The sequence below is a fragment of the Eisenibacter elegans DSM 3317 genome, assembly GCF_000430505.1.
Classification (GTDB): domain Bacteria; phylum Bacteroidota; class Bacteroidia; order Cytophagales; family Microscillaceae; genus Eisenibacter; species Eisenibacter elegans.
The window spans coordinates 288,358-346,028 of sequence record NZ_AUMD01000019.1 but is presented as its reverse complement, the minus strand read 5'-3'; the positions used below and the strand labels follow the sequence as shown (position 1 = coordinate 346,028).

The window sequence follows — 57,671 nt, the reverse complement described above, 5'->3', positions numbered from 1 at the left end:
GGGAAACCAAATTCACATAGACCGAGGCTCTGACGAGCAGCGCCAAAGCCAAGGAATGGGGCCTATGCAGCTGCTCTTGGCCGGTATTGGCGGATGCAGTACGATAGACATTGTGGACATTCTGGCCAAGCAGCGCGAGCCCCTCGACGACATCGAGGTAGAGGTACAAGGGGAGCGTGAGGCCGGTGCCGTGCCTTCGCTTTATACCAATATCCACGTACACTTCAAGCTCTATGGGAATGTCAATGAGCAAAAAGCCCAACGGGCCATAGACCTTTCGATGCAGACCTATTGCTCTGTATCCAAAACCCTCGAAAAAACCGCCCAAATCACTTACAGCTTCGACATCATCCGTCCGGATGCCTAATAAAACCTTCTTTTTTGATGCAACACAAGCCCGATTCTACCCATTTCGAAACCTTGGCTGTGCGTACACAGGCCGAGCGCAGCCAACACCGTGAGCATTCTGTGCCTATTTTTGCCACCTCCAGCTTTGTGTTTGAGGATGCCGAACAGGCGCGGGCACTTTTTGCCCAAGAGCAAGAGGGCAATATCTACTCGCGTTTTTCAAACCCCAACAACGACGAGTTTGTGCAGAAACTCTGCCTGCTCGAAGGTACGGAAGATGGCATCGCCACGGCCTCAGGAATGGCCGCCATGTTTTTGAGTATGGCTGCCTTTGTGAGTCAAGGCGAGCACGTGGTGGTGTCGCGGTCGGTTTTTGGCTCTACCCACCAAATTGTAACCCAGCTTTTCCCCAAGTGGGGCATCAGCCATAGCTATGTGGACATTGCCGATTTGGAGGGCTTTGCTGCCGCCATTACGCCCAAAACCAAGTTGGTATTTGTAGAAACGCCTTCCAATCCGGCGCTCGACCTCATAGACCTCGAAGCCTTGGCCGACATCTGTCGGGCGCACAAGGTCTTGCTTGTAGTGGACAATTGCTTTGCCACGCCTTACCTCCAAACCCCTGCCCGTTGGGGCGCGGATATCGTTACGCATTCAGCCACCAAGTTTATCGACGGCCAAGGGCGTGTGTTGGGGGGAGCCGTATTGGGTAGCAAGGCGCTTATCCAAGAGGCACGCTTTTTGGCGCGGCACAGCGGCCCGGCGCTCTCGCCTTTCCACGGCTGGGTCTTGTCTAAGAGCCTCGAAACCCTCAGTGTGCGCATGGACAGGCACTGCCAAAATGCCTTGGCTTTGGCGGAGTTTTTGGAGCAGCAGCCGCAGGTAGCTTTTGTCAAATATCCCTTCTTGCCCTCGCATCCGCAGTATGCTTTGGCACAAAAACAGATGCGTGCCGGAGGCGGCTTGGTAAGCTTTGAACTGAAAGGCGGTCTGCAAAAAGGCCGTGCCTTCCTCGACAAACTACAACTATGTTCTCTGACGGCCAACCTTGGCGATACCCGCACCACGGCCACCCACCCGGCCTCAACCACACACTCCAAGCTGAACAGCGAAGAGCGGGCAATGGTGGGCATCAGCGATGGTTTGGTACGTATTTCGGCAGGCTTGGAGCATATCGAAGACATTATCCAAGACATCGCCCAAGCATTAGGGGCATAATGAAGCAGAAGCTTCCACGCTTTTTTTAAAAGTGGAAGCTTCCTTATCAGATATCCTCATAACTACCGTGGCGTCCCTTCCCTTCGGCAAATCGCTGCGCGCCCTCGAAGGTTTCTTGGCTGAGCAGGGTCTGTGTACCTTTGTAAAACTCGTTGCGCAAGGCCGCCTCCAAGTCCATATCTACTTGTTCATAGGCACTGAGCCGGTCATTGCGGAGGCAGTTTTGGGGAAATCTCGAAAGTTGTTTGGCCAACTGTACTGCCGTATCCCAAGCCTGGCCTTCGGGAACGAGACGGTTGGCCAAGCCCATATCCAGCGCTTCTTGCCCATCGATAGCCCTGCCGGTTAGGATCAAATCCAGAGCGCGGCTTAGCCCAATCAACCTCGGAAGGCGAACTGTTCCTCCGTCGATAAGTGGGACACCCCACCGCCGGCAAAATACGCCTAAAACGCTGGTTTTTTCGACCACACGCAAATCACACCACAGTGCCAGCTCTAATCCGCCGGCGACGGCATAGCCCTGAATGGCCGCAATGACGGGCTTTTGTAAGCGCAAACGACTTACACCCAGTGGAGCTTGCCCATAGGGATTGAGCACCATCGTGGGGGCATTGGGGTCGGCCAGCGCCAAGGACTTTAGGTCTGCGCCCGAGCAAAATGACTGCCCTACGCCCCCCAAAACTGCCACACGTGCCGTTTCGTCAGTTTCAAACGCCTCAAATGCAGCCAACAATTGCTGTGCTGTTTCAGCATCTACAGCATTGCGTACCGCTGGGCGGTTGAGGCGTACAAGCGTTAGTGGCCCTTGTTTTTCTACCAGAACTTTTTGCATGAAAGGTTAGTATTAATAGTTGATAATCAGGCTTCTAGCAAGGATAAATGACTGGTGTCGTTATAGCGCTCTATCCGAAACATACTACCTGTGTAGACAAGCTGATAGAGGCAGAGGTTTTGGTGCTCAAAATTATCCATTTCCTGTAGTGGGGCGTTGAGCATCAAGCAGAGCAAGATACGCATCGCACGCCCGTGCATCGCAATCAGGATATTCTGGTCTTCGGGGCGTGAACGAATCAGCTCCAATATAGGGCGCTGGCGTTCCTGTACTTGTATGGGGCTTTCCCCGCCTTGGATAGCGATATCGACCCGGCCTTCGCGCCAAGAGCGCAGCATGTCGTGGTAATAGCGGTCTTGTTCGGGGTCTACAGGATGTCCTTCGTTGACTCCCCAGCTAATCTCGTTAAGGCCTGCATAGTGCTCGGTAGGGATACCTAGCGCCGTAAACTTAGCTACTGACTGGATTGCGCGTTGAAGGGCAGAGGTGTAAATCCGGTCGAAGGGAATGTGCTTGTAGGTTTCAAAAAAAGCCTCTGCCTGCCGTTGCCCCAACTCATTGAGCGGAGCGTCAACACCACTGCCCTGCACAATATTTTGCCTGTTAAATTCTGTCTGGCCGTGTCTGATAAGATAAATGGTCTGTTGCATAGGAGCGTTTTTTTGAGGTATGGAGAGTGAAGCGCTTGGATAGGGCTGATGCCACTATCTACCCTTTGATATACGTAATGGTTTGTCTTTGTTTTGCCTTTATCAGCAGTTTTTATCAACACAGTGTATTTTTAGCTTTGGCAAAAATCCCTCTTTGTTGACAGTAGCCCGTAGATTGGAGCAGCGAGGTTCGGATAGTTTGCCCAAGTCCATTTGTTGACAAGATTTTGCTGCAAAGCGTGCAAATTAAGCCCACAAAAGCAATAAAGCAAGCGCTACTGGTGGATGATTGGGAGATTAGCCTACAAAAAAACCACCTCTATTGAGGTGGTTTTTGGTGTACAAGTGTCCAATTCGAACGATAGCGGCTTAGGCTAGATCGAAGCGGTCGAGGTTCATTACTTTGTTCCAAGCTGCTACGAAATCTTTTACAAACTTCGCTTCGCCGCCGGCTTGGGCATATACTTCGGCTATGGCACGCAGCTCAGCATTAGAACCGAAAATCAAGTCCACACGGCTACCGGTCCACTTCAGTTCGCCTGTCTTGCGGTCGCGGGCTTCGAAGGTGTGCTGGTCGTCAGAAGTAGCTTTCCAAGTGATGCCAAAGTCGAGTACATTCACGAAGAAGTCGTTGGTGAGTTGCTCAGGGCGCTTGGTAAATACGCCGTGCTGTGAGCCATCGAAATTGGCATTGAGCACACGCAGACCACCTACAAGGGCTGTCATTTGGGGAGCAGTGAGCGTCATGAGCTGGGCTTTGTCCACCAATACCTCTTCGGGCGAAGCATTGAGTGCCTCGGCTTTGAAGTAGTTGCGGAAGCCATCGGCCTTAGGCTCTAATACTGCAAAAGAGAGTACATCGGTTTGCTCTTGGCTGGCATCGTTGCGTCCGGGGGTGAAAGGCACGCTGATGTCGTGTCCGGCATCTTTGGCAGCTTTTTCGATGGCTGCGCAGCCACCCAACACAATCAAGTCGGCCAAGGAGATGCGCTTCTTGCCTCCGGCATTGGCGTTGAACTCACCCTGAATACTTTCGAGGGTGCTGAGCACCTTCTTCAGTTCGGCGGGATTGTTTACTTCCCAAGCATTTTGAGGAGCAAGGCGAATGCGGGCACCATTGGCACCACCGCGCTTATCAGAATTGCGGAAGGTAGCGGCAGAAGCCCAAGCTGTGCGCACCAATTCGGCTACCGAAAGGCCTGAAGCCAAGATATTGGCCTTGAGGCCGGCAATGTCTTGTGCATTGACCAATTCATAGTCCACAGCGGGGATAGGGTCTTGCCAAATCAACTCCTCTTTGGGTACTTCCGGGCCGAGGTAGCGGGCAATAGGTCCCATATCGCGGTGGGTCAGCTTGAACCAAGCACGGGCAAAGGCATCGGCAAACTCCTCAGGGTTTTCGTAGAAGTGGCGAGAAATTTTCTCATACTCAGGGTCGAAGCGCAGGGCCAAGTCGGTAGTGAGCATCATCGGTGCGTGCTTCTTGCTGGGGTCGTGTGCATCGGGCACAGTATCAGCACCTGCATTGCCTTTGGGCTTCCACTGGTGCGCTCCGGCGGGGCTTTTGGTGAGCTCCCACTCGTAGCCGAAGAGGTTTTCAAAGTAATTGTTGCTCCATTGCGTAGGCGTGGTTGTCCAAGCACCTTCCAAACCACTGGTAATGGTATGCTCAGAGTGGCCTTTGCCGAAGGTATTTTTCCAGCCCATACCCATCTCTTCGATGCTGGCTCCGGCGGGCTCTGCGCCTACGTACTTGCCCGGGTCGGCTGCGCCGTGAGTCTTGCCAAAGGTATGTCCGCCTGCAATCAGGGCTACGGTTTCGTAATCATTCATCGCCATACGGCCAAAGGTCTCGCGGATGTCTTTGGCAGCGGCGAGTGGGTCGGGTTTGCCGTTGGGGCCTTCGGGGTTTACATAAATCAAGCCCATTTGTACGGCTGCCAGCGGGTTTTCGAGTTCGCGGTCGCCGGAGTAACGCTTATCGGCGAGCCATTCGGCCTCAGAGCCCCAGTAGATATCCTCTTCGGGTTCCCATACGTCTTCGCGGCCACCTGCAAAGCCAAAGGTTTTGAAGCCCATAGATTCGAGGGCGCAGTTGCCTGCCAAAATCATCAGGTCAGCCCAAGAGATTTTGTTGCCGTATTTCTGTTTGATAGGCCACAGCAAGAGGCGGGCTTTGTCGAGGTTGGTGTTGTCGGGCCAGCTATTGAGTGGCTCAAAGCGCTGTGTACCTGCTCCGGCACCGCCGCGCCCGTCAGAGATACGGTAAGTACCGGCGCTGTGCCAAGCCATACGGATAAAGAAGGGGCCATAGTGTCCATAATCAGCAGGCCACCAATCTTGAGAGGTGGTCATGAGTTCGTTGATTTCTTGCTTCACTTTGGCCAAATCCAGAGACTTAAACTCCTCAGCATAGTTGAAGTCCTTGTCCATGGGGTTGGAAAGGTTGGAGTGGAGGCGTAGGATGTCGAGTTTGAGCTTGTTAGGCCACCAGTCCTTGTTGCGTGTACCGCTTCCGGCAGCTTGCTTAATTACGCCACCGCTAAAAGGGCATTTGGCTGCGCCATTGGTGTGTTGTGTGGTGCTTGAAGAGCTGTTGTGTTCCATTTTCTAGTCGATTTTAGGTTGTTTTAGAGTTCAAAGATATGTTGAATTGATTTATAATGAAAATCTATAATCTTTATAGCTATATAGCATTCGATTATATTAATTCATTTTTCACCTCATCATCAACTACTTATAGCATCGGGATTTCCGACACTCTGTTGACCCCACTAAAATACGAAAAGCGATTGCGCCAAACAAGAAATAATGCAAAAGCAAATGCTTTTAGTCTTATTAAAAACACCTCCCCGTGGCAGTGTCTCCACAGCCACAAGCTTTAATACCTAACCAAAATTGGCTTGGGATACACGCCAATGGATATTTTTGGAGAAGTAGCTCGAAGCCCTAGCTCCGAGACAAGCTGAGGCTCCATTTGTAGGTAAAATGAGGTTTAGCCCACAGTTTTAACTGTGGGGCGTGAAAAATATCTAGCGGTGTGAGTCTATGCTATGTTTTAGACCAACTCTGTTGCGACCATTTCGGGTTTGAGCGCCTTAGATTTGGGGACATAGCGGCGTAGTTTTTTGACAGTATGCGCCCAAGTGTTGAGGAGGTATCGGGCACGTTGGCTGCCGGTGGCTTCGTAATAATCTTCGAGCAGGGCGTGTAGTTCGCGTTCGGTATCGGCATCGATAGTGGTTCGTGCGAGGTATTCTTGATTGACAAAAGCCTCCTTCTCGCCCAATAGAATCACATCGCCGCCGGTCATCCCGCCGCCAATATTGTGAGAGGTATTGCCTAAGATGAATATGCGGCCTCCGGTCATATATTCGCAAGCGTGTAGCCCTACCCCTTCTACCACAGCGGTAGCGCCACTGTTGCGCACCGCAAAACGGTCGCCGGCGAGGCCGTGTACATAAAGCGTGCCTCCGGTAGCGCCATATAATGCTACGTTACCGATGATGATGTTTTCTTCGGGGGCAAAGCCTGCTTTGGCTGAAGGGTTGATAACGACACGCCCGCCCGACATTCCCTTGCAGACCGAGTCGTTGGCTTCACCATAGAGGCGGGCTTCTATTTGAGGGACATTAAAAATACCAAAGCCTTGCCCAGCGCTGCCCTCAAAGCGCAAGCGGATGCGCCCTCGATAAGGCTCAATGGCCGGAATAGATTCATCAAACTTGCTTTGTATTTGTTGGTGCTCTCGCAAGGCGATTGCCCCACAAAGCGTCGCCCAAGCGGCGCGTTCTGTTACTTGAATAGGATAATGCAGCGATACATCTGCTTGCATGGCTACAGCCTCTAGGGCATCTGCCAAAATCTGCGCATTGAGCGCATTGGGGCTGACATCGGTAGGGACGGCAGCAGCCTCACTGTTATCGTCAGGATAAGGGCAAGGAGCGGCCAAGAAAAAGTCGAGACTGAGTTGCTTTTCTTGCAAAAGCGGTAGGTGTCCCTCTGCGGGTATAAGCAGGTCTGTTCGGCCTATAAGTTGGCGCAAGTCTGATACTTGTAGGCGTTTCAGATGATGTTGTACATCATCGGCAAGGTACTCCAACATCTTGACAATATGGTCTTTGCTGCCTTTGTATTTGGCCTTGAAACGGGGATCGTGGGTAGCGATACCAGTGGGGCAGGTGTTTTTTTCACAAATCCGAGCCATCACACAACCTTGTGCTACCAAGAGCAATTTACCAAACTCAAAGCCCTCTGCGCCAAGAATAGCCGCCTTGATGAGATCATCGCCGCTATGCAGCCCACCGTCTACGCGCAGCTCCACACGCCGGCGGAGGCCGTTTTGGGTAAGGGCTTGGTGTACCTCCCAAAGACCAAACTCCCAGGGCAGTCCGGCGTGCTTCATCGAAGAAAGCGCGGCAGCGCCCGTACCCCCATCGCCACCCGAGACGTGGATGATGTCGGCACCAGCCTTGGCTACGCCCACGGCAATCGTACCGATGTTGGCACCTGAGACTAACTTTACATTGACCTTGATACCGGGTTTGAGTTGTTTTATTTCATAAATAAGCTCCCGCAGGTCTTCGATGCTGTAGATATCGTGCATGGGTGGGGGCGAAATCAGGTCTACGCCCTCGGAGGCAAAGCGCGCACGGGCAATATCTGCATTGACCTTCAGCCCCATCAATTGACCACCCTCGCCGGGCTTGGCTCCTTGGGCAATTTTGATTTGCACTTCTTGTCCCGAAACGAGATAAAGGGCATTGACCCCAAATCGCCCAGAGGCGATTTGTTTTGTAGTAGCACTCAGTCCTTCGCTGTAGTAATAGGGGTTTTCGCCTCCTTCGCCGCTGTTGCTACGCCCTCCTATTTCTTGCATCGCCAAAAAGATGTCGCGTTGTGACTCTGCGCTCAAAGCACCAAAAGACATTGCCCCCGCGCCAAAAGTCCGCAAGATAGACGCAACCGACTGATAGTCTGTGGGAGCGGGATGAGAGGCATCCGGGCGGACATCGAACAGATGCCGCACACTGACTGGCGCAGCTTCGATGCCCTGTGAGAGATAGGTCTGATAAAGCTCCGGTTGGTCTAGCCCGATACCTGTACTGCGTACCAAATCATGTATGATTTTGGAGCGGGTATTGGTCATAGCGTGTTTTTCGCCTTTTTCCCCTTTGTTGTGTTCTTTGAAACTGTAGGTATTGAGCATTTTCCCCTCGGCAGCGGCCTCTTCTGCAAGGCAAGCTTGTTGGAGAAGGTTTTGAGCGATTTGGGGTAGGTCGATACCGCTCAAATACGCCGATACACCATTGAAGTAGCGCTCTATAAGGGCAAAGCTGATACCGATGGCTGTGAAAAGTTGTGAGTTTTGATAACTACGCACAGTCGAAATGCCCATTTTGGACATAATCTTGAGCAGCCCTTGTTCGTAGACATAGACCAAGTTTTGTTCGCGTTCGTCGGGGCTGATTTTTTGTAGTTTTTTATCATCATTGTGGCGTGCCCACTGCAAGGCCAAGTAGGGGCATACTGCCGCCGCGCCCATCCCTATCAGGGTGGCCACTTGGTGGGTAGTGCGTGCCTGCCCAGTGTGCATCAATATAGAAGTGCGGAGGCGCAGCCCTTCGTCGCGGAGGCGGGTAATGACGGCGCGCAGCGCCAACATAGCCGGTAGGGGAAGCCGCTCGAAGCTGGCCGATTCATCGGAAAGCACCAAAATCTGATAGCCTTGGTCTACGGCCTCGGCAGCTTCTTGGGCGAGCTTTTCGAGGGTAGCCTCAAAAGCGACTGTGCCAAGATTGCGCTCAAAGGTGATGTCCAAGGTTTTGACCAAGATGCGGGTTTGGTCTTCGGTGCGGAGGCTGAGCTGTGCGATTTGCTCCATTTGCCCCAGGCTCATCACAGGGCTGGGTAGGGCAAAGGCCACCGGCGGTGGGAGCAGCTCTTTTTTGGCAAAAATGTTAGGTTGTCGCCCTAGGTAGCAGGTCAGGTCTGTAACATTGCGCTCACGCAGGTAGTCGAGCGGGGGGTTGGTTACTTGGGCGAAGTTGTGGTAAAAATAGTCGAATAAGCTGCGGGGTTGGTCTGAGAAAATAGCGATGCGGGCAGTATCCCCCATCGAGCCTATAGGTTCTTTGCGCTCGGCAATCATCGGGGTCAATATTTTAGAGAGCTCTTCTTCGGTGTATTGAAATACAAAGAGATGCTCCTGCGCAAAGGAGGTAGGCGTGTTGATGTTGAGATAAGGCAGGGTAAAGGTGCGTTTGTCAAACTTGGCATCGTAGTTTTCGCGCGACTGCCCGGGGTCGGTAAAGTTCAGCTCGCCTGTACGTAGGTCCAGATTGATGCCTGTGCCGGCTTGTAGCGAGCCTTTTTCGAGGATTTCGGCTTCGTCAAGGGCGAAAGACCCAGCCTCAGAGGCCAGATAAAATGCGTCGGCAGTGCGTGCCCAGCGGCAAGGGCGGAAGCCGTTGCGGTCGAGGCGTGCGCCTATGCTGCGGCCATTGGCATAGAGTACCAGCGCGGGGCCGTCCCAAGGCTCCATCGTGCGGCTCCAGAATTCATAAAAAGGATGCTGAGAGTTTGCCGGAGGCATCAGGATGGCCATAATCTCCCGTAGATAAGGGATGCCGCTACGGTATTTGAGTGCTTCGAACATTTCGTTGAGGCTGCCCGAGTCGCTGATACCTTCTTCAGTAAGCAGCTCTCCTTTGTAGAGCCCTAGGGTGCGCTCACGGGCTACGGCCCAAGCACGGTTGCCATTGATGGTATTGAACTCGCCGTTGTGGGCAATCATCCGGAAGGGCTGGGCTTTGTCCCAGCTGCTGACGGTGTTGGTGCTAAAGCGTCGGTGGAACATCCCAAAGCGGGTGAGGTATTGCGGGTTTTGGAGGTCAAGATAAAAGCGGGGCAGGTCGGCGGCAGTAGTCAACCCTTTGTATACAATCGTATTGGCGGATAGGGAGCAGAAGAAAACCTCCTCTATGCCCTTCTGGCGTAGTTTGGTACGGGTATACTGCTTTGCCGTGTACAGGAGTTTGTCGAAGGAGGCATTGGTGCGGCAATGCTCGGGGCGGCGGATAATGGCCTGTACCATATAGGGCAGTCGTGCCAAGGCATCGGTTCCCAACACAGCGGGGTTGGTAGGGACTTCGCGGTAGGCAATGACACTCAGGCCAAGAAAGTCAAAAGTCTGTTCTAAAACCCCTAAGGCGCGGCGGCGCTGCTCTGTATTGGCCGGAGCAAAGAGGTTGGCCACGGCAATCGTCCCTTTCTGATAGCCTAATAGCTCGTAAGGAATATCGGTCATTACGCCGGCGCCGTCGCCCGTAAGGCCGTCAGCACTACAAGCCCCCCGGTGCTCTTGGCAGGCTAGGGCATAGAGGGTTTTTTGGAGGGTTTGGTGTGAAAACTCGGCCTTGAGATTGGCCACAAAACCAACACCACAGGCGGACTTCTCTTGTGCCTGGGCGGGAATGAGGGTAGAACGTTGGGTCATGAGAAAGCGCAGTGTTTGAGTGTGTTTGGCTAATCAACGGTTGTATGGAGTAATGGCCGACAATTGTACTATTTTGACGGCGTTGGTAACATCAAATATATCGAAAAATGAGCTAAACTAAAAATAATCTTGCGTTAAACTTTGATTTATCAACAAAAAACAACTAAAAACACAAAAAAGCCAAATATTAAATTTGTAGAATTTTTGAAATTTATAGTATTTTTCAAAGATAGCGGAAAACAGCCATTTAGTAATAGGGATGCCGTCGCGAGCGGAGAGGGGGCTTTATGAAAAAAACAGGGTTCTTCGTGGTTTTAGGGCAGTGGTTCTGTGCATATCTCTTGGTGATACCAGTTTTCTCGGCTTTTTTCGGCCTTGCTTTCTAAGTACCAATGCAAAAACAGTTTGTATTTTGTTTGTTGTATAAATAATACATTAGAGACTCAGGAAAAATCAGTTGGTCTTCTCAATCGCTTTAAGACCTCCTGCACTTGTTCTTGTGAGATATTATTTTTCTTTAAAAAAATCTTGTGTTTGTTTAACTTCCAATAGTTTAGCAATTCCTCTCAGGATATAACCTCTGGTAACTTTGCCTTTTGCCCCACCTAGTTCTGCTAATCAAATAATTTGCGGGTCTTTGGTGAGCAGGTCTTTTACTTCATAGAAATAATCTCCCACAAAAAAAGCAAGACTGCCCAAGTTCTTGATGCTCTCCCAGTCTTGGACTAAAAACTCCTCCCAACCCAAGACTTGTTTGAGAAAACGAAAGACGGATTCTATTTTCCAACGATGTAAATAGAGTTCAAAGACCAAAAAAGCCGCCGTAGCCCGCTATATGGCCAGCCAAGAGGGCAAAAACTTTGTTATCACAAGCTTGGTCGCCGAAATAGCCGGCACTTACTATGAGCTTTTGGCTTTAGACAATCTGTTGGAGATAGTACAACAAAACATCGAAATCCAGAAAAATGCTTTGGCAACCATCCAACAAGAAAAGCTTTCGGCCAAGGTATCGAAGTTGGCTGTGAATCGCTTGCGTTTGCTTACGGGGGGCTTCCCCAAAGCAATTCCGCGCAATGCAGGCGCTTTTCATGGCATTCGCTTAGACTCCTTGCGAATGGGCGTGCCGAGCCAACTTTTGGACAATCGCCCCGATATACGTCAGGTAGTTTGGGAGTTGCAAGCGGCACAGTTGGACATCGCCTCTGCCAAAACCAATTTTTATCCCAGCTTTCGCCTCAATGCTTTTACGGGGGTGCAGGCTTTTCAGCCACAATTGCTGGTGAATCCCGAATCCTTGGTTTTTTCGCTTTTGGGGGATATGATGGCACCTTTGGTGAATCGAAAGGGCATCAAAGCAAATTATTATTCGGCACACCACCGACAGGCACAAGTGCTGTACCGCTATCAGCAAACGGTGCTCAGGGCTTATTTGGAAGTGAGTAATCAGGTAGCGGCCATCAGAAATTACTCCGACAGCTACCAAACCAAAAGCAAGGAAGCGGCTATTTTGAGCCAATCGGTAGCTATTTCCGGCGATTTGTTCAGATATGCCCGTGCCGATTATATGGAGGTGTTGCTTACCCAACGCGAAGCCCTGAACGTAAAAATGGAGCTGACCGAAATAAAGCTGCAACAGCTACGGGCCAAAGTGAATATTTACCGAGCGCTGGGAGGGGGCTGGTAACAACAGAAGAGGCTACCCACTTAGGCAGCCTCTTCTGATTTCAATAACTTACAAAAGGCATTTGACCGTCGTATTGCGTATCTTCGACCAAGCTGAGGATAAAAGTGGCCAAGTCGGCACGCCCGATGCTGGTACTGGCATTTACGCCTACCCAGCCCACACGGTATTGGCCGCGGGCAGCCTCCTGCGTAAGGCGAGGGGCACGTACAATCGTCCAAGCCAAGCCGCTGTCGCGGAGCACCTCGTGGTGGCGTGCGGCATCGCGGAGGATTTGTGGTACTGCCAGCCGCATAATGCCGCGAATAAGCTTGTCGGCAAATTTGGGTTGGTCTTTTTCGGGATAGGGCAGGCCGCCGCCCGAAAGCGAAATGATGCGCCCCAGTCCGTGCTGCTTCATGGCCGCTACGATATGGGCAGTACCCTCGCTTTGTACCCAAGCCGGCGAGCCTTTTACATGGCCGAAGAGGCTCACTACCACATCGCATCCGGCGATGGTTTCGCTTACTTTTTCGGCAGAGAGTACATCGCCTTGGATAATTTCCAAAGCCTTATGTTTTGTAGTGATTTTGGAAGGCTGCCTTACCAAAGCTTTTACTTGGTAGCCTTTGGCAAGGACTTGGGTGAGAAAGTGCTGGCCGCTTTTGCCGGAAGCACCAAAAAGGGCAATCTTTTTCATAGAAGTATCTGGTTTGGAACAGTGTTGCAAAATACCGTATATTTGCAGTACCTTCCAAAGTAAGTAGTACTAACCTTTTTGTAAGTATGAGCAAAGAAGCCTTGCGAGTAAGTAATCGCTGCCCGATTCGTACCACCTTGGAGCTGCTAGGGGGCAAGTGGAAGCTCCTGATTTTGTTTCAGCTTTCGGGAGAAGCCCTACGGCTTTCGGCGCTGAAAAAAGCCATTCCCGATATTAGCGAGAAAATGCTGATTCAGGAATTGAAAAACCTGACAGACAGCGGCTTGGTGCTGCGCCAAAACTATGGCGAAGTGCCGCCGCGCGTAGAGTACCGCCTGAGCGAAAAGGGCCAAAAGGCGCTGCCGCTCATTGCACAAATGCGCGATTTTGCCTTGGCTTATGAGCAGGCTGAGTGAGGGGGATTGTTGGCGTAAAAACGCCTCCAACTTTTCGAGTGCCTTTGCCCATAGCTTGTTCTTCATTTTCTTTTTGAAGAAGCCAAAATGGCCCAGACTTTTTTCGCCTAATTCGGAAGGCACGATTTTGTGAAAAGTAATAGGCCGACTTCCGGCGATGTGCTTCCAGAAGTTCTTGGTATTTTTTTCGTTGGAGATGGTGTCGTCTATCGTCCAAAAGACGTGTATGGGAAAGTCGAAATTTTTGAAATTGCCCGAAGGAATCGTTTTTCCATAGAATTTTTTATCAAAAAAGTAATCTTTTTTGGCACACCAAGCCCGCTATTCCAGCACCACATTTTTGGGCAAATCTTCCATAATACCAAATTTTTTGGCTTTCAGATAGCCCGTAAGCTTGATGCTGAGCGGGGCAAAAATATAGAAAAAATAAGAGGACATGAGGCGATAGCCCAAGGGCATATTGGGCGCATAACCCGTAGAAACGGCAAAATTCACAGCCCCTTTTACGTTTTGCAGGTTGGGCATCAGGCCTATTTGTTGCCCGCCCGCGCTGTGGCCAAAAAACAAAAAAGGCAGGCCGGGGAAGCGCTCATTGAGATATACTTTGATGGTGGGCATGTCTTTGAGGCCATAGTCGGAATAGGTAAAATCGCAGTTTTTGAGGCCGCCTTCGGGCATAGAATCGCCGCTGCCGCGATAGTCCCACAGGCAGCAAATAAAATTGTTTTCGGCAAGAAACTCTAAAAAAGGCAAATAAAACTCTTTTTTGGTGGCTGTTCCAGCATTGAACTGAAGGGCGGCCTTGGGCTTTTCGGGAAGGAGCAATATGCCTCGCAATACTACGCCGTCGGCGCAGCGCACTTGGAAGTTTTCTTGGGTGATGCGTTTGTCTGTGATGGGGTTTTGTATAATACTAAACGTTTGGTAGGTTTTGTAATAAAAAAATTATAATCTTGCCGCAGTTCTGTTAAGGGCATCTTTGAGGATTTGCGGGTCTTTGCGGAGCTGCATTACGATGATGGAGCCTTCTATATCGGCAATGATTTGGTGGGCCAAGCCCTTGCTGTATTGCGTTTGGAAGATGTGGGAGAGTGCCTGCTCAAACAATCCGAAGAAATGCTCTATTTCCTCCAAGAAAGTATCTTCGACGTGTGCGGTTTCTAAAATGGTATTGGCGAAAAAACAGCCCCCTTGGCTTCGGGTGAAGGCCTCAAAAAGTACTTCTGTCATTTTGGCGAGGCGCTCTTTGGGGCTGCCTTCTTGGTAAGCGATGCCGAATACCTTTCGCTCAAACCAGAGGGTAGTGGCTTGCAGCGATTTTTTCATAACCTCCTCTTTGCTGGCAAAATGGTGATAAAATGCCCCTTTGGTAAGGCCGGTAGCAGCGGCCAAATCGGCCATAGAAGTTCGCTAATAGCCTTTGGCCCGAAAGACAAGGGTACTTTTCAGGAGGATTTCTTCGATGCTTGTTTTGCTCTTGGACATAAGATACTGAACATTTGGTATGCAACTTAAGGAAAGATTTTGAAGGGGAAAAATTTGGGTAAAAATAAATGCTTTGCACCAAACTGATAAGGATTTCTGTTTTTAGTGGTTTTTACTTGTGGTTTTTCGTCCCAAATTTAGTAAATATTTGGGACGAAAATCTCATCAAACTGTATTTTTTGCAAGAATGAATTGATAGCGCTTGTTGTTGTCGCCTGAAAATTTGCATTTCTTGAAAGGTGAAGCGCCGCATTATTAAATAAGCAGCGCTTTTTATAGACGCATAAATTTTGTTGGCAGACAAAGATATAGCAGAAAATACTCCAAGTTACCCTTGTATGCGCCATCTCTGCACTCGATACAGTTTTGTTTGAGGTTGAAATCCTCGACATAGCCCTGCGCTTTCAGCCATTTATGGCTTCAATGAGATTGCTATAACTTTCCATATTATTCTTTTTCTTCTTTGTTGGTGTAGTAGCTCAATGCTCCCGAAGGGCATTTTTTGATGGTATTAATGATTTGCTCGCTGCTGCTGGCTTCGGGTTTTATCCAAGGGCTTGTTTTGGGCTGAAATACCTCCGGGCTGTTTTTTACGCAGTTGCCCGAATGGATGCACTTGGCCGATTGCCACACGATGGTGATTTCGCCATTGCTGTACTCTTTGGTAACGTTACTTTTGTCCATGGTCGTATTGGGTTTTATAAAACATCTCTTATTTCCGCTACTTTATCAAATACACTTTTGGCAAAGGGGCATAGGGGGATGATTTTTATGCCCTTTTCTCTGGCAAAAGCTACGGCTTGCATCACCATTTGTTTGCCGGCACTTTTGCCCTTTAGTGCCTCGCCCACATCGGTATGGTCTATGATAATGCGGCTGTCGCCTGCCCAAGTATAGGTCATTTCTGCCTCTTGTTGGCCATTTTCAAGAACAAAAAACTTCCCTTTTTTGCCATTGTCTTCTTGCTGTACGTCCATGTTCAGATACTGGTATTGATGGTAATTTTATTTTCTAATATTTTGGAAACGGGGCATTTTTGGGCGATTAGCAGCAAGCGTTTCTTGATGTCTTCATCTATCAGATTCGGAAAGCTGATGTCTCTTTTGATGGTCGTATGCAAGGGGTCTTGGCTTTGGTACATATTTAGCGCCACCCTGATTTCGGGAATATCCCACTCTTTTCGGCTGATGTACATACGCAAGGTAGAAAGCGTACAGCCCGCAAGAGATGCCAACAAAGTAGTATAAGGGTCAGGGCCTAAGTCTTGCCCACTGAGGCTTTCGGGCTCGTCCATAATGAGCGTACCATTGCGCCAGCGTACTTCCACATAGTATTTTTGTGTTCCGATGCTGGCAAATACGTCATTGTCCAAGAGATTGTCCATTGCGGATTAGTTTAAAATTAAAGCTACGAAAAAATAGGCATAGTATCTATAAAAATCTTTATACTTGAGGCCAACCCTGCATCATTTCTCTCGATGATGGTAACACAGGGAAGTGGTACTACTTGGTTATCTTTGCGGGTGTAGTCAATAAGTGCCTCTGCCACAATATGATTGTCATTGCCTAAAATATTGAGAAAAGAATGGTCTAAACCATTGATAGCCTCCCAAAAATGCTTGAGTCCACCAATGATTTCATTGTTACATTTCACCATCGGATTGTTTCCGAATTGAAGTTCACAATCTTCTGAAAGAAATGTTCGGTACGCCTCAGCATTCATTGAGTCCATCGCTTGGTATTTGGCTTTGAGCCATTGGAAGGCGCTGTCTGAGATTTGGATTTTTTTCAATGTTCAAAATCTGTCCATTCGGCATCGCTCAGTTTGATAAAATTATTGAAATAGCTTCTCAGTGCTTCCATATCGCTTGTTGATAGATGCCATAAGATAGCTATATTTATTGATTTCTGTTGAAGAGGCTTTCCAAATTTTGCTTGTAAGTAGCCGAGACGCTCACACTTTTATCTTTGATTTTGAGCGTATTGCCTTCTATTTGTTGGATATGCGCCACATTCACAATAAAGGATTTGTGTACCCTGAGAAACTGTTTTGCGGGCAGCTTCTCTTCCAAGTCGCCAAACTTCTCCAGCACCATCAACGGCTGTGCCTGCTCGGTATATACCTTCACATAGTTGCCGCAGCCCTCAAAAAACAAGATTTCCTTGAAATACAATTTGTGGATTTTCTTATCGGCCTTAAAAAATATAAACTCCTGTTCGCTGCTTTTTTCGCCTGTTTTTTCGGTATCTGCCTCCTTTTGGCCGGGCAGCAAAACCTTGTTTACGGCTTTCAGAAAGCGCTCAAAAGCAATGGGTTTGAGCAGGTAGTCTGTAATGCCGTATTCGTAGCTCTCCACGCCAAACTCCGAAAAGGCCGTTGTCAGAATCACCTTGGGCGGATTTTGTAAGGTCTTGAGCAGGTCTAAGCCCGAAAGTGTGGGCATTTTGATGTCCAAAAACAGAATATCTATCACCTCTTTGTGCAGTACATTCAGCGCCTCGAAGGCATTGCCGCATTGGCCTGCCAAGTGCAAGGCCTCTACCTGTGCGATGTATTTTTCTAAGATTTGTCGCGCTATCGGCTCGTCATCTACAATCAGGCATCTGTATTTCATAGCTTTATATATAAAGTTGCTTTAAAAATACTTACTTGCGCTTCGATTTCCAAAAAGTGCTTTTCGGGATAGGCCAGCGCCAAGCGCTTGCGCAGATTGGCCAAGCCGGTACCACTTTGGGCTGGGCTTTCAAGGGTTTTTCCGATAGAATTTTGGGCTTCAAAATACAGTTCATTGCCTTGTAAAGACAAACTGAAATGCGCAAAATTTTGGTCAGAAATACTTTGTAGGCCGTGCTTGAAGGCATTTTCTACCAAAGGAACGAGCAGCAGCGGCGCTACAAAAACCTCTTTGTCTAAGCCCGAAGCCTCGAAGCGAATGTCGGTATTTTTGGCCAAACGAATGCGCTCTAAGGCCAAGTAATCTTCCAGAAACTGCACCTCTTTGTGCAGGCTCACTTTTTCGGCCTTGCTGCTTTCGAGCAGGTAGCGCATCAGGCCGGAGAGTTTCAGGGTGATTTCGGCGGCTTTCTCATTTTGATGTTGCGTAATCAAGCCATAGAGATTGTTCAGCGTATTGAACAAAAAGTGCGGATTGACCTGCGCCTTGAGCAAAGAAAGCTCGCTCTGAAGCTGTTGAATCTGCACGCGGGCATATTCTTTTTCTTTGAAATAGCTGTATCGGGCAATTTTGGCACTGGTAGTAAAGAAGGTAAAAGCAAAGACACCTACCAGCACCGAAAGAAAGTCATCTCTGTCTTTGAGGTCAATCCAGATGAGCAGATAGTAAATCAACACAGAATATATAAGAATAAAAGATAAAAAAGCAATCAGAAAGTGTTTGAATTGGCCTTTTTTGTAGAACCTGTCCACCACCAAGTGGTGTGCCAAATACGTAGCCACAATTTGTATAAGCAGATTGGCCACAATCACCTCTGGGTCGGAAGTATAAAGCAATATCAGCAGCAGCACACAACACCAAAAGGCGAAATGCAACCAAAATCTAGAACTTTTGAGAAAGTTGATAAAATGATACATGCGCTAAAGTCGGAGCTTTAAATTCCACTTAAAGCCAACATTAAAAAAGAGCAAATTGTTGAAGAGGAAATTCCTGCTTTCTTGTCCGTTTTGCTGCACAGCGGCTCTCGGATTGTCAAAATCTACTTCTTTGCGCCTTTGTCCAATCATACCCACCAGCCCAAACTCATTTTTATCGCTGAAAAGCAGACTATGGCTTTCTTGCAAAGGAATAAAATAGCCCACTTGCACAAAAGCCAGAATATTTCGCTCCAATTCCACCTCCAAGCCTAATCTTAATTTGAGCGCCGATTGTCGCTGCAAGTACTCTGCACGCACCGTTTCTTTGTCGAAAGTAGTACCTTCTATGGCAATATTTTCGGCATTATTGTTATTGTAATCAGCGATTCTGAACAGCAGTCGCGTGTTAGTGTAAGCGAGTTCAGTAATCAGGTAAATAGAACGTTTTTTCGGCTTGTTCAACAAAAAACGATGTCCGCTGCCCAAATCCACCCCACTGAAACCTGCGCGACTAAACCCGAAAGCGCCCTGAAAGGTAATATAAAAATCTTTATAAACATCCACTTCTATCCCAAAACTGCTGCCCCAAGCCACTCGGGTAGTTGGCAAATCTTGGCTTTCGTTCAGGGCGAAGCTGCCGGCAGCGTTGCTGTATTGAAACTGTACATTTTGCGCCTGCGCCTGCAAAAGATAAGTATCAAAAGAAAAGAGCGACCTGATAGATAATGGCTTTCTTGTGGCTTTTTGAGAAGCGTTTGCTTCTTGTTCTTTTCGGATATTGAGCTGATAGCTTGTATCAATCAAAATACTTTTCAGGCTTTGGGTTTCGGCCACCAAGTTGTAGTCTTTCCAGAAGTTTTCGTCATAAGCATCGTTTTTTGTCAAAAAAACCTCTTCAAACTGTATTTTATCGGCATATTCAAACTTCTCGTAGCGATTGGTATCTATGCGGGTGCTGGCATACTCGGTTTGGTAGCGATAATAATCCTTGGCCTTGCGGTCGTAGCCTTTGGCCTCTTGCCACAGGCTTTGCAAGTACCATCTGTTGTTGGCAAGGGCTTGGTAGTTTACCCTAAAGCGCCTTTGGAGGAGGTCTGTATAGTTGCGGCTTTGGTTTTCGCGGCGCAGGCCTTCGGGGCTGTACTGATAGTCCACTTTTACGATGGCATAGCTTTCTGTATCAATATACATCGTGCCTTCGTAATCGGCGCTTTTTTGGGCAGGCTGGAAACTGATTTGATAGACCTCTCTGTCTTGATAGGTGGTGTAGTCTTCCAAAGTATAGGTATATCTCGACAGGGTGGAGGGGCGGAGGAAGTCGAAGCGTTTTTTTACGGCATCGAAGCGTATGGGCGTAAAAGCCCCTGCTGCCCATTTTGAGAATTTGGTACTATCACCTACAAACTGCTCCTTGCGCACTTTCTCAATCTTGATGTCGCCCGCTGGCAGGGGACTTTTGTAAGAGGGCTTGTTGTGCTTGATTACGGCCTCTATCACATAAAAATAGCGCTCCGGGCTGTCTTTTTGATGGTGCAGGTTCGACTCCCGATAAAAGCCCGTATAAAGTGTATTGCTCAAAGGATAATTGAGCGGAATACGCTCAGAGGCCTTGGCCACAATTTGGGCAGCAGAGGCCGCCGAAATACTCACCTCCTTGAGTGTAGTGGCCGATTCTTGCAGCAGTATTTCCATTGCCTCGGGCTTCTGAACAGCGCGCAGGGGAATCTGAAAAGACTCGTGCCCGATATAAGATACTACCAAAATGCCGCTTTGTAAGTCTTCGGGCACTTTAAACACAAAAAAGCCCTCGCTATTGCTGGCAGTACCGATATTGCTGCCTTTGATATAAATACTGGCATAAGGAATAGCTTCTTTTGTTTGGGCATCTCTTACAGTGCCTTGCAGCACAAGGTCTTGGGCAAAAGCCGTGCGCACACAAAAAATAAGCAAGAAGCCCAAAAGGCAAGCGAGAAAGCGGAGGAGGGTTTTCATCTTGCAACAATTTTAAAGTGATTGTAATGTGGCCTGATAGAATGTCTATCAGCACCCTACAAACTTCTTCAAAATCAAAAAACTACTCAAATTATCATGACCAAGTCTGCCAAAAAAATGATGAAAGCCCCGATTTTTTATTTGAAACGTTTGCCTTCCACAGACTTGCCTCGTCAGTAGATTTTTATGAGGATATTTTGTGTCTTCTTTTGAATATTTTCTACATTTGATTCCGAAGAAGCTTCTGAAGCTTCGACCAACTCATCAAAAAATACAACTCTTGCTTTGGCGGCTTGGGCTGGATGATGAGCTTGGGCATTATGGGTGAAGAACTCGTGGCAGCCGGCGACCAAGGTAAACTGACCTTAGGCTTAGAGTTTGACAAGCGACTTTCTATTGAGAACACCAATCTGCAGACCCGAGCCGTAGAAGATTATTTGCTTTCACAACCCGAAGTAAAAACGGTATTTGCCAATATCGGAGGGCCGTCTATTGTAGGCGGTGGCTTGGGCTCGCCCAATAAATCAGAAATTTCTGTAAAGTTGGTAGACAAAAAAGAGCGAGACAAAAGCACCGAAGAATTTATGCTTTTGATGCGTGATGAACTCATTGCCAAAATGCCCAGCGTGAATGCTGAAGTAAGCAAAGTAAGCATCAAAGGTGGGGCTGCCCCCTTGCAAATTGTACTCACAGGTGCTGATTACGACAAGCTGTTTGTAGTGGCACAAAATCTAAAAGACAAAATGCAACAAATACCCGGTGTGGACAATGTAAAAGTAGGCGCAGAAGACGGTGCACCCGAACTGAATGTAAGCATTGACAGAGAGCAGCTCTCCACCTTGGGTTTGGATATGGGAATGATTGCCGGTACGTTTCGGACGGCATTCGATGGCAATGATGATGCTGAATTTAAAGATGGATTAAGTAACTATGACATCCGCTTGATAGCAGATAAATTTGACCGCAAAAACCCCGATGATCTAGCCAATATGGAAATCATCAACAAGCAAGGGCAAGCCGTTAAATTTTCACAGTTTGCAAGCATCACGCTTGGCACAGCCCCCTCGCAGCTTGAGCGATACAACCGACAGCCCTCTCTCACCATCACAGGACACAACCAAGGCACTACACCCGGAATCGTAGGAGCTGCTATTGATGAACTCTTGAAAGACGAAAGCATCATTCCCGCCGATGTAAGCTACGTCTGGACAGGCGACATCAAACTGCAAGCAGAATCGCTTGGGGCATTGCTCTCTGCACTCGGCATTGGCTTGTTGTGTATTTACCTCTTGATGGTCGCCTTGTACAATAATTTTGTGTATCCTTTTGTGGTCTTATTCTCGATTCCTGTGGCGCTCATTGGTGCATTCACTGTTTTGAACCTGTCCATTACACCAATAAGCGTATATACACAAATGGGTATCATTATGCTGTTGGGTTTGGTAGCCAAAAACGGGATATTGATTGTTGATTTTACCAATCAACTCAAAGCTGAAGGTAAGCCGACGTATGAAGCATTGATGACTGCCGCAACGCTCCGTTTACGACCTATTTTGATGATAACCATCGCCATGGTGCTGGGTATGATGCCCATTGCCCTGTCCACGAGCGCAGGTTCAGAGTTCAAATCAGGGCTTGGGCTGGGTAAGTCTGATTTGCGTGCCAAGCTCGATGCTTTGGTAGCGAAGATTTATGACTTAAATTTGGAGGAATTGTCTTATATTCTGAGTATCTTTCCTTTGGTCGAGGAGGCACAGAAGGCCAAGGAGTTGGAGGAGTTTGGCAAGTTGCATAGACTGCCAACATTCCAAGTTATAGGCTTTCCAGTTCTTGAAGACCAATGATTTTATCAACTACCCTTGTAGTGCTTATCAAACGATTTTGCAGGATAAGCCGAGTAAAATAAAACGAGATGAGGTTTTAGAATGGTTTGGCGGTAAACAGGCTTATATTTTATTTCATCAGTCAGAGCAAGATTTGGGAGGTATTGATGATTTGTTAATTGGAGATGAGTAAGTTTTTTCAAATAGACTTTCCAAGTCTCCAAGACTTGGAAAGTCATCAAAGTCTGAGCCTTGCTAACAGAGACTTGATAAAACACAAAATATATGAGCAAAACTACCATAGATAATACCAAGGACAACCTACTGATTGATTACGTCAATCACTTGCTCACAGAAAGCGAGTTTAGTGGTATGGCTGTGGGTTATTTTTATCTTTCGGGCTTTGAGGCGATTCAGAAAAGCCTACAAAGCATCAAAAACGGTATTTTGAAGTTTCAAGAAAGAGGTTTAGAAAGCGAAAATATGATTATTCGCACCATATTCAGCGAAGGGCTGAACCTCTAATTACGAACAAGTATTTAGGTTTAACACAATACACCCATTAACCTTACGATACCATGCATACCCTTACCCGCAAATTTCCCCAAAAGCGTGCTTTTATTACTGGTGCGGCTTCGGGCCTGGGCTTGGCCTTGTGTCAGGAGTTGGCTGCCGATGGTTGGACCATCGGTATGGCCGACCTACAGCCCGAGCCGTTGGCCAAGGCGGCGCAGCTAATCCAAAGCCAAGGTGGCAAGCCCTTGACCTATGTCTTGGATGTATCTGATAAGGGGGCATATGCTGCTGTGGCCAAGGAGTTTTTGGCTCAGGCAGGCGGCATCGACCTACTTTGTAACAATGCCGGTGTGGGCGATGGAGGTGCTTTTGAGGCTTATGGCTTAGAAAACTGGGAGTGGATGGTGGGCATCAATCAGATGGGCGTAGTGTATGGCTGTCATTTTTTTATCCCTACGATGAAGACGCAGCGTTCGGGGCACATCCTCAATACGGCCAGTTGTGCGGCCATTGCTTGTGCGCCGGGGATGGCGGCCTACAATACCACCAAGGCCGCTGTGGTGGCTATTTCCGAAACCCTACACAGCGAGCTAGCCGGCTTCGGCATTGGGGTTACGGTCTTGCAGCCCTGGTTTTTCAAAACCAACATCGCACAGTATGCCCGTGGGGGCGATACGGTCAAAGCACATACCGAAAAGATGATGAACGCCTCTACGATGTCGGCGGCGGAGGTAGCCCAAACAGCCCTCCAGAAGGCCGCCAAGGGCAAGCTCTATGTGGTCTTGCCCCGTGAGGCGCGGCGGATGTGGTGGATGAAGCGCTTGGCGCCGACTTGGTTTTTGGGCAAGGTACGCCAAATGGCCGAACGTGCGATGCCTATTCCGCCGGAGTAGGCTTCCGAACGCCCTCCAGCCAGCGAACAAGCCACTGCCAGAGTTCCTCCTTTTGGGGCTCGTTGTGCAGCTCGTGGTACCAGCCCTCCCAGGCACGGTAGGTCAGTAGGGCGGGCTTTACTTTGTCGGCAAAGGCTGCTGTGCCCGCTGCGGCGGTGATGCGGTCGCCTGTGCCGTGGTAGAGCAACAAGGGTGTTTTCCAGTGTTCGGCTTGAGAGAGGGCCCAATTACCGGCCTGATTGACTTCAAAGAAAAAGCCTGCCGTGATGCGGTCGTGGTTGAGGGTGTCGGCCTGATAGTCGGCCACCACTGCGGCATCGCGGGAGAGGGCGCTGACTTCGAGCTTGGTAGGCTGGCTAAGGGTGGGCACTAGGGGTTTGAGCAGCCTGAGCGCGCCCATCAACAGGACCGAAGGGGGCTTGACCAAGCGTAGCCACGGCGCAGAGGCAATCACCCCGGCCAAGGTATGGTGTGGGCGGCGGAGGCCATAATTGAGTACCAAGTTGCCCCCCATACTGTGTCCCATCAAGACAAGGGGCAGCTTTTCGTCGCCTCCGGCTAAGGTGAGCGTTTGGTGTAGGGCTTGGTCAAGGTCACGCATCAGGTCTTCATAACTTGGGCTGTGGCCGCGTTGGCCTTCGGAGCGCCCATGGCCACGGTGGTCAAAGCTCAGGATGCCCCAGCCTTGGGTATTGAGGTATCGCGCCAGCGCCTCATAGCGGCGGTAGTGCTCGCCCATTCCGTGGACAATACAAATCATTCCGATGGGGGGCTGTGTGGGCATCCAAGCCCCTGCCTCGATGCGTAGGCCGTCGTGGGTGTGCCATTCCAAAGTAGTAGTAGTAGTCATCGTTTTTGCGTTTTGGTGATGAGGTATGTTAGCGTTTGTTTAAACTTTCGGCGTAGCACTCAAAAACAGCTGGTTTTTGTGTGGCTACTAGGTAAAAAGCGCAGATTTTATGTCTAGCCCACGATTTTAATCGTGGGAGGGCTACGACGAGCATTTTTAACGACCTAACAGCCAAACAGTAGTGTTTTGGTGTCGATGAAAATAATTTGATGAGCTGAAAATGTTTTGGCAATCAAAGAAATAAAATCCGGTAAGCTTTCAAATCAAACAAATCTTGGGATAAGTTCTGCTTTTTGGTGCATAATTCCAAAGCAACATGGGTAATTTTGCCCCCGTCAGATTGGAGCTTTTTCACTTTGTATAATTGGGCAAAAGCCCATCCCAATGAATGTTTTCCAAACGTTGTATCCCCAAACGATGGGCTAAGTCTTATTTTGTGCTCAAATAAGATCCTCAACCTGTCTCGGAGCTCCAGCTCCGAGCTACTTTCTTAAAAATGCCTGTTAGGCTCCAATCAGAGTGGAATATGCTATTTTTGTCCATCAAGGCCAATGATTGTGGCTTTGTGGACGTTATAAGGACACCAACACCCTAACCCTACCGTATATGCGTCTTTTTTTATGGAGTATCTTGGGACTTTGCGCGGCCTGTATGTGGCAGCAAACGGATTTTTTGAGCCAGCAAAAACGCTATCCGCGTGTGCGGACGGCTATCGACGAAAAACAAGCCCTGATTACACAGCAGCTCAAAGCTAAGGGTTTGACAATCAATAGCTATGAGTTGCTGTTGGTGGCTTATAAAGACAGCGACGAGCTGGAGCTATATGTAAAAAGCAAACAAGCAGACACCTACCAAAAGCTGGCCACTTATGCCGTCTGCAAACGCTCGGGTGGGCTTGGCCCCAAGCGTCAGGAGGGGGATTTGCAGGTGCCAGAAGGATTTTATCATATCGACCGTTTCAACCCTTCGAGTAGTTTTCATTTGTCGCTAGGCTTGAATTACCCCAACCAAGCCGACCGCCTCCGCAATAAGGTCGCGAAATTAGGCGGTGATATTTTCATCCACGGTGCTTGTGTAACGGTAGGGTGTTTGCCCATGACCGATGATAAAATCAAGGAGATTTACCTCTATGCTGTGTATGCAAAACACCAAGGCCAAGAGCAGATTCCGGTCTATGTGTTCCCCTTTCGGATGACAGACAACAACGTGGCGCATTATCGACAAAAATACCGCAATCAGCCGGAGCTGCTGCGTTTTTGGCAAAACCTCAAAATAGGTTATGACACATTTGCCCAAAACAAAAAAGCGCTCAAGTTTACGGTGGCCGCCAATGGCGACTACAGCTTTTAGTAGGGTTACATATTGAGGGTATAGTGCAATTGGAAAACCACGGTGTCGGCAGTGGTCTGATAGCCTTCAATGGCTCCGATGGCAGGGAATAGGGCTGCGGCCTTATCCTCGTCTACTTCACCCCGAGCCGAAATCTGAACTTGAGGGTTGTTGCTTGTGCTGAGGGTGATTTGGAGCAAAATTTCCCCTACCTTCTCGGCATCCTGAAAGGCATCAATCACGAGTGCGTCAACCTGACGAACTAACTCGGCTATTTTTTCGATGGGCATGCGGGACGGGATTTGGCCTTGTGGGGTGAGTAGTACCAAGGCTTTACTTGCTACAGCACCTGTTTTTTCAGGGGTCTCTGCGCCATATTTTGTCCAAGTATTTGAAGAGCTGTAAATGTGCCCATCGACAGGATTGGCACAAAAATTATTTCCTTCTAGTTCTTCAGGACTTTTGGCGAGGCTGCTGTGGGGCTTTTTGGGGTTGTTTTGTAATATACGAAGAATATTGTAGATAAAGCTCATTTGTTTGATAGGGCTTTCGCATTAAACTTTTTTGTGTTGTTTTTGGCTTCAATTCAATATTTTATTCTATGCATGTTTTCTATTGTTTTTGAAAAACCTTTAAAAAAAACGCTGCAAATGCATTCGAATAATTAGAGTAGTAACAAGCAACCAAAGATTATTGATTTGGTGCGGAAGCCTTATTTGTTTGATGGTTTGAAAACCAAGTTACAAATTTTTCTGCTTTTTACACGCCCATTACTACTTTATTTGGCCAAGGCAAAGGACTTCCGAAACTTGATTAATCACAGATATTGGCGTACCTTGCAGGGTACGAACCGTTTTCAAAAACTACTCCACAACAGAATCTATGCTTACGTCGCGTACTCCTATCCGTAAATTATTGGTGGCCAACCGTGGTGAGATTGCCATCCGCATTTTTCGTGCGGCCACAGAGCTGAATATTCGCACCGTAGCCGTTTTTACTTATGAAGACCGCTACTCCCTTCACCGTTACAAAGCTGATGAGGCCTATGGTATCGGCAAGCGTGATGAGCCGCTCAAGCCTTATCTCGATATCGAAGAAATTATCCATGTGGCCAAGCGTCACGGGGTCGATGCCATCCACCCGGGCTATGGCTTTTTGTCTGAAAATGTACACTTTGCGCGCCGATGCCGCGAGGAGGGCATCATCTTCGTAGGCCCTACACCGGAGGTGATGGAGCAGCTCGGCGATAAGGTACAGGCCAAACTCGTGGCCAAGGCCGCTGGCGTACCCCTGATAGAAGACAACCAAGTGCCGCTGACCAGCACCGCCATTGCCCAGCAAGAGGCGCAACGTATCGGCTACCCCGTGATTCTCAAGGCTGCTGCCGGAGGTGGAGGGCGAGGAATGCGGGTCGTCCGAACAGAAAACGAGTTGCTGCAAGCCTTTGCCGAATCGCGCAATGAGGCCGGAAAAGCTTTTGGAGACGACACCATCTTTTTGGAAAAGTATGTCGAAAACCCCAAGCATATCGAGGTGCAGATTATGGCCGACAACTACGGCAATATTGTTCACCTTTACGAGCGGGACTGCTCCGTACAGCGCCGCTTTCAGAAGGTAGTCGAAATAGCGCCCTGCATCACCCTCTCCCAACCAGCCAGAGATAAGCTCTATGAGTATGCCTTAGCCATCTGCAAACACGTCCAGTACAACAACGTAGGCACGGTAGAGTTCTTGGTCGACGCAGAAGAGAACATCTATTTTATCGAAGTAAATCCTCGCATTCAGGTAGAGCATACCATCACTGAAGAGGTTACGGGGATAGACATCGTACGCTCCCAGATTTTGATTGCCCAAGGGGTACAATTGGCCGACAAAGAGATTTTCATCAAAAGCCAAGACGAAATCAAATGCGATGGTTTTGCCATCCAGTGTCGCATCACTACCGAAGATCCGGGCAATGACTTCAAACCCGACTATGGTTTTATCAATGCTTACCGTAACGGCGCTGGCTTTGGGATACGTCTTGACGCTGGTAGTGCCTACAATGGCGCCAAAATATCGCCCTTTTTTGACTCCCTCTTGGTCAAGGTTTCGGCTTGGGGGCGTACGCTCAAAGGAGCCAGTGAGCGCCTGCAACGCGCCTTGGCCGAGTTCCGCATTCGTGGGGTAAAGACCAATATCGAGTTTTTAATCAATGTCATCTCACACCCTGAGTTTATCAGTGGCAGGGCTACAGTAGGATTTATTGCCAACCATCAGGAGCTTTTTGAGCTACCCAAGCGCCTCAACCGCGCCAACAAAGTCATTAAATACTTGGGGGATGTAGTGGTCAATGGCCACCCGGATGTGAAGTTTGTAGACCCTCGCAAGACCTTCCGCAATCCCCGCGTTCCTGCGTTTGACAAGTTTGCGCCCTATCCGCAGGGCACTAAAGACTTGCTTAACCAGTTGGGTCGGGAGGATTTTGTCAAATGGCTCAAAGCCGACACCCGCATCCATTATACTGATACGACCTTCCGCGATGCGCACCAGTCTTTGTTGGCTACCCGTATGCGGGGGCTCGACCTCGCCCGTGTGGCCGAAAGTATGGCCAAAAACCACCCCGAAGTCTTCTCGATGGAAGTATGGGGGGGTGCAACCTTCGATGTGTGTATGCGCTTCTTGAAAGAAGACCCTTGGGAGCGCCTGCGCGAAGCCCGCCGCCGTATGCCCAACATCTTGTTGCAGATGCTACTGCGTGGCTCCAATGCTGTAGGCTACAAGGCATACCCCGACAATTTGATTGAGCAGTTTGTGGTAAAGTCTTGGGAGAATGGCATCGATATTTTCCGCATCTTCGACTCCCTCAATTGGGTGGATAATATGAAGGTCAGCATTAAAGCAGTGCGCGAACAAACCGGTGCCTTGGCCGAGGCAGCCATTAGCTATACCGGCGACATCCTCAATCCACGAGACAACAAGTACACCCTACAATATTACCTCGACCTTGCCCGTCGCCTCGAAGACGAAGGAGCACACCTTTTGGCCATCAAAGATATGGCAGGCCTACTCAAGCCTTACACTGCCGAAGTACTCATTCGTGAGCTGAAACAAGTTGTGAGCTTGCCTATCCACCTGCATACCCACGACACCTCGTCTATCCAAGCGGCCACCTACCTCAAGGCCATCGAGGCGGGCGTAGATGTGGTGGATGTGGCCATCGCCTCTATGTCTGGCCTGACCTCACAGCCCAACTTCAACGCCTTAGTGGCAGCCCTCGAAGGCCATCCCCGCGAAAACACCATCGACCTTGGCCGCCTCAATGAGTTCTCAGGCTACTGGGAAGACGTGCGGGAGTTTTACTACCCCTTCGAATCAGGGCTCAAGGCCGGCACTGCCGAAGTCTACCACCACGAAATCCCGGGTGGGCAATACTCCAACCTGCGCCCACAAGCCGAAAGCTTGGGCTTGGGCGATAAGTTCGAGTTGGTTAAGCAAAACTATGCCTTGGCCAACCGTATGTTTGGCGACATTGTAAAGGTTACGCCTAGCTCCAAGGTAGTAGGGGATTTTGCCCTATTTATGACCGCCAACGACCTGAGCGAGCAAGACATCTACGAGCGTGGGCACACACTGTCATTCCCCGAATCAGTCATCAACTTCTTCAAAGGCGATCTCGGTCAACCTTATGGCGGCTTTCCGGAGCAGTTGCAAAAAATCATCCTCCGCGACCAAAGCCCCCTGACCAAGCGCGCCAACGAATACCTCGACCCCATCGATTTTGACCACGAGTTTGCCGCTTTCCGCCAGCAGTTTGGCGAAGAGATGACGATGGAGGATTTTCTGTCTTATAGCCTCTACCCCAAGGTGTTTGAAGACTTTTATAAGTTTCGTGAAGAGTATGGCTATGTCAACTTTATCCCCACACCGGCGTTCTTCTATGGCCTCAAGCCCAACGAAGAGATACTGATTCGTTTGGACGAAGGCAAAACCCTGATTATCAAGTTACTATATATACAAGAGGCTGACGAAAATGGGATGTGTGTCGTTACCTTTGAGGTCAATGGGCAGGCACGACGTACCCTCGTGCGCGACCGCAGCGCCGCCATTACCAAGCAGGTCAATCAAAAAGCAGACAAAGGCAATGCCAAGCACATAGGCGCACCGCTACAAGGCAAGCTTTCCGAGGTATTGGTAAAAGTAGGAGATGAAGTGAAAGAGAATACCCCGCTGTTTTTGATAGAGGCCATGAAGATGGAAAGCACCATCACCGCCTCCCAGCCCGGCAAGGTGGCGCAAATCGTGCTCAGTGTGGGCGCGATGGTAGGCCAAGACGACCTCGTGTTGGTGATGGAATAAGGCGCTAAGCCTGAGGCAGTCCGATACAGATTGGGCTGCCTCTACAGTAATATGAACCTTCAAAACACATTTTTTGCTGCTGTATGGACCTGAACTTTCGGCTGGGGATGCGTGTTTAACCTTCATTGTTACAACATTCAAAACCCATTACACCAAAGATATATGAACCTCCAGAATGCACGTATTCTTTTGACCGGGGGCAGCCTCGGAATAGGCAAAGCTACTGCGGCGATGCTCACTGCCGCAGGGGCTAAAGTACTGATTACTGGGCGCGACGAAGCCCGCCTACAAGCCGCAGCTGCCGAAACCGGTGCTGCTTATGTAGTGGCCGATATTGCCGAGCCAGAAGGTATCGAGCGGATGTTTGCCGCCGTACAAACACAGCTTGGGGGCTTGGATGTCCTCATCAACAACGCTGGAACAGGAGAGTTTGGAACACTCGACCAGATAGATTTGGCTTCTTTTGAGCGCGTATACCGTACCAATGTATTTGGACTTGCCTTGGCAACGCAAAAAGCCGCCGAAATTTTCAAAGCACAAAGTGCAGGTAACATCATCAACATAGCCTCTACGGCAGCCACTCGCGGTTTTGCCCACGGCACGGTCTATGCCTCGTCTAAATTTGCCTTGCGTGGGATGACGGAATGTTGGCAAGCAGAATTACGTCCTCACAACGTACGTGTGATATTGATTAACCCCAGCGAAGTTACCACGGCTTTTGCCCAAACCTCCCGCCAAGAGCGCCCCGAAGAGGCCAACAAGCTTTCTGCCAAAGAAATTGCCCATAGCATCAAAGCCGCCCTCGAAATGGATGACCGAGGCTTTATCAAAGAGCTGACCGTCTTTGCGACCAACCCGTTTTAACGACAGAAAAACCACAGAGTCCCGAAACCCACGCGTAAAACCGTGGGTTTACTACACAAAGTTTTGTTTTTATGCCAATATCTACTTGATTTTCAAGGCTTTGAAATACCGATATTTCCCCTAGAGCTCAAAGCCGATGACCAAAATATCGTCGCGTTGTTTGGTTCCTTGCATATGGCTTTGGAGGTACTCTTGCAATGCGTGCTTTTGCTCGCTCATTGTCAGGGCTTGAACCTGCTCCAAAAGTGTGATAAACCCTTTTTCGAGAATCTTCTTGCGCACTTTGTTGTTTTGATCTATATAGCCATCGGTAGACATATAGACACGGTCGTTTTTTTGGAGTGTTAGTGGGCGATTTTCAAAAAACGAAGCAGGATTCTGAAACCCTCCAACAGATTTTCGTTTGCCCTGAATCACCTCAACCGAGGCCTGGCCTTGCCTGATGATATAGAGGTTTTGCTTGGCTCCAGCAAAAACAGCCTCAAAGCTACCCCCATCTTTTGGGGTAAATATCATCACGCTCGCATCCATTCCATAGTTGTTACCAGTTTCCTTTTGCCTCAATACAATCTCGACCTCCTCGTTCAACCTGGATAAGATGTCGGCAGGATTTTTAATACCCCATACACGGATGATTTTATCGAGCAAATTGTTGCCAATCAAGGTCATAAAAGCCCCAGAAACCCCGTGGCCGGTACAGTCAGCTACGACTATAAAAGTGGTATTTTCTATTTTGTTGAGCCAATAAAAATCACCCGACACCACATCCTTGGGTTTAAATATCACAAAATGGTCTCGGAGTAGCTGCTCTCGTTTTTGTGGGTAGGGCAAAATAGCTTTTTGAATTACCTTTGCAGCCTCAATACTGCTACGCATTTGAGTGTTGATTTGAGCCAACTCGTGGTTTTTTATTTCTATCGCATCCCGTTGTGCCAAAATTTCTTCTTGGCTTTGTTGTAGTTCTTCGTTTTGGGTTACCATTTCTTGGTGAAGGATTTCTAGTTCTTCTGTCCTTTCCTTTACCTTGTTTTCTAGGGTTTCGTTGGCCTCTCGTTGGGTGTCTATGAGTTCTTTTTTTAGTTGCTTGTAGCGGGCGGCTAGTGCTAGCGAAAAAATAACACCCTGAACACTAAAACCAACATAATAAGCATAGGACGTAAACAGGGTATTGGGTAGAATATTCACGTTTTTTAAGCCATAGATAAAAATACCCAGAAGTGAGCCTAAGAAGGCTACACTAAGCAAAACCGAAGAAGGTATTTTTTTGTAAATGGCATAACAACAGACCAAAAAGATAATGAAAGTAATAACGGGAGAGACTAAGGACAAAACACCGACAGGGATTTTGTAATTGCCCGAAATCAGGTAGAAAAGCGTCATCAGTATGAGAAAGTACTTGAGTACGTTCAATATCAGATGGGGGTATTTGATATTACTAGCAGTTTTAAGAAAAACCTGAATAAAATTTATCAAAAAGAAGAAAGAGAGATACCCTGAAAGCACTACAGCAACCTCAGCCCAATACACTGATCAAAAGAAGACATATTGGAATAAATGCCCGTCAAGAGCAGCAGAGAAGGCCGCAACACTAAGCATATAAGCCACATACATCAGATACATACGGCTACGCAGCACAAAAAAGAGGAAGAGGTTGTAGAAGCTCAATACCAAGATAATACCGTAAAAAGCTCCCATCAATGTTTCTTCATAGATGGTTTGTGTGTAGTAATCTTCCAATTCATAAAAACTTATCGGCACATTCAGAAGGCCGTCGCTCCTGATACGGAGGTAAAACGTATGTACTTCGGCACTGTAGATAGGAAGATGAAAGGCAAAGAAGCGAGTCGACTTGATGTCACGCTCTACAAACACTCTTTTATCGCCTGTTTGAAAAACCTGAAGTGCTCCTTTTTTGTCAAGATAATATAAATCTATACTGTCTAAAGAAGGGTAAGAGATTTGGAGCACCCATTTTTTGCGAGTTTCCTCAAAGGCTGTATCCTGTACCTTGAAGCAAAGCCAAAAAACGGAGTTACGCTGTCGGAAGGTAATCTGATAAGGATCAAAAACTGGCTCACCACCTTTGGTGTTTAGGATTTTGATTGCTTCTGTGGGGCTTAGGGTAGTACTTGTATCTTCGATAAAAACTACCTTATTTTCTAGCAAATGCCCTGCTTCTGCGAGCTTGTGTAGGTCGATAAGCGCTGGCGTGCTGCGGGATTGCGCCAGTAAATGGCCAGCAAAAAACCCGAGACCTAATAATAGGATGAGTGTTTTTTTTCCCATATCTGACAATAAGTAGTTATGAGTTTTTAATTTTGAATGCTTAGTTGTTTTATTCACTTGATTTTCAATATATCACATAATAAACAAAACACAAGCTATTTTGGCATTGGCACTTGTCTGATAATAAACTCTACGCTAAAATATCACAAAAATCCACCATTAGTGTTATTGTGCTTGCGTCTTGCATAAGTAACGCTAAATTTCGAAATAACCAATTTTATTTTATAATATAACACCAAACACTGTGTGAGCGTGAGTTATAAGATCTTTCACGCCACTGGATATTTTTCAAATCCCATAGTTAACACTGTGGGTTAAGTCTCATTTTACCCCTTGTTTTTGACACATATTTGACCGCCAACAAGGGAGCAAAGACGCATCCATATTTCAGGTTTTCTAGAAAAGGTCTAGTGGCGTGATCTTTTGATGTACTTATGCGTGGCTCCATACATCCCGAAGATATCGCCCTTGAGCCTCCATTTGTTCCCAGTATGCCTTTGCGGCTTCCGTATGGAGGTTTCCTTGTTGGGTGGCTAGCTGAACCAAGGCCTCATGTACGCCAGTGGCCATACCCTGAGCATCACCACAGATATAAACCCGTGCTCGGGGTTGCTGTAAAAAAGCCCAAACAGCTTTGGCCTGTTGCAACAGTGCTTCTTGTACATACATAGGCTCATTATCTACCCGCGAAAAGGCAGGGCTATGCCGCAGCCAGCCCTGTGCCTCAAAGCGCTCCCAATCGTGTCGGTAGAGCCAGTCTTGCTCAGGGTGTCGGCAGCCGAAAAACAACCATACCGGCCCTACGGGCTGCCCTTGTTGGTAGAGGTGCTCCAGTTCTTCGGCAAAAGCTCGAAAAGGCGCGATGCCCGTTCCGGCAGCAATCCAGAGCGCAGGGCTAGGGTCGTTGCTTAGGTGGAAATCTCCTTGATGTGGCTGCCAGTCGGCCTGCAATTCGGTGTTGGGTGCTAGGGAGGCCAGGTAGCTTGTGCAAACTCCGTGGCGCTCAATTCCTTCGGCAGGCGTCCCCTTCCATACGCCTACCGTCAAGCTGGCTTGCTGCGGGTGTACAAGCGCCGAGGAAGAGATGGAAAAATAGCGTGGCTTGAGTGGCGGCAGCAACAGCAGCAGTTGCGCTGCCGTAATGCTACAAGCAGGGCTGCGTTCTAACCATTCCAAAACAGTGTAAGGGGCAAGCACTTCCGCTTGTGCGGCCTTTTGGAGGGCAACTTTTTCGGGCGGACAAGGGTTGGCCGCAGCCAACTGTTCTAGCTGCTTGCGTGTGGCTGGAGCTTGTAGCTCTACACAGTGCTTTAGCACATCGCCCAAACGCACCGCCCTGTCGGTAGGTAGGTGGCGCGGCGCAGGCGGTTGGAGTACAAGCCCTTGGCTGGCGCTCAACCCTAGGCGCTGACACACACGCTCAACCAACACATCGGGGTTTTCGGGATGGATGAGTAGGTAGTCGCCTGTTTGGTACTGACAGTGCTCCGGTAGCCGAAAAGTGATATGTCGAGTAGAGCGCCCCGAAGCCATTACATCCTGCAATTCTTCATTGGCTTCGACTACCAGCGAGAGTGTGCCTTTTTGTGGAATATAGGACGGCGGTGTTTGGTCTTCGGGAAGCCACTCTAGCGATAGCGTAGGGGCTGTATGTGGAGGCGCAGATGGGCGTAGCTGTAGACCGAGGCGTTCCAATAGTTTCTCCCAAAAGCCTGCCCGCCAAGTGTCAAAGGCTTCTTCAAAAGCTTCGCTGGCATCGGCCTCGCCTCTAGGGTAAAAGAGAGCAGCCCCCAAGGCGCTCAACTTTTGTTCTATCTTGCGGGGGAAGGCCTGAAAAGTACGCCATTGGGTATTGCCACAGCCAAACAAGGTGTATGAAAGATTGGCCAGCAGTGCTTTGTTGGCGGGTTGCGCATCAAGCCATTGGTCAAATGCAGTGGCATTGTTGGGAGGGGTGCCGTTATAGGTCGAAGCAATGGCCACAAAGTGGGTTGGGTTTTCGGCCAAGGCCTGCATTTGTGGCGCATACACATCAAGCGGCGCTAGCTGCGGGCTGAAGCCATAACTTTTGGCCTCTTCTGCCAATAGCTGGGCAAACTCTTCGGCTGCTCCCATATTAGAGCCATAGCCAATGTGTAGGGGGGTGCCGTGTGGGGGCAGCAGGGGCTGTGTGCTTGTTTCGGTTACGATGGGGCGATTTTGCCAATTGGCTTGGCGCTCGGCATCGCTGCGTTTGCGCAGGCGTATGCGAAATGCGTCGGGTTTGAGGGTGAGCGTTTCTTTGATACGCAGTTGGTAGCCGGGCTCGGCCAGAGGCTCGTAGCGCTGTAGTACCATTCCTAGGACGAGGGTGGCCTCTAGCATCGCAAATTGCCTGCCGATACAGGCTCGTTGGCCGCTCCCAAAGGGTTTGAACGCATCTGCCGGGCGGACGGCGACCTTATCGGGGTGGAAGTTGTCAGGGTCGAAGCGCTCGGGGTGCTCTCCCCAAACTACCGGATCGCGGTGCAACATCGGCGCTAAGACGATGAGCGGCTGGCGTTTGGCAATAGGGTAACGCCCCGCCAATAGGGTATCTTGGAGGGCATACAGCCCAAACCCCGGTGCGGTAGGCCACAGTCGCAGCGCCTCATAGAGCACCTGCCGCACATAGTTGAGTTGCATTACTTGGGCATAACTAGGGCGGGCATACACCTCTGTTCCCAACACTTGGTCTACTTCTGCTTGGGCTTTGGCCAAGACTTCGGGGTGTTGGGTCAAAAAATAAAGCGCAAAAGACAGCAGGCCGCTGGTGGTTTCGTGGCCGGCAATGAGGAAGGTCAGTATCTGATAGCGTATGTTGAGGTCGTCGAGCTGGAGGCCGCTCTCTTTGTCTACAGCGTTGAGCATCAGGCTCAAAAAATCCGTATGAGCGGCATATTTCTCACTGTTGGCTTTGCGCTCGCGGATGATTTCATCGACCACAGTATTCATATACCCCACACTTTGGCGGTATTTGTGGTTTTTGCGCCATCGGAGCTTACGCTGAATAGGCAGCAACGACATCCGCATCATGGCATCTTCTAGGGCATTGACCATCGCGGCCACGAAGGGGTGGTCTTGGGCAGAGGCAAAAGAATGGAAGCGATAGCCAAATCCACACAAGCCGATGGTGTCGAAGGTGAGGCGGGTCATATCGGCGCTGACATCCACCCAGTGATGTTCGGGGATGTTGTGCCATTTGGCCAACAATTGCTCGGCTATTTCCAACATACTCGGGAAATATCCTTTGACGGCACGCTGCCCAAGGCCGGGCATCAGGACATTGTGCGCCCGCTGCCAATTGGGCTCGTGTGTCCAAGCTGTAAACAACCCATCGCCGCCAAAATCACGTACTTCGAGCAGGGGGCGGCTAAGGTTTTTAGCAAACCGGCTTTCATCACAGGCATCGCTGACGAGCTCGTAGCTGGAGATGAGTAAGGCCGTAACTTGCGGAAACTTAAGCGCTACCACCGGCCCATAACGCCCGGCCAAGGCCATCGCTTTTTGTACCGGGGTGCCTCCGGCAAGGCTCAACATATTGCCCAAAAAGGGGAGGCGAGGTGGATAGGGGATGTGTAATTTTGAAGAGGCCGTAGATGCTTCCATAAAATGTAGGATAGTTTTGTTCGTGCATTCAAGTTAGCATTTTTCCGGCATATCTCCCTTGGGATTTACGATTTGGGATTTCAGGTTGTCAATCTAAAATCGTCAATCTACAAGCTGGTTACTCCGCAATCCTTTCGAGGCAAGCCAGATAGAAGCCATCAGTATTATGAGATGTTGGGCTGAGGTGCCATTCGGACAGGAGCCGGAATTGCGCACCGTGATTGGCCAAAAACTTCTGTACTTGGTGCTCATTTTCTTGAGGCAATAAGCTACAGGTTGCATAAATCATTTTCCCCCCTACCTTGAGCATTGTGCTGTAGCGTTGCAAGATATCTTGTTGGACTTGCTGGATTTTTTCGACAAACTCCGGCTGTAGTTTCCACTTAGCATCGGGGTTGCGGCGCAATACCCCCAAGCCAGAACAAGGCACATCCAGCAGCAGGCGATCTGCGCTTTGGGCAAGGCGTTTGATGGCCTTGTTAGAGTCAATCAGGCGCGGCTCGATGACTGAAATACCGGCGCGGCGTGCGCGACGTTTTAGCTCCTGTAGTTTGTATTCTTCTACATCCATTGCGATGAGCTTCCCCTTGTTTTCCATCAGAGCGGCTAGGTGTAGGGCCTTGCCTCCGGCTCCGGCGCAGGCATCAATCACCCGCATACCGGGTTGTATATCCAATTGTTGGGAGATAAACTGCGAGCCGGCATCTTGTACTTCAAACCAGCCCTCTTTGAAGAGTGGGTGTTTGAATACAGGCTTACGCTCCTTGAGTACCAAGGCCTGTGGGTATTCGGTTAGGCGGTAAGTATCGATATCATCGGCTTGGAGCGCGGCTTTCAGCTCCGATACGCTGGTTTTGAGTGTATTGGTACGTAACACCACTGGAGCTTCTTGTTGTAGTGCGTCGAGTTGCGCCTCCCATCGTTTGCCAAAAGCCTCATAGCCTAGTTGGTCGAGCCAGTCAGGGATAGAATACATCACCTCTCTGCGCTTGAGCAGTTGGTTCAGCCGCTTTTCGATTTGGGCGGGGTCTAATGCTGCAAATTCCTCCCAGTTGGGTAGGTAATAACCTTGGCTCATCTGATGTACCCCAAAAATAAGCCATAGTTGAGCTTCGGTAGGGGCATCTTGGTACGAAAGCCCTAGGGCTTCGGTATAGCGCCGCCAGTGGCGGACAATATCATAGATATTTTCAGCAATAAAGGCACGGTCGCGTGCGCCCCAGCGGGGGTTAGAGCGCAAGAGCCGCTCGATAACTTTGTCAGCGTATTGTTTTTTAGCAAAAATGGACTCCAACCCGGAGACCACCGCACGAACCAAATTAGGGAATAACTTCAAAATAATCAGGGAGTAATGGGGTGTGTAAAAAGACCCTTTCGGAGCGTCTGACTCCAAAAGGGCGCAGAGGTATGAGGCAGCGGCTTAGAGGCTGCGGTAAGCTTCGATACCACCGATAAGGTTGCGCACATTGGCAAAGCCCTTGCTTTGGAGGAACTTCTGCGCCGTTTCGCTGCGGCGGCCACTGCGGCAGTGGATAATGATTTCGGCCTCTTTCAGCTCGGCCAGCTCTTCCCAGCGGTCGCCGATGTTGCCCAAGGGAATGAGTATACCCTCTAGGTTATCATCTTCATACTCAAAAGGCTCTCGTACATCTACAATATGGAGTGCTTCGCCCTTGGCTAGGCGTTCTTGCAATTCTTCGGGGGTAATATCCATCAGACAAAATATTTTGGGTGAATAAAAACAGTATGGGCTAAGGGGCTGCAAGATACGCATATTAGGATGATTTTTTCTAAAACTGTGCTTGAGGTGTATCTAGTTTGGTCAAAAAAGCGTATCTTAAAACCATCAATTCATCTCCTTATTATTGTGGTTCGATGTTTTTAGCAGCTTCTGAAAAGCTCTTACACCTCAATTTATCATTTGAGCAGATACTGGTCATCTCTGGCCTGTTATTAGGGATGCTTGCGCTTTGGGTATACTTGCGCCAAGCGCGGGGTATGCGCTTGGTCTGGCAACAAATGCAACAACAATACGACCAACACAATGAGGTCTTGGTAGCCCAACAACAGCGTTTACAGGAATCTGCCGTACAGCTCAAAGCCATTCTGAATAACCTGAGCCACGCTTATTGCCTTTTATCCCCCCAAAAAAATATACTGACATTCAACACCTTAGCATACGAATATGCCCAAGAGCTTTTTGGGCAAAGGCTTCGCGAAGGTGCGCCAGTAGCCCCGATGATACCTGAGGAGGTACAGCCGGTTTTTGAGCAGCTGTTTCAAAAAGCCTTGCTCGGAGAGCGCCATATCTTGGACCAATCTCTCAAGATAAAATATGCCGGCAGAGTTTGGTATCAGTTTCAGGTCAATCCGGTATATGATATGTACGGGCAGATTTATGCCGTATCGGTAGGGATGGTAGACATCACGACCCGCAAGCGTGCGGAGGAACGCGTAAGGAGACAAAATAAGGAGTTGGCACAGAAAAACATCCAATTAGAACACTCTCAACAAACCCTACAAAAGGCCAAACAGCGGGTCGAACAAATCTATGCCCTGACCGCCAATATATCAGGCGACCTCAAGGCGCAAATCAGAGAGGTATTGGAAGCTTCTACAGAGGCTATTGGCTTTGAGCAAGGAGTGATTTATCAGCTCCAATCAGAACACTTGATATTGTTTGAGCACGTCAGCAGGGTCACTATCGCCGCCGACTGGCTGGCCAACACGAATATGTTGGAAGGGATTCCGCTGGCGCAAAGTATCGAAGCGGCTTGTTGTAGAGACCATCTGCCGCTGGCTATCGATCACGTCAGCCTCACAGAATATGCCCATACACTCAACCACCTAGAGGGCGGGGTAGAGGCTTACCTAGGTATCCCGCTCATTGTCCAAGACCGGCTTTTTGGCGTACTTTCTTTTTTCAATAGCGAGCCGCTGCCACAGCGCATCGTACAGACAGATGTAGACTTTATCATCATCTTGGGGCAGTGGGTTAGCGCCGCACTGACACGGCACACCAATGAGCAGACACTCAGGCAGCAAAAAGCTGTTATTGAGCAACAAAAAGAGCAACTCGAACGGCAGCTACGGGTATTGGATAAAAACCACCAAACCCTAAAAACTGCTCAAGCCCAGCTGATAGAAACCGAAAAGTTGGCCACGATAGGCCAACTATCGGCAGGTATCGCACACGATATCAACACTCCGCTGGGCGCCATACAGGCTTCGGTTGAGAATATGCGCGACTCTGTGCAGCAGACCATCCGTAAGTTGCCACTCTTGCTCAAGGCCTTGGATGAGAAATACCAAAAGCTGTTTTTTGCCTTGGTAGCGCAAGCCCTACAGCAAGGTCGCCCCCGTACTAGCGCCGAAGAGCGCCAACAACGCCGGCAGCTCAAGGCCTTGCTCGAAAGCTACCAGCTCGAAAGCGCCGATAGCCTGGCCGACACCCTGACTGACATCGGCTTGGTAGAAGACTGGGAGCAGTATATAGCCCTTTTGTTGCACCCCTCCAGATGGCTGGTGGTAGAGATGGCCTATCACCTGACTACCCTCCAACGAGATAGCGCCCATATCCAACACGCCACCGAAAAGGCAGCCGTGATTGTACATTCGCTCAAGCGATTTACACACCCCGCCGACGATGCGGAGGCTGTGCCAGTAGACTTGGCCGACAGCTTGGAGACAGTCTTGGTGCTCTTTGCTAATTATACCAAAAAAGGACTGGACATTGTCCGGCGCTTTGATGCAGTACCCCATATCTGGGGGTATCCTGATGAGCTTACCCAAGTATGGAGTAACTTGATTCACAATGCCTTGCAGGCAATGAATTACCAAGGCACTATCAAAATACAACTACAAATGCACAGCCTACAAGAGGTCGTAGTGGCTATCCGAGATAGCGGACAAGGAATAGCGCCAGAGCTGATTCCGAAGATTTTTGAACCTTTTTTTACTACCAAAAAAATAGGCGAGGGCAGTGGATTGGGGCTACATACTGTCAAAAAAATTGTCGAAAAACACCAAGGCCGAATAGATGTGCAGAGTGAGCAAGGGTTTGGAACGGTATTTATGATATACTTACCCATACACCAACCAGCTACACAAACAACAGAAAGTACTTGAAGCCCTTAGATGGGGTTAGCACCATCGGATATGATAAAAAAACAAGTGATACTCTGTGTCGATGATGAAAAGCTCATCTTAGACAGTCTCAAAAAACAACTCAAACGCTATTTTGAGGAACTTTTTTTGATTGAAATAGCCGAAAGCGCTGAAGAAGCGCTGGCACTTTTTGATGAATTGCGCCAAGAAGGACACGATATCCCGCTCGTTATCACAGATTTTACTATGCCCGGAATGCGCGGCGACGAGCTGCTGCGGCGTATCCATCAATATTCGCCCAATACCCTCAATATCTTGTTGACAGGGCAGGCTACCGTCGAGGGGGTGCGCAATATCATCAACCAAGCAGGGTTGTTCATGTACTTGGTCAAACCTTGGAGCGCAGAGGAGCTGGTCAGCACGGTCAATCAAGGGTTGAAAATTTACCAACAGGGCATCCGAATAGAACAACAAAACAAAGAATTGGCCGAACTCAATGCCTCGCTGGAGCGCAAGGTACAGCAACGAACAGAAGAGCTCGAACACAAAAATAGGGCCTTGCAAGAGTTAAATCACGAGAAAGACCTGCTGATGAGTATCGTGGCACACGATCTCAAAGCCCCACTCAACAAAGTCAAAGGAGTGTTGGAGCTAATCAAGCTGGCAGGCCACCTAAACGAAGACCAACAACAGTATATGCGCCTTGCCGGCCAAACCATAGAGCGAGGCTATCACCTTATCCGTGATTTGTTGGATATCAATGCGTACGAACACCAAGGCTCCGAACCTGATTGCCAAGACGTGGCGCTGGTCAGTTTGTTAGAAGAGCAATTGGTGTTTTTTGAAGCCGAAGCCACACAAAAAAATATCACCCTCCAACGTGATTTTCCACCCCAAACCACTGTAGTTTGTACAGATGGTGATTTTGTGGTAAGGATTTTGAATAACCTCCTCTCAAATGCGCTTAAGTTTTCTTACCCCCATACGACTGTAATGATAAGTCTCAAGCTCAAGGCAAATCGGTTTGAGCTAACAATCAAAGACCAAGGGCAGGGCTTTAGCGATGAAGACAAGCGGCTTTTGTTCAAAAAATTCCAACGCCTCAGCGCCCGCCCTACTCAAGGCGAAGGCTCTACGGGCTTGGGCTTGGCGATTATCAAAACCTTGGTAGACAAACTGGGCGGAACTATCGACCTACAAAGCCAACAAGGACAAGGTACTACTTTTGTTGTATCTTTGCCCAATGGCCTGCGGCGCGTGTAGCCTTACTTAACTCATTTGTATGAAGCGCATACTCTTTTGTGTAGAATCAGCACTGGATGCTTTGGTAGCCCTCTTGGGGCAGCTCGACAAGCATTTCAGTACGACCTTTCGGATAGAACACGCCTCCAACGGCCAAGAGGCATGGGAGAAGATACTGACTTTTGTGGCCGAAGGTTATGAAATTCCGCTGTTGTTGACGGCTTATCACCTCGAAGGCATCTCTGGGGAAGAATTGCTCAGCAAGGTTCATCAGACCCTGCCGCAGAGCATCAAAATATTGCTTATAGATCCCGATCGCCCTATCACCTCCATCACGACGCTCTTCAACAATACCAATCTTTACCGCTGTATCAGCAAACCCTGGCAAGAAGAAGACTTGGTCATTACCATCAAACAGGGGCTCAAAAGCTACCAACAAGAAAAAGAGCTGAACGAAAATACAGGAAAGCTGGCCGAACTCAATGCCTTATTGGAACAAAAAGTAGCCCAGCGTACCCAAGAGCTAATTCAGGCATATGAGCAAATCAATGAGAAAAGTCAGGCGCTAGAGCAGCAAAAACAACTGATAGAACACAAAAATAACGACCTGACCGCCAGTATCAACTATGCTAGGCGCATTCAGACAGCTATCTTGCCACGCCACGAAGAGATTGCCGCCCACATAGAAGATTTTACTATCTTTTATAAGCCTCGCGATATCGTCAGTGGTGATTTTTATTGGTTTGCCGCCATGCAAGACCGGCTGATTATTGCAGTAGCTGACTGTACCGGACATGGTATCCCTGGGGCTTTTATGAGCCTGATAGGCAATGACTTGCTACACGAGATTGTCAATATTCGCCAAATTATCAACCCAGACGAGATATTACACAACCTCAAAGAAGAAGTACAACGAGCACTACGACAAAAAGAAACCCGCAACCAAGACGGGATGGACATCGGTATTTGTGTGTTGCACAAAAAATATAACCCTCAAACCCAGCAATCGCATTTTTATCGGTTGGATTATGCTGCTGCCGCACATCCTCTGTACCTCATCCGAAACGGAGAACTGGAGGTCATCAAGGGGGATAATATCATCATTGGAGGGTTTCAAAACTATACCACCCAAGACCACTTCAGCTTACATACCATCCCTATCGAGGATGATATGACATTTTACCTTACTTCTGACGGCCTGCAAGACCAATTTGGAGGGCCCAAAGGCCGCCGTTTTTCTACCAAAAGGCTGCGAGAGGTCTTTCTGACAATCAGTGAGCTGCCATTTGATGAACAACAAAATGTATTGGAACAAGAGCTGAGGGAATGGACCGAAAATGGTACACACCGACAAATAGATGACATCCTGATTTTTGGGATGAAAGTCAAATCATAAGTGGGATTTAGAGTTTAATCGCCAATCTGCAATCGTCAATCGTAGTTCAGTCTGTATACGCTCAAGTCAGGTCTGTGTGTTTTAATGCGTTGTTGTTCGTACTCATAGAAACGTTGGCCTATATTTCGGAGCAAAGGAAAGCCGATGGTTTTGTACTCATACCGATCATCATTAAGAATTTGGTTTTTATTGGTATAGACCACTACCGAGAGGAAAAACTCCAGCCCTTTGTCAAAATCAACGATATAAGCATTGTCAATCAGGTATCCAAAAGCCATTCCGACTTTGTTGAAAATACGGATATTGCTCGGTATACTTCGCCCTTGGGTATCGCCATAGAGCAGGTATTTGTTATAATTATCGGGATACTGGCTATAGTCGGGGTAGCGATTTTCGCGAGGGAGGCTAGAGAGCGCTTGCCAGAGCAGGCGTTGGTCTTGGAGGCTGAGGTTGAAGCGTCGCTCGGGGGCTACGGCTTCGGGCATCATGGTCGCAATGAGGATTTGATGTAGCGTTGGGAGGCTGATATAGTTTTTATCGCGCAGGTCTTTGGGTTGTTTGACGAGCTTTCCCGTATCATCATCAATATAGCCAATACCCTTGCGCATAGGATCTATTTTTGGCGGATAGGCTTGGGGGTTGAGCTGCTCGGCTTGCTCATAGACCAACACCTCGGGGTTGTCGACACGATAAAAGCGCATCGGATTGGTGTAGCGGTTGTCTACAGATTTGAACTTGCTGTTGGCTAGACGGTGGATGAGGCGCAAGTCGTCATAATTACGCCGCCAAAAACATTCGTTGAGGTATTTTTGGCCTACAAATTCATACAGCCGATTGCTAGCGTCATTATCACTGATAATCAGTGCCTTGCGTATATAGTGCGCCAGATGTGCGTATCCGGTAGCACTGGTACTGTCTTTGAGCTTGTTGGGTTTTTGGGGCTCACGAGCCACCAAGACCTCCATCGGTGAGTAGCGTGTGAGGCCAATCAGGTCCAATTCGTTGAGACGCTGTAAGGCTGCAATAGCATAGGGTAGCTTGACCGTACTGGCGGGGTAGAAGTAGGGGGCGTTGGCAGTGCGGTAATGAAATGTTTTGAGTTGCGCTTGATTCTGAGCATCCCGATTGATTTGGGTGTAGATAATCTGTAGCTCATACTGCTCAGGAGCCTCTAGAATGGGCGCAAAAGCATAACTTTCGGGAGCTGTTTTCAACAAGCTGTCTATCAGCCCGCTATAGCGTGTTTGGCCTTGGCAGTTGCTCAAAAGCACCAGCGATATACCAGCTAAAAACAACAAGGCGTTGGGTAGTAGCGTCTTGGGCATAAAGTATCTTAAATATTGAGTACTGAAGTAGTTGTTTGTGAAGGCGGTGTATAGGGTGTTTTAGAATAATAGAATCTTGTTTTGATGATGAAGCCAAAGCTTTGTGCTAAGCCAAACAAAATATGCAAGTAGTATGTAGGGTAGGTAGCCAACTTGGCCGCTGTCCTTATCAGAACCGCTGCGTTAAATATAAGTTGCTTTTGGGGAAAACAATCAAAATGAAGCCTGAATTTTAGATTTACGATTTACAATTTGAGATTTACAGTTTAATCGTCCCTCGTCAATCCACAATCGTCAATCTAAACGCGTCAATCGTCAAATTTGTGTATTTTTGCTCCATTAAACCCATTAAACCCCCAACCGCAAAAGCCCGAAACACTTCGGGTCTTGCTGTATCCCCATATTTTATGTCAATATCTGCTAGTGCTACTACGGCTTTGCCACCAACAAACAACCTTTATTTTATCGGAATAGGCGGGATAGGAATGAGCGCCCTTGCGCGTTGGTTCTTGGCCAACGGAGCGCGTGTGGCCGGTTATGACAAAACGCCCACCCCCTTGACTACCCAGCTAGAGGCTGAAGGGATGGATATTCACTATACAGACGACCCCAACCGCATTCCGGACTATATCCTTGCTGATGCGGATGCCTTGATTGTATATACCCCGGCAATACCCAATGACCATGCTGAGTTGAGCTATCTCCGCCGCGAAGGCTTCCTCATCCGCAAGCGTGCGGAGGTATTGGGATTGATTACACGCCAACGTTTTACAGTAGCCATTGCGGGCACACACGGCAAGACGAGCACCTCGTCGATGGTAGCACATTTGCTGCGCCACAGTGGCAAACCCGTAACGGCATTCTTGGGTGGAGTGATGAAAAACTACCAAACCAATATGCTCCTAGCCCAAGGCTGTGCGCCCGAAGAGGAGATTGTGGTGGTAGAGGCCGATGAGTATGACCGCTCGTTTTTGCACCTCAGCCCCAGCGTGGCCGTGATTTTGTCTACCGAGGCAGACCATCTCGACATCTATGGCCAGACCGAAGAGGTCTCTGCGGCCTATCAGGCTTTTGCGGCTTGTGTACACCCGCAAGGAAGCCTGTTTCACAAACAGGGCACACAGCTCTCGTTGGCAGCGCTGCCCGATAGCTTGCAAACACACTGCTATGCTCGCGAACAAAGCGAGTCGAGCACACACTATGCGGCCAATATCAGGGTGGCAGACGGGATGTTTGTTTTTGACTATCAAAGCCCCACCCTACAACTAACAGATATCCGGCTCCAAACACCAGGCTACCACAACGTAGAGAATGCCGTAGCGGCCTTGGGTATAGGGCAAACCTTGGGGCTAAGCCCCCAAGAGCTGCGCTCAGGCATAGAGAGCTTCTTGGGCGTACAGCGCCGCTTCGATTACCACTACAAAAGCCCCGATTGGATATTGATAGATGATTATGCGCATCACCCTACCGAGGTGGCGGCTTTTTTGACCTCGCTCAAAGCCCTATACCCTGAACGCAGTGTAACGGTTATTTTCCAACCTCATCTCTTCAGCCGCACAAGGGACTTTATGCAGGAGTTTGCCCAAAGTCTAGCCATCGCCGACAGGGTGTGGCTGTTGCCTATATACCCCGCCCGAGAGCAACCCATCGAAGGCATAAGCGCAGAGGCACTAGCCAGCATCATCCCCTCGGCTGCTGTCAAGGCCCATCCCAATATCAGCGCACTGTTCGAATCATTGACACAACTCGACCAGCCCTGCATTGTGGCTACAGTAGGCGCAGGAGATATTGTGAATGTAATTCCCAAAATAAACACTATCTTGCAACAAAAGACCCAAACATCAACACTCGAAAGTTGAGCTATAGAAGCCTTTTATGAAACAACTATTTCCTAAATTACGCAAAGAAATCCGTGTAAGTATCCTGATAGTGAGCTGCTTGCTATTGTGGGGTTTTGTAGAAACTAGACACCAATCCAAAACCTGCCAGAAACTAGTCATAAGCTTTGCTCAGGACACCCAGCTCGACAATTATTTTTTGGATGAAGAGGATATCAAGCGCCTGATGAGCGAAGACGGTCGGCATACCATCATTGGCGAAGCCCACCAGAAGCTCAGCGTCAAAGCCTTAGAAGAACGTATCCGTACCAATGCGTATGTGGCAGGCTGTCAAGTGTCGCGCAATGTAAAGGGGGATTTGTTTGTACAAATTACCCAAAAGCGCCCCATAGCCCGTTTTGTACGAGACGAAAAGCCCGACTTCTACATAGACAGCTTGGCCAGCCTGATGCCTGTAGTGCGCAAATATACGTCTCGTGTCTTGACAGTTACCCGTGAAGATTCGCAAGAATTACCTAATTTTGAGCTAGAAACAGCAGATAAGCAACTCTTACACCTCCTCAGAGCCTTGTATGCGGAGCCGTTTTTTAGGGCGCAAATAGCTCATATTCACGTAGATAAATACAAGCAGGCATACTTGTATCCTCAAATTGGCAAGCAAACCGTCGAATTTGGTAGCTTATTTGATATTGATAATAAACTCAAGAAGCTGAAAGTTTTTTACGACGAGATATTACCCCTCAAAGGCTGGAACGCCTATAAGCGAATCAACCTCAAATATGACCATCAAATCATCTGTGAGTAATTATGCAAAAAGATAAGATAGTAGTAGGGCTAGATATCGGTAGCACCAAAATTTGTGCCTTGGTAGGCCGGCAGGATAAATTCGGAAAGGTAGAAATCTTGGGAATGGGTAAGGCCGCCTCGAACGGTGTTTTTCGGGGGGTAGTTACCAATATTAACAAAACCATTCAGGCTATGGAAGAGGCCATCGAAGAAGCCAGCGAGCAGTCCGGTATTGATATACGCATTGTCAACGCAGGCATTGCCGGCCAGCACATCAAGAGTATGAAGCAACGGGGCAGCATTCACCGCCCCTCATCAGATGATGAAATCACGGTAGAAGACGTAAACCGCCTCACCAATGAGATGTATCGTACCGTTACCCAACCCGGTGACGAGATTATTCACGTCATGCCCCAGGACTATACCGTAGACCTCGAAACCGGAGTCAAAGAACCCGTAGGAATGTCAGGCATCAAGCTGGAAGCCGACTTCAACATCATTACCGCCCAAACCAGCGCCGTCAACAACATCAACAAATGCGTGCGCAGAGCAGGGTTAGAAATCGACAACCTCATCCTAGAGCCAATAGCCTCGGGAATGTCTGTACTCACCGAAGAAGAGCGTGAGGCAGGGGTGGCCTTGGTAGACATAGGCGGCGGCACCACAGATGTAGCCATCTTCTATGAAAACATCATCCGCCATACGGCAGTCATCCCCTTGGGTGGGCAAATCATCACCAATGACATCAAGGAAGGCTGTGTGATTATGGAAAAGCAGGCCGAGCGCCTCAAAATCAAACACGGACGCGCCATTGCCGAAGAGGCCTCTACAGAGGAGTTTGTTTCTGTACCAGGGCTACACAACCGCCCTGCCAAGGAAATTTCGCTGCGTACGGTGGCCGAGATTATCGAAGCCCGGATGTGTGAAATCATCGAAATGGTACACCAAGAAATCATCAAATCCGGCTATCTTAACAAGCTCGTCGGCGGAATAGTCATCACAGGCGGCGGCTCGCAGCTCAAACACTGCGATGAGCTGTTTCATTATATGACCAAGATGGACACCCGTATCGGGTATCCTACGGAGTACCTCGGCAAGTCCAAAGTGGCCATTGCCCAAAATCCTATGTATGCGACAGCAATGGGACTGGTGATTGCAGGCTTTAGAGCTATTGATGAGCGCGACAACCGCTACCACCAGATCAGCAGCGGCAGCAACTTGCGCAAACCCAAGAAAGAAGGCGAAGGACGCAGCTTCTTCTGGCAAATCATTGAGCGCACAAAAGGCATGCTTATTGATGATGTAGAAGATGATAGAATATAACATCCAAGAAAAAAACTTACACGCTAGGTTGGAAACCGAATAAATAGTACATTTATTTGCAAATTGTAAGGCGACTATAAAGGTATGGCGAACAGTTACGAATTTGATATTCCCGTCAATGCAAAATCTATCATCAAGGTTATTGGGGTAGGCGGCGGAGGCAGCAATGCTGTCAATTATATGTATAACAAAGGCATCCAAGGGGTGGAGTTTATTGTCTGCAATACCGATTTGCAGGCACTTAACCTTAGTCCTATTCCCAAAAAACTCCAGATAGGGGTAAACCTTACCCAAGGGTTGGGAGCGGGCGCAAACCCCGAAAAAGGCCGTGAAGCAGCCCTCGAAAGCAAGAATGAAATCAGGGAAATGCTTCAAGAAAATACCCGTATGCTCTTCATCACTGCCGGTATGGGTGGTGGTACAGGGACGGGCGCTGCGCCCATCATCGCCGAAATAGCCCGCGAGCTAGGCATCTTGACGGTGGCCATCGTAACAGCCCCCTTTACTTTTGAAGGCCGCAAGAAAAAGCAACAGGCTGAAAAAGGGATAGAAGCGCTAAAAAAACACTCTGACACGGTGCTGGTCATTTCCAACGACCGCCTGAGCGAAATCTATGGCAACCTCAAAATGAGTGATGCCTTTGCTCAAGCCGACAATATCTTGGCCACCGCTGCCAAGGGCATCGCCGAAATCATCACGGTAGAAGGCTACGTAAACGTAGACTTTGAAGATGTGAAGACGGTTATGCGCAATTCTGGCTCTGCCGTGATGGGTTCGGCCAAAACCGAAGGCGAAGACCGCGCCCTCCGTGCCGCACAAGAAGCGCTCAACTCGCCACTACTCAACAACCAGAGCATCCGTGGAGCACAGAAAATCCTGCTTTCTGTGATGTCGAGCGAGCAAGCCGAACTACAGCTCGACGAGTTCATGAGCATTACAGAATATATCCAAAACGAAGCCGGAGAAGAAGCCGAAGTTATCTTTGGCAATGGTATTGACCCCACCTTGGGTGATAGTATCCGCGTAACGATTGTGGCCACAGGGTTTGAATCGCCTACGACCCTCGATGCTCCCCCCAGCAACAAGCCCCCGGTGGTCGAAAATACCTACAAAGACAATGAGCGTAGCGTCGTGTTTAATATAAAGCCTATCCCCAATCCGGAAAGCCTACAACAAGAGGCCGCTACTCAAGAGCCTGCCGACATACGCCCCATCCCCATGCCTGAAGAAGAAGAGGATGAGATACCCGAGCCACCTCGAAAAGCAGAACCTACACGCATTGTCCATAATCTAGACGATGAGCCGGATGGCTACGAAGATGTTTTTGACAAACACATCGAGCTGGAACGTGAAGCCCAAAAACAACGTGAGCTGGAAGCCAAACGTGAGCGCCTAGCCCGCGAAGCCGAGGAACGCATCCAACGCCTCAAAAAACTGAGCAGTGATGTCAACCAAGAGTCTTTTAAAGAAAAACTCGAAATACCGGCTTACCTCCGCCGCCCACAACAACCGGGCAGAACAGAGGAATAGGCTCATAAGCTTACTTGAAAACATACTCCCCCATCGTAGGACGCTTTTTGAAAGCTGATTGCAATGGGTTTTTGTTTGCCTGCGGCAGCAGCCAATGAGCCTTATTGTGCAATGACTGGAGTTTGATTGTGGGGGAGCAGTGGGAAATCTTGTGTTTCGTGGTTCTTCCGTAAATTTGGCGCAAAGATAAGACCGGGTATAACTTCGATATTGAAAAATTACTTGACTTACCAGAGATAGAGTTATCCAACCTTGAGGTTGAGCAGCGCGTTATCGGCATTTACTGCTGTGCTAAATTAACGGAAAACATATGCTACTCGGATAGCCATTGATGAGTTTGCCATTCGCAAAGATTATGCTGTTGTGATAATTGAGCTTACGTGCAATAACAACCCACACATACACAGACTTGATGACACAACGTGCTGTTTTTTATGACATCAACAATATCCGCAGCAATGTGGTAGAGATTGTGATACAGTAACAGCCTGTACTCTTGTGTGATTTTAAAAAAGCTACCTCAAGAGGTAGCTTTTTTTGTACTTGGCGTGTTTTGATTGACGATTACGCCATACATCGTCAATCAAAACGCTGTTTTGCCAATTTTGAAAATCAGCTTGAGTTGTGGGTTTTTGAGCGCCCACACCTGCTCGGGGCTGATGGGGTTGTTGCTCAGGTCGAGCAGGCGCAGCTTGGGTAGGTCTTTCAGGAAGTCTACCTCTGGAATGTTGTTATTGGTGAGGGTCAGTTCTTCGAGGTTTTCGAGGCGAATCAGCGGCGATACATCCTCTAGTTTGTTGAAGCTGGCCACCAATACCTTGAGCGCTTGTAGGTCGCTGAGAGCATAGATGTTTTCGACGTAGTTATTACTGATATTGAGGCGTTGGAGCAAAACCAGCTCGTATAAGTCGCTAATGTCTTTGATTTGATTGGCACTGAGGTTGAGTGCTTCGAGAGCTTTCATTCGCCGCAAGCCGCTCAACTCCTGAATCTGATTTTGGCTCAAATCCAAGGCTTTGAGGCTGCTGAGTTGCTGGAGTGCGGCCAACGATTGGAGCTGGGTATTGCTTAGATCCAAGTGGCGTTTTTGCAGCAAATTGGAGAGTTTGGTGCTGCTTAGGCTGATATTGTCTGCTATTTGGAGGTTGTCAAGATTGGGCAATACAGCCAGAGCCTGTAGGTCGTGGTCGGTGATTTTGGGCAGATGCACCACCTTGATGGCCGCCAATGTTTGGCGGGAGAGCTGGGTTAGGGGTAGGGCTTCGCCAAATTTAAGGGTTTGGTATACACCTTCGAGGCCGCAGAGATGTTGGTGGCTCATCTCTTCCAAAAACAGTTGCGCTAGCTCTAGGTCGCTGAGGGCAAACTGCTCTGTGAGGATAGGGGCTTCGAATACCTGCTGGGCGATGAAATATTCGAGAATAGACTTGTGTGCAAATTTATATTGGCCTTTGGCGTTGAGGTTGAGCAGTGAGCGGCTTTTCAGCTCTAGCTCGTTGAGAGTTATATCGTATTGAGCAGCTAGGGGAGTCAGCTCGTCAGCAGAAATCCAAAAGCCCTCGCGAACCTTGCTATTACGACACATATCGAGCGCTGCGGCCTGTGCAAATCGATAGAGTGCAGCCTTGTACTCGGTCTCGCGCCCCTTACGGCGGTTGGCCTCGCGGTCGAGCCAGCGGTCTATGAGGGCTTCGTAGATTTGGTAACTGTAGCCAAACTTCTCGCGGTTTTGGAGCAGGTCGTCTACATAGCTGAGCAACATTGGGCGCATCATCAGGTTGGGCGACTGGCGTACAATCTGTTCAGCCTTTTTGCGCTTGAAGTAGCTGAAAAAAGGGTAATTTTTCTGGAGATACTTCTTGATATCCTCTTCATCGAAGGGGGAGAGGTATATCTTTCGAAAGCGGAAGTGTTTGTCTTGATAATTGATTTCGAGGACACCTTCTTCTTCGCCTTCTTCTTCGTCGGCGGGGAAAAACTGTGTGCGGCAGGTGATGATGACCTCTGCGAAATCTTTGGCTAGGTTCAAAATTTGGTGTAGGCGTTGGTGATGGTCTTCGATGGCAAGGGCATCTTCGTCAAAGGCATCGAGCATCAGGATGGTGCGTGGGCGGTCTTCTTCGGGGATATATTCGATTTCGCGCAAGATATTGGGCAAGCCAAGCGGAAACAGCCGTACATAGGCCGGCTTGTCGGCGATCAACTCATCGTTGGGGTCGCTGGGGATAAAGGAGAGCTTCATCTTGTATGACACATCCAGCAGCCGGCGGGCGTAGTTGAAATAGAGGTTGAGCATAAAGGTCGTCTTGCCCATACCTGCGTCGGCAAGGATGAGGTAAAAGCGGTCTTCGCCTTCGGCAAGGGGCTTCTCCATAAAAAATGGCATCAGCGGCTGCTTGGTAATAAAAGCGTGAGCGTGCTCGTCTTCGTACTCCAAAAGTGGAGCGACGTTTTGACATTTGGTAGAGACATAATACTTCAGAGCGCGGTCAATCTCTTCATCAGCATAATAGGCCGCAATCTGTTGGCGTAGCGTGGCTTGCAAACTCATAATGGCAGTGGTTGGCGCAGGGCTTTCCGATAATTGTTAGTTGACAAAGATACAGAAAAACTCCCCTTGGCGTTGTTTGAAAAGCAGATTTTTCACAGTAGCGTATCAAGACACTTACGGAATTTGACGCAAAGCATCGCAATTGTGCCAAAAAAATCTGAATTTTGTGCAGTTTTGAAGTGCCAAAACCCCTGAGGGGATTTCTGAGGGCGCTAGTCGGCGGGCGAAGCTATGCAGGCGAAAGCCCCCAAAGAAAAAATGAAAAGCACCTTTGAAACAGACAGTCAGCCTTTGTTCACCATTCAATAGATGTATTATGGACCATCATACAGAAGACAAACTCGCCGCCCCGGTAGGCATCACCCTCGACCGATTTATCCAACAACGCCAAGAGGATTTCCCCTATGCCACAGGGGAGCTGTCGCAGCTGCTGCGCGATATCGCACTGGCCGGCAAAATCATCAACCGTGACATCAACCACGCCGGCCTGATTGGCATCAACGGTGCTTTCGGCCAACAAAACGTACAGGGCGAAGACCAACAAAAGCTCGATGTGATTGCCGATATTCGCTTTATTAGGGCATTTAGAAATGGCAAGGAGGTCTGCGCCATCATCAGCGAGGAACGCGAAGAACTGATTGATACGGGCTACCACGATGGCCGCTATGTGATTGCAATAGACCCGCTCGACGGCTCGTCGAACATAGACGTAAACGTATCCGTAGGGACGATTTTTTCTATCTATCGCCGCCTAAGCCCTATTGGCACACCGCCAACCTTGGATGATGTAATGCAGCCCGGTAACGCACAAGTGGCGGCAGGTTATGTGTTGTATGGCTCTTCGACGATGTTGGTCTACACTACCGGACACGGCGTGAATGGCTTTACGTATGAGCCCTCGTTGGGGGAGTTTTTCCTCTCTCACCCACAACTCAAAACCCCCGAAAAGGGCAAAATCTACTCTTGCAACGAAGGCAATCTGAACACCTTTCCGAAGCCCTATCAGCAATATTTGGCCGAATGCCGGGAGCAGCAGTTTTCGGCCCGATATATCGGCTCGCTTGTGGCGGACTTTCACCGCAACCTCCTCAAAGGGGGCATCTACCTCTATCCGCCTACCCAAAGTGCGCCCCAAGGCAAGCTGCGCCTGTTGTATGAGTGCAACGCCTTGGCCTTTATCGTAGAGCAGGCCGGAGGCAAGGCCACCGACGGCCAACAGCGCATCCTCGACATCGCCCCGACCACCCTACACCAACGCGCCCCGCTGGTGATTGGCTCCAAGGCGATGGTCGAGCGCCTCGAAGCACTCCAAACAGTGGTAACACAGTAGCCCCTGTATACGTTAGCTAACACCCTGTGAACTCAGGAGAGCTCTCCAAAGACACATCCAAAAAAGCCCTTGGGTATCCTCCGGAGTTCACACTCACAGCGCAAATGCTGAGTTTAGCACCTTTGTCAAATCCTGTCACATCTTCTGATTGTGGGTTATCGCCGATAATCCTCGCTGCGCTGCGGGCTACCTTGGCTTATATCCCTCAGCCTAGGAATACCACAAGCTAAGCACACTCATTCAGCACAAAGTCCGAAGATGAGGCTGCTTTTGGTTTACCCATCACCCCCCCATCCACCACCACCATCCGTATACTGTCAGCAAGGAGAGGGGAATGCCCACCCCTGCCATCATATGGGCAAGGCTGGGCTGTAGGCGATACTCGGCGGCTAGGAGCACGGCTGTAATCATAGGGGCCATCGCTGCTTCTAATACGCTCACTTCTAGCACCAACCCGCCGATAGCCAACCCTTTGGCGTAAACGCCAAAAATCAGTAGTGGTGCAAGGAGTAGTTTATAAGCCAAGCCCCACAGAAGCCGGTTGCCTAGTCCTGCGGCTAGCTGCCACCGGATTTGCAAGCCTACCGAAAAGAGTGCCAAGGGACTGAGCGTATCGGCCAGTGGCTTGAGGGTAGCCTGTACAAAGGGGGGAGTACCGCCCAGTGGAATCAGCAACAAGGCCAACAAGAATGCCACAAAAGGAGGAAAAGACAATAAGCGCCGACCAATCAGCCGCCAAGAGACACTTCCGCCCGAAGAATAACTAACGGCCAAGGCTACACCTAAAGATGACACCGCCAAAAAAGACCCGGGTTGGTCGCAAAGCACGGCATAACGCAGCGCGGCAGGGTCGGCATAGAGGTAACTAAGGTATGGGAAACCAATAAAAGAAGTGTTGCTTAGTCCCGCACAAAGCACCAAACAGCCGATACTGGCCTTGTCCCAGCCAAACAGCCTCCCCAGTAAGGCAAAGAAAGCCCAAGCGCCTAGGAGTACCAGCCAAGCCATCAGGGCCGGAGCCAACATTGCCCAGTTGAGCGAGAGCTGTGGAATATATAGCAGGGACACCGCCGGTAGCGATACCCAAAAAATAAAGGCATTGATGCCTTTGTGTGCGTCTGTCGGAAAAGCAGGTACACGCCCCAGCACCACTCCGGCACCAAAGCAGAGCACCAACAACAATAGTTTGTCCATAATAAAATATACCAAGATTCACTGAACTTGAGGACTCACTAGGTTTTGATTTTCTTGATTATCAAGGGTTTTCAGTGCATACATTTACCCAAACCAATTTTGATTGGGTATAAAAAACCTGTAAGGCCACCTAGCATAATGTAAGAAGGAATATACAGCTGGTTGAGGGCTGTAAGTGACAAGACTTATACCGCCGGGCTGGTTTCGTTGTACTTTTGTAGTTGGCTGTAGCTGATGATGCCGTCATAGAGAGATTTGCCCAAAATCACACTGTGTACGCCAAGCGCATCCAGTTGCTCCACATCTTCGAGAGAGCGTACCCCGCCGCTGGCAATGATTTTCAGGTCAGGAAATGTCTGACGCAGGTCTTGGTATAGCTCAAAAGCAGGCCCTTCAAGCGTGCCGTTACGGCCTATTTCGGTCGCTTTTACATAGTAGATACCGCGCTCATAGAAATGCTTGACGTGCGCCTTGAGGTCTATCCCAGAGTCGCCTTTCCAGCCTTTGTACAATACTTGGCCGTCGAGTGAGTCGGCAGCGAGGATGATTTTTTCGGGGCCTCCATAGGTGATAAACCAAGAGTAGAAGCGGTCGGGGTCAGTAATGGCGGCTGTGGCGACTGTTACCGAATGCGCCCCACATTCAAAAGCCGTACGCACGCCCGCATCAGTGGTGATGCCGCCGCTAAAGTTGACTTCTAGCTTACTGTACTTTACGATGAGCTCTAGCACCTCATGATGAACGATTTTGCGTCTCGATGCCCCATCAAGGTCTACGACGTGTAGGCGGCTGAAGCCATTGTCGGCAAACTCCATCGACAAGTCGATAGGGTCGCGTTCATAGGTTACAAATTCATTGATATCGCTCCCCTTGGTACGGACGACCTTGCCTTCGCGTAGAAATATAGAGGGTATTACCTTAATCATAGTATTTTGTTTTGATAGTTTTATTGATAATGAATAATTTTGGAACCAAATACGCCTTCAACAACTAACAGCTAATACGCTCCAAAAGCGGCTATACTGTTTGGTAAAATTGCGGCAGGCTAGGAATTTTGGCTTTGTTTTTTTTCTAAAAATAGTACTAATTTCCTAAAAACGAAAATAAATCCTAAAAAAAACGTGCTAAATCCGATTAGAGCGCTTAATTTTAACCCTTAAAACGCAAAAATATGCTACTCAATGAACAACAATACCAAATACAAGGGCTGGATGTCCTCAAGATTTGTGAAGAATTTGGCACACCGCTCTATGTTTATGATACTGGTAAAATCAAAGAAAAACTTGAAATATTACAAAAATCATTCAACGCTCTACCATACCGAATCAAGTATGCAGCCAAGGCTTTGACCAACATAGCGGTCTTGCAATTTTTGCAGCGCCAAGGGGTCGGTCTGGATGTAGTGTCTATCCAAGAAGCACGACTAGGGATGCTTGCAGGCTTTGAAGCCAAGGATATTTTGTTTACCCCCAACTGCGTGTCTTTTGAAGAAATTCAAGAGGCGGTGTCCTTAGGCTTGGTAATCAATATTGACAATATTTCTATCCTCGAACAGTTTGGCCATACTTACGGAGATAGTGTACCTTGCTGTATCCGCATCAACCCTCATATTGTTGCCGGGGGCAATGCCAAAATCCAAGTGGGGCATATCGACTCCAAGTTTGGTATCTCGATTTTGCAGATGCGCCACGTACACCGCGTCATTCAGACCAACAACATTCGTGTTACGGGCATCCATATGCACACCGGCTCTGATATTCTCGAAGCAGAGGTGTTTTTGCGAGGAGCCAACATCCTCTTTGAAGTGGCCGAGCAGTTCCCCAATCTGGAGTTTATCGACTTCGGCAGCGGGTTCAAAGTAGCCTATCGTGAGGGCGACCCTATCACTGATATTGCAGACCTAGGCCGCCAGCTGACTACGGCTTATGAGGCCTTTTGCCAACGTTATGGAAGCCGCCCCGAGGTATGGTTTGAGCCGGGCAAGTACTTGGTCAGCGAGGCGGGCTTTTTCTTCGTCAAAGCCAATGTCATCAAACAAACGCCGGCTACGGCCTTTGTAGGAGTAGACTCAGGGATGAACCACCTCATCCGCCCGATGTTTTATGATGCTTACCACCATATCGAAAACGTCAG

44 protein-coding genes and 1 pseudogene (2 of these 45 only partly in view) are annotated in these 57,671 nt (G+C 48.9%); 20 read left to right on the top strand and 25 right to left on the bottom strand.

What is annotated here, in order from left to right; all coding sequences use genetic code 11:
- Nucleotides 1–367: the 3' portion of an OsmC family protein gene (locus tag G499_RS0107470; RefSeq protein ID WP_026999430.1), read on the top strand. It extends 62 nt beyond the left edge of the window; the window shows 367 of its 429 coding nt (coding positions 63–429); the start codon falls outside the window, past its left edge; it ends in the stop codon at nt 365–367.
- 17 nt (nt 368–384) lie between these two features.
- Complete coding sequence (locus G499_RS0107465; RefSeq protein ID WP_035726806.1) at nt 385–1,566, top strand: O-succinylhomoserine sulfhydrylase; 1,182 nt, start codon at nt 385–387, stop codon at nt 1,564–1,566.
- Between the two features lie 46 nt (nt 1,567–1,612).
- Here G499_RS0107465 and G499_RS0107460 read toward each other — a convergent pair whose 3' ends face one another.
- The 5 genes from G499_RS0107460 to G499_RS21720 all read right to left on the bottom strand — a co-directional run bounded on the left by G499_RS0107460 (nt 1,613) and on the right by G499_RS21720 (nt 11,359).
- Nucleotides 1,613–2,398, bottom strand: a complete 786-nt coding sequence (locus tag G499_RS0107460; RefSeq protein ID WP_026999428.1) for a crotonase/enoyl-CoA hydratase family protein — start codon at nt 2,396–2,398, stop codon at nt 1,613–1,615.
- Between the two features lie 26 nt (nt 2,399–2,424).
- Entirely contained in the window at nt 2,425–3,048 is a 624-nt protein-coding gene (locus tag G499_RS0107455) for a histidine phosphatase family protein (RefSeq protein WP_035726804.1), read from the bottom strand.
- 369 nt (nt 3,049–3,417) lie between these two features.
- Nucleotides 3,418–5,655: a catalase/peroxidase HPI gene (katG, locus tag G499_RS0107450; RefSeq protein WP_026999426.1), complete on the bottom strand. Its 2,238-nt coding sequence runs from the start codon at nt 5,653–5,655 to the stop codon at nt 3,418–3,420.
- 451 nt (nt 5,656–6,106) lie between these two features.
- Nucleotides 6,107–10,546: a glutamate synthase large subunit gene (gltB, locus tag G499_RS19090; protein WP_051296047.1), complete on the bottom strand. Its 4,440-nt coding sequence runs from the start codon at nt 10,544–10,546 to the stop codon at nt 6,107–6,109.
- 618 nt (nt 10,547–11,164) lie between these two features.
- Nucleotides 11,165–11,359, bottom strand: a complete 195-nt coding sequence (locus G499_RS21720) for a transposase (RefSeq protein ID WP_154658352.1) — start codon at nt 11,357–11,359, stop codon at nt 11,165–11,167.
- Nucleotides 11,360–11,381: 22 nt separating this feature from the next.
- On the opposite strand from G499_RS21720, the gene G499_RS19085 reads away from it, so the two are divergent.
- Nucleotides 11,382–12,230 (top strand): TolC family protein, encoded by an 849-nt coding sequence (locus G499_RS19085; RefSeq protein WP_051296046.1) that lies wholly within the window; start codon nt 11,382–11,384, stop codon nt 12,228–12,230.
- A 40-nt stretch (nt 12,231–12,270) separates the two neighbouring features.
- Here G499_RS19085 and G499_RS0107425 read toward each other — a convergent pair whose 3' ends face one another.
- On the bottom strand, nt 12,271–12,906 hold the full coding sequence (locus G499_RS0107425) for an NAD(P)-dependent oxidoreductase (RefSeq protein ID WP_026999425.1): 636 nt from the start codon (nt 12,904–12,906) through the stop codon (nt 12,271–12,273).
- An 86-nt stretch (nt 12,907–12,992) separates the two neighbouring features.
- On the opposite strand from G499_RS0107425, the gene G499_RS0107420 reads away from it, so the two are divergent.
- On the top strand, nt 12,993–13,322 hold the full coding sequence (locus tag G499_RS0107420; protein ID WP_026999424.1) for a winged helix-turn-helix transcriptional regulator: 330 nt from the start codon (nt 12,993–12,995) through the stop codon (nt 13,320–13,322).
- 321 nt (nt 13,323–13,643) lie between these two features.
- On the opposite strand, the gene G499_RS19080 is transcribed toward G499_RS0107420, so the two are convergent.
- The 9 genes from G499_RS19080 to G499_RS0107375 all read right to left on the bottom strand — a co-directional run bounded on the left by G499_RS19080 (nt 13,644) and on the right by G499_RS0107375 (nt 20,390).
- A complete protein-coding gene (locus tag G499_RS19080) occupies nt 13,644–14,183 on the bottom strand; it encodes an alpha/beta hydrolase family protein (RefSeq protein WP_051296045.1) in 540 nt (179 codons plus the stop codon).
- 84 nt (nt 14,184–14,267) lie between these two features.
- Nucleotides 14,268–14,723, bottom strand: a complete 456-nt coding sequence (locus G499_RS0107410) for a TetR/AcrR family transcriptional regulator (RefSeq protein WP_026999423.1) — start codon at nt 14,721–14,723, stop codon at nt 14,268–14,270.
- A 531-nt stretch (nt 14,724–15,254) separates the two neighbouring features.
- Nucleotides 15,255–15,491 (bottom strand): (4Fe-4S)-binding protein, encoded by a 237-nt coding sequence (locus G499_RS0107405; RefSeq protein ID WP_026999422.1) that lies wholly within the window; start codon nt 15,489–15,491, stop codon nt 15,255–15,257.
- Nucleotides 15,492–15,505: 14 nt separating this feature from the next.
- Nucleotides 15,506–15,784, bottom strand: a complete 279-nt coding sequence (locus tag G499_RS0107400; RefSeq protein ID WP_026999421.1) for a GNAT family N-acetyltransferase — start codon at nt 15,782–15,784, stop codon at nt 15,506–15,508.
- Between the two features lie 2 nt (nt 15,785–15,786).
- Complete coding sequence (locus tag G499_RS0107395; RefSeq protein WP_051296043.1) at nt 15,787–16,191, bottom strand: OsmC family protein; 405 nt, start codon at nt 16,189–16,191, stop codon at nt 15,787–15,789.
- 23 nt (nt 16,192–16,214) lie between these two features.
- Nucleotides 16,215–16,598 (bottom strand): nuclear transport factor 2 family protein, encoded by a 384-nt coding sequence (locus G499_RS21000; protein ID WP_051296041.1) that lies wholly within the window; start codon nt 16,596–16,598, stop codon nt 16,215–16,217.
- A gap of 106 nt (nt 16,599–16,704) precedes the next feature.
- A complete protein-coding gene (locus G499_RS0107385; RefSeq protein WP_026999419.1) occupies nt 16,705–17,421 on the bottom strand; it encodes a LytR/AlgR family response regulator transcription factor in 717 nt (238 codons plus the stop codon).
- The gene (locus G499_RS19070) at nt 17,418–18,158 is read right to left on the bottom strand and encodes a sensor histidine kinase (RefSeq protein WP_161627713.1); all 741 of its coding nucleotides are present in this window, start codon (nt 18,156–18,158) and stop codon (nt 17,418–17,420) included. Before G499_RS19070 ends, G499_RS0107385 begins: the two co-directional genes overlap by 4 nt.
- A gap of 243 nt (nt 18,159–18,401) precedes the next feature.
- Nucleotides 18,402–20,390: a carboxypeptidase-like regulatory domain-containing protein gene (locus G499_RS0107375; protein WP_026999418.1), complete on the bottom strand. Its 1,989-nt coding sequence runs from the start codon at nt 20,388–20,390 to the stop codon at nt 18,402–18,404.
- A 320-nt stretch (nt 20,391–20,710) separates the two neighbouring features.
- On the opposite strand from G499_RS0107375, the gene G499_RS19065 reads away from it, so the two are divergent.
- The 4 genes from G499_RS19065 to G499_RS0107350 all read left to right on the top strand — a co-directional run bounded on the left by G499_RS19065 (nt 20,711) and on the right by G499_RS0107350 (nt 23,622).
- The gene (locus tag G499_RS19065; RefSeq protein WP_161627712.1) at nt 20,711–22,234 is read left to right on the top strand and encodes an efflux RND transporter permease subunit; all 1,524 of its coding nucleotides are present in this window, start codon (nt 20,711–20,713) and stop codon (nt 22,232–22,234) included.
- Nucleotides 22,221–22,406 (top strand): hypothetical protein, encoded by a 186-nt coding sequence (locus G499_RS0107360; RefSeq protein WP_026999417.1) that lies wholly within the window; start codon nt 22,221–22,223, stop codon nt 22,404–22,406. Before G499_RS19065 ends, G499_RS0107360 begins: the two co-directional genes overlap by 14 nt.
- A gap of 92 nt (nt 22,407–22,498) precedes the next feature.
- Complete coding sequence (locus G499_RS0107355; protein ID WP_026999416.1) at nt 22,499–22,738, top strand: phospholipase D-like domain-containing protein; 240 nt, start codon at nt 22,499–22,501, stop codon at nt 22,736–22,738.
- A 53-nt stretch (nt 22,739–22,791) separates the two neighbouring features.
- Entirely contained in the window at nt 22,792–23,622 is an 831-nt protein-coding gene (locus tag G499_RS0107350; protein ID WP_035726802.1) for an SDR family NAD(P)-dependent oxidoreductase, read from the top strand.
- Here G499_RS0107350 and G499_RS0107345 read toward each other — a convergent pair.
- Nucleotides 23,606–24,472: an alpha/beta hydrolase gene (locus tag G499_RS0107345; protein WP_026999414.1), complete on the bottom strand. Its 867-nt coding sequence runs from the start codon at nt 24,470–24,472 to the stop codon at nt 23,606–23,608. The two genes, G499_RS0107350 and G499_RS0107345, sit on opposite strands and share 17 nt — an antisense overlap.
- A gap of 606 nt (nt 24,473–25,078) precedes the next feature.
- Between G499_RS0107345 and G499_RS0107340 the strand changes: the two genes are divergently transcribed.
- Nucleotides 25,079–25,822, top strand: coding sequence for a L,D-transpeptidase family protein (locus G499_RS0107340; protein ID WP_026999413.1), 744 nt, complete (start codon nt 25,079–25,081; stop codon nt 25,820–25,822).
- Between the two features lie 5 nt (nt 25,823–25,827).
- On the opposite strand, the gene G499_RS0107335 is transcribed toward G499_RS0107340, so the two are convergent.
- Nucleotides 25,828–26,334 carry a hypothetical protein gene (locus G499_RS0107335; RefSeq protein WP_026999412.1) on the bottom strand — a complete coding sequence of 169 codons (507 nt, stop codon included), beginning with the start codon at nt 26,332–26,334 and terminating at the stop codon, nt 25,828–25,830.
- A gap of 349 nt (nt 26,335–26,683) precedes the next feature.
- Here G499_RS0107335 and G499_RS0107330 point away from each other — a divergent pair, with 349 nt between their 5' ends.
- Together G499_RS0107330 and G499_RS0107325 are read left to right on the top strand one after the other, a co-directional pair.
- Nucleotides 26,684–30,139: a pyruvate carboxylase gene (locus tag G499_RS0107330; protein ID WP_026999411.1), complete on the top strand. Its 3,456-nt coding sequence runs from the start codon at nt 26,684–26,686 to the stop codon at nt 30,137–30,139.
- 162 nt (nt 30,140–30,301) lie between these two features.
- Nucleotides 30,302–31,003, top strand: coding sequence for an SDR family oxidoreductase (locus tag G499_RS0107325; protein WP_026999410.1), 702 nt, complete (start codon nt 30,302–30,304; stop codon nt 31,001–31,003).
- A gap of 120 nt (nt 31,004–31,123) precedes the next feature.
- Here the strand turns inward: G499_RS0107325 and G499_RS22460 are convergent.
- The 4 genes and pseudogenes from G499_RS22460 to G499_RS0107300 form a co-directional block, all read right to left on the bottom strand.
- Nucleotides 31,124–33,289 (bottom strand): annotated as a pseudogene (locus G499_RS22460) (7TM diverse intracellular signaling domain-containing protein).
- Nucleotides 33,290–33,721: 432 nt separating this feature from the next.
- A complete protein-coding gene (locus G499_RS0107310; RefSeq protein ID WP_026999407.1) occupies nt 33,722–36,916 on the bottom strand; it encodes a bifunctional cytochrome P450/NADPH--P450 reductase in 3,195 nt (1,064 codons plus the stop codon).
- Between the two features lie 118 nt (nt 36,917–37,034).
- Nucleotides 37,035–38,252 (bottom strand): RsmB/NOP family class I SAM-dependent RNA methyltransferase, encoded by a 1,218-nt coding sequence (locus G499_RS0107305; RefSeq protein WP_026999406.1) that lies wholly within the window; start codon nt 38,250–38,252, stop codon nt 37,035–37,037.
- Nucleotides 38,253–38,336: 84 nt separating this feature from the next.
- Nucleotides 38,337–38,630, bottom strand: a complete 294-nt coding sequence (locus tag G499_RS0107300; RefSeq protein WP_026999405.1) for a rhodanese-like domain-containing protein — start codon at nt 38,628–38,630, stop codon at nt 38,337–38,339.
- A 161-nt stretch (nt 38,631–38,791) separates the two neighbouring features.
- Here G499_RS0107300 and G499_RS20995 point away from each other — a divergent pair, with 161 nt between their 5' ends.
- From G499_RS20995 to G499_RS0107285, 3 genes are read left to right on the top strand one after another with little or no spacing between them, the layout of a single operon-like run.
- Nucleotides 38,792–41,044 (top strand): PAS domain-containing sensor histidine kinase, encoded by a 2,253-nt coding sequence (locus tag G499_RS20995; RefSeq protein ID WP_051296038.1) that lies wholly within the window; start codon nt 38,792–38,794, stop codon nt 41,042–41,044.
- Nucleotides 41,045–41,074: 30 nt separating this feature from the next.
- Entirely contained in the window at nt 41,075–42,286 is a 1,212-nt protein-coding gene (locus tag G499_RS20990; RefSeq protein WP_161627711.1) for a hybrid sensor histidine kinase/response regulator, read from the top strand.
- A 19-nt stretch (nt 42,287–42,305) separates the two neighbouring features.
- Nucleotides 42,306–43,661, top strand: a complete 1,356-nt coding sequence (locus G499_RS0107285) for a SpoIIE family protein phosphatase (protein WP_026999404.1) — start codon at nt 42,306–42,308, stop codon at nt 43,659–43,661.
- A 35-nt stretch (nt 43,662–43,696) separates the two neighbouring features.
- On the opposite strand, the gene G499_RS0107280 is transcribed toward G499_RS0107285, so the two are convergent.
- The gene (locus tag G499_RS0107280; RefSeq protein WP_051296036.1) at nt 43,697–44,986 is read right to left on the bottom strand and encodes a serine hydrolase; all 1,290 of its coding nucleotides are present in this window, start codon (nt 44,984–44,986) and stop codon (nt 43,697–43,699) included.
- Between the two features lie 407 nt (nt 44,987–45,393).
- Between G499_RS0107280 and murC the strand changes: the two genes are divergently transcribed.
- The 4 genes from murC (at nt 45,394) to ftsZ (ending at nt 50,463) form a co-directional block, all read left to right on the top strand.
- A complete protein-coding gene (gene murC, locus G499_RS0107275; RefSeq protein WP_081413683.1) occupies nt 45,394–46,845 on the top strand; it encodes a UDP-N-acetylmuramate--L-alanine ligase in 1,452 nt (483 codons plus the stop codon).
- Between the two features lie 16 nt (nt 46,846–46,861).
- The gene (locus tag G499_RS19050) at nt 46,862–47,629 is read left to right on the top strand and encodes a cell division protein FtsQ/DivIB (protein ID WP_051296031.1); all 768 of its coding nucleotides are present in this window, start codon (nt 46,862–46,864) and stop codon (nt 47,627–47,629) included.
- 2 nt (nt 47,630–47,631) lie between these two features.
- Nucleotides 47,632–48,933 (top strand): cell division protein FtsA, encoded by a 1,302-nt coding sequence (ftsA, locus tag G499_RS0107265; protein ID WP_026999401.1) that lies wholly within the window; start codon nt 47,632–47,634, stop codon nt 48,931–48,933.
- 84 nt (nt 48,934–49,017) lie between these two features.
- Nucleotides 49,018–50,463 carry a cell division protein FtsZ gene (ftsZ, locus tag G499_RS19045; RefSeq protein ID WP_051296030.1) on the top strand — a complete coding sequence of 482 codons (1,446 nt, stop codon included), beginning with the start codon at nt 49,018–49,020 and terminating at the stop codon, nt 50,461–50,463.
- A gap of 583 nt (nt 50,464–51,046) precedes the next feature.
- On the opposite strand, the gene G499_RS0107255 is transcribed toward ftsZ, so the two are convergent.
- On the bottom strand, nt 51,047–53,014 hold the full coding sequence (locus G499_RS0107255) for a leucine-rich repeat domain-containing protein (RefSeq protein WP_026999400.1): 1,968 nt from the start codon (nt 53,012–53,014) through the stop codon (nt 51,047–51,049).
- Nucleotides 53,015–53,330: 316 nt separating this feature from the next.
- On the opposite strand from G499_RS0107255, the gene fbp reads away from it, so the two are divergent.
- Nucleotides 53,331–54,344: a class 1 fructose-bisphosphatase gene (gene fbp, locus G499_RS0107250; protein ID WP_026999399.1), complete on the top strand. Its 1,014-nt coding sequence runs from the start codon at nt 53,331–53,333 to the stop codon at nt 54,342–54,344.
- Between the two features lie 282 nt (nt 54,345–54,626).
- Here fbp and G499_RS0107245 read toward each other — a convergent pair whose 3' ends face one another.
- Both G499_RS0107245 and G499_RS0107240 read right to left on the bottom strand, forming a co-directional pair.
- Nucleotides 54,627–55,538, bottom strand: a complete 912-nt coding sequence (locus G499_RS0107245) for an AEC family transporter (RefSeq protein ID WP_026999398.1) — start codon at nt 55,536–55,538, stop codon at nt 54,627–54,629.
- 185 nt (nt 55,539–55,723) lie between these two features.
- A complete protein-coding gene (locus G499_RS0107240) occupies nt 55,724–56,464 on the bottom strand; it encodes a 1-(5-phosphoribosyl)-5-[(5-phosphoribosylamino)methylideneamino]imidazole-4-carboxamide isomerase (protein WP_026999397.1) in 741 nt (246 codons plus the stop codon).
- Nucleotides 56,465–56,709: 245 nt separating this feature from the next.
- On the opposite strand from G499_RS0107240, the gene lysA reads away from it, so the two are divergent.
- A protein-coding gene (gene lysA, locus G499_RS0107235) for a diaminopimelate decarboxylase (protein ID WP_026999396.1) crosses the window boundary here: on the top strand, nt 56,710–57,671 show its 5' portion. The gene runs 271 nt beyond the window's last position; the window shows 962 of its 1,233 coding nt (coding positions 1–962); it begins with the start codon at nt 56,710–56,712; its stop codon lies off the right edge, out of view.

Bases quoted from the DNA above. Each gene is read 5' to 3' on its own strand.
- G499_RS0107465 (WP_035726806.1), top strand. From the start codon at position 385: ATGCAACACAAGCCCGATTCTACCCATTTCGAAACCTTGGCTGTGCGT.
- G499_RS0107460 (WP_026999428.1), bottom strand. From the start codon at position 2,398: ATGCAAAAAGTTCTGGTAGAAAAACAAGGGCCACTAACGCTTGTACGC.
- G499_RS0107455 (WP_035726804.1), bottom strand. From the start codon at position 3,048: ATGCAACAGACCATTTATCTTATCAGACACGGCCAGACAGAATTTAAC.
- katG (WP_026999426.1), bottom strand. From the start codon at position 5,655: ATGGAACACAACAGCTCTTCAAGCACCACACAACACACCAATGGCGCA.
- gltB (WP_051296047.1), bottom strand. From the start codon at position 10,546: ATGACCCAACGTTCTACCCTCATTCCCGCCCAGGCACAAGAGAAGTCC.
- G499_RS19085 (WP_051296046.1), top strand. From the start codon at position 11,382: ATGGCCAGCCAAGAGGGCAAAAACTTTGTTATCACAAGCTTGGTCGCC.
- G499_RS0107425 (WP_026999425.1), bottom strand. From the start codon at position 12,906: ATGAAAAAGATTGCCCTTTTTGGTGCTTCCGGCAAAAGCGGCCAGCAC.
- G499_RS0107420 (WP_026999424.1), top strand. From the start codon at position 12,993: ATGAGCAAAGAAGCCTTGCGAGTAAGTAATCGCTGCCCGATTCGTACC.
- G499_RS0107410 (WP_026999423.1), bottom strand. From the start codon at position 14,723: ATGGCCGATTTGGCCGCTGCTACCGGCCTTACCAAAGGGGCATTTTAT.
- G499_RS0107405 (WP_026999422.1), bottom strand. From the start codon at position 15,491: ATGGACAAAAGTAACGTTACCAAAGAGTACAGCAATGGCGAAATCACC.
- G499_RS0107400 (WP_026999421.1), bottom strand. From the start codon at position 15,784: ATGGACGTACAGCAAGAAGACAATGGCAAAAAAGGGAAGTTTTTTGTT.
- G499_RS0107395 (WP_051296043.1), bottom strand. From the start codon at position 16,191: ATGGACAATCTCTTGGACAATGACGTATTTGCCAGCATCGGAACACAA.
- G499_RS0107385 (WP_026999419.1), bottom strand. From the start codon at position 17,421: ATGAAATACAGATGCCTGATTGTAGATGACGAGCCGATAGCGCGACAA.
- G499_RS0107375 (WP_026999418.1), bottom strand. From the start codon at position 20,390: ATGAAAACCCTCCTCCGCTTTCTCGCTTGCCTTTTGGGCTTCTTGCTT.
- G499_RS19065 (WP_161627712.1), top strand. From the start codon at position 20,711: ATGGGTGAAGAACTCGTGGCAGCCGGCGACCAAGGTAAACTGACCTTA.
- G499_RS0107355 (WP_026999416.1), top strand. From the start codon at position 22,499: ATGAGCAAAACTACCATAGATAATACCAAGGACAACCTACTGATTGAT.
- G499_RS0107350 (WP_035726802.1), top strand. From the start codon at position 22,792: ATGCATACCCTTACCCGCAAATTTCCCCAAAAGCGTGCTTTTATTACT.
- G499_RS0107345 (WP_026999414.1), bottom strand. From the start codon at position 24,472: ATGACTACTACTACTACTTTGGAATGGCACACCCACGACGGCCTACGC.
- G499_RS0107340 (WP_026999413.1), top strand. From the start codon at position 25,079: ATGCGTCTTTTTTTATGGAGTATCTTGGGACTTTGCGCGGCCTGTATG.
- G499_RS0107335 (WP_026999412.1), bottom strand. From the start codon at position 26,334: ATGAGCTTTATCTACAATATTCTTCGTATATTACAAAACAACCCCAAA.
- G499_RS0107330 (WP_026999411.1), top strand. From the start codon at position 26,684: ATGCTTACGTCGCGTACTCCTATCCGTAAATTATTGGTGGCCAACCGT.
- G499_RS0107325 (WP_026999410.1), top strand. From the start codon at position 30,302: ATGAACCTCCAGAATGCACGTATTCTTTTGACCGGGGGCAGCCTCGGA.
- G499_RS0107310 (WP_026999407.1), bottom strand. From the start codon at position 36,916: ATGGAAGCATCTACGGCCTCTTCAAAATTACACATCCCCTATCCACCT.
- G499_RS0107300 (WP_026999405.1), bottom strand. From the start codon at position 38,630: ATGGATATTACCCCCGAAGAATTGCAAGAACGCCTAGCCAAGGGCGAA.
- G499_RS20995 (WP_051296038.1), top strand. From the start codon at position 38,792: ATGTTTTTAGCAGCTTCTGAAAAGCTCTTACACCTCAATTTATCATTT.
- G499_RS20990 (WP_161627711.1), top strand. From the start codon at position 41,075: ATGATAAAAAAACAAGTGATACTCTGTGTCGATGATGAAAAGCTCATC.
- G499_RS0107285 (WP_026999404.1), top strand. From the start codon at position 42,306: ATGAAGCGCATACTCTTTTGTGTAGAATCAGCACTGGATGCTTTGGTA.
- G499_RS0107280 (WP_051296036.1), bottom strand. From the start codon at position 44,986: ATGCCCAAGACGCTACTACCCAACGCCTTGTTGTTTTTAGCTGGTATA.
- murC (WP_081413683.1), top strand. From the start codon at position 45,394: ATGTCAATATCTGCTAGTGCTACTACGGCTTTGCCACCAACAAACAAC.
- G499_RS19050 (WP_051296031.1), top strand. From the start codon at position 46,862: ATGAAACAACTATTTCCTAAATTACGCAAAGAAATCCGTGTAAGTATC.
- ftsA (WP_026999401.1), top strand. From the start codon at position 47,632: ATGCAAAAAGATAAGATAGTAGTAGGGCTAGATATCGGTAGCACCAAA.
- ftsZ (WP_051296030.1), top strand. From the start codon at position 49,018: ATGGCGAACAGTTACGAATTTGATATTCCCGTCAATGCAAAATCTATC.
- G499_RS0107255 (WP_026999400.1), bottom strand. From the start codon at position 53,014: ATGAGTTTGCAAGCCACGCTACGCCAACAGATTGCGGCCTATTATGCT.
- fbp (WP_026999399.1), top strand. From the start codon at position 53,331: ATGGACCATCATACAGAAGACAAACTCGCCGCCCCGGTAGGCATCACC.
- G499_RS0107245 (WP_026999398.1), bottom strand. From the start codon at position 55,538: ATGGACAAACTATTGTTGTTGGTGCTCTGCTTTGGTGCCGGAGTGGTG.
- G499_RS0107240 (WP_026999397.1), bottom strand. From the start codon at position 56,464: ATGATTAAGGTAATACCCTCTATATTTCTACGCGAAGGCAAGGTCGTC.